We start from the raw sequence: 57,671 nt of genomic DNA, 5'->3' as shown, positions 1-57,671 counted from the left end.
ATAATTTGGAAGAGGCGACGCAAGGATTGGATGATCAGGCACGCAGTATTATGCTGGCCAAGGTCACTGGTGAGATAACCGAGTGGGCTCAGAAGAATCAGCTGTATTTACGCCGGACATCGTCGGATCGCTTCCTGATCCTGATGGATCAAAAGTCATTACGGCAGCTTGAACAAACACGGTTTGAGCTGCTGGACGACGTTCGTGATCTAACGATCGAAAACAAGCTGCCATTAACGCTGAGTATTGGGATCGCATCAGGGGCTGAACAATTGACTGAGCTTGGTCAAATGGCACAAATGGGGCTGGATATGTCACTTGGCCGCGGCGGTGATCAGGTGACGGTGAAGGTCGGACAGCGCCTGTCCTTCTACGGTGGAAGAACGAATGCGGTTGAGAAACGCACACGGGTTAGAGCCCGAGTGATCTCGCATGCACTGCGCGATTTGATGAAGGACAGTGATAAGGTCATCATCATGGGGCATCGTTTTCCGGATATGGACTCCATCGGAGCGGCGATTGGTGTGCTCAAAGCGGTGCAGGTTGTCGGCAAAGAAGGCTACATCGTGCTGGAGGGTGTGAACCCTTCCATTCAAAAGGTGATGGAGACGATTTCGGCCGATGAGCGATTGCACCGTTGGTTCATTACACCGGAACAAGGGATGCAGATTACGACGCAGCGCTCCCTTGCGGTAGTCGTTGATACGCACAAGGCTTCCATGGTAGCCGAGCCTAAGCTGCTACAGCTGACACACAGGGTCGTAGTGGTTGATCATCACCGTAGGAGTGAGGAGTTCATTCACGATGCTACACTCGTCTATATGGAGCCGTACGCGTCCTCTACATGTGAGCTGGTGACCGAGCTGCTGCAGTATATCAACGAGAAGCTGTCGATGGAAGTTCTAGAGGCCACAATGCTGCTAGCGGGGATTGTTGTTGACACGAAGAGCTTCAGCCTTCGGACGGGAGCAAGAACCTTCGAAGCAGCGTCGTACTTGCGACGGAATGGGGCAGATTCTGCGCTCATTCAGAAGCTGCTGAAGGAAGATCTTGATTCTTATATTGAGCGTTCCGAGATTATTAAACACACAGAAACGATCTATGAGCATATCGCTTTGGCAGTTGCTGAGCCACAACGTAAATATTCTCAGTTGATGATTGCTCAAGTTGCTGATACATTGTTAAATATGACGAATATTATGGCTTCCTTCGTAATTGCCGAACGACCGGACGGATTAATTGGAATTAGCGCGAGATCGCTGGGTCAAATAAACGTTCAAGTGGTCATGGAACGTCTCGGCGGCGGCGGACATCTAACCAATGCAGCCACACAGACGGACGGTACATTAGAGGAAGCAACGAATCGATTAAAACAAGTACTAGCCGATATACAGGAAGAGGAGGGACTTTTCGAATGAAAGTAATTTTACTGAAAGACGTAAAAGGCCAAGGTAAGAAGGGCGAAGTGAAAGAAGTATCCGAGGGATATGCGCAAAATTTCCTTATCGCACAAGGACTTGCTGCTCCAGCTACACAAGGCACTGTCAAAGTGTTGGATAATCAGAAGAAAGCCGAGCAACGCCGCAAGGATCAAGAGAAGGCGGATGCGCAGGCACTAGGCGAGAAGCTTGGTGAAATGACGGTTCAAATTAAAGCAAAGTCTGGCGAAGGTGGCCGTTTGTTCGGAGCCATTCCTAGTAAACAAATCGCAGAAGTGCTTGAGAAGCAATATAAAATCGTGATCGATAAGCGTAAAATCGTGCTGGAAGAGCCGATTCGCACACTCGGTGTAACGAAGGTTCCAGTTAAGCTCCATGCGGAAGTAACAGCTAGCTTGAACGTTCAAGTAACGGAAGAGAAATAATCTTCAGAGGCAATGGGCATGAAGATTCGAATAGTAGGTTGCCGAGAACGAGAGTCCCAGTCTGGGGCTCTTCTCTCTTGTAGACATAAAACTAGTAAACTATTAAACAGTGAAAATGAAAGGCGGGCACAGTAGCATGAGCAACGGAGATAATATGTTTGTGGATCGTGTTCCGCCTCAAAATATAGAAGCTGAGCAAGCCGTCCTTGGTGCAATCCTGATTAACGGTGATGCATTGATTACCGCGATGGAGCGGATCACGAGTGATGACTTTTATCGTGGCACGCACCAACGCATTTTCGAAGCGATCGTTGAGCTTGCGGAAGATCAGGAGCCTGTCGATCTCATTACTTTGACAGCACTTCTACAAAACAAGCAGCAGCTTGAGGAAATCGGCGGTGTGACGTATTTATCGGAGCTGGCGAACGCAGTGCCAACTGCCGCTAATATCGACTACTACGCGGCGATTGTCGAGGAGAAGTCGATGCTTCGCCGTTTGATCCGGACAGCGACCCAAATCGTCACCAATGGCTATGCCAATGAGGATGATGTCGGGGCGATGCTCAGTGAGGCGGAAGCGAAGATCCTCGAGATCTCGCAGCGTAGGAGCTCCAGCGGCTTCGTCGTGATCCGAGACGTGCTGATGGAAGTGTTCGAGAAGGTTGAAAACCTCTACTCGAACAAGGGCGGGTCAACGGGAATCCCGTCAGGATTCATTGACCTCGACAAGATGACGTCTGGCTTCCAGCGTTCGGACTTAGTCATTCTGGCCGCCCGACCTTCTGTTGGTAAAACCGCGTTCGCTCTGAACGTGGCGCAGAATGTCGGCGTCCGGGCCAAAGAGACCGTTGCGATCTTTTCGCTCGAGATGGGTGCCGCGCAACTCGTACAACGTATGATCTGCGCCGAGGCCAACGTCGATGCGAACCGCATGCGGACGGGTTATCTCGAAGGCGACGACTGGGAGAAGCTGACGATGGCGATCGGGGCCTTGTCAGAGGCGAATATCTATATCGACGATACCCCGACGATTACGGTCGCGGATATCCGGGCGAAGTGCCGTCGTTTGCAGCAGGAAAAAGGACTAGGCATGATTCTCATCGACTACTTGCAGCTGATTGCTGGCCGTGGTGGTAAAGGCGGCGACAACCGTCAGCAGGAGGTATCTGAGATCTCCCGTACGCTGAAGCAAATTGCCCGTGAGCTGAATGTACCGGTCATCGCGCTCTCGCAGCTGAGCCGTGGCGTTGAGCAGCGGCAGGACAAGCGTCCGATGATGTCTGACCTTCGGGAATCCGGTTCCATTGAGCAAGATGCCGACATCGTAGCGTTCCTATACCGGGACGATTACTACGATAAGGAGTCCGAAAAGAAGAACATTATCGAGATTATTATTGCCAAACAGCGGAATGGTCCCGTAGGAACCGTCGAGCTGGCATTCCTGAAACAATTCAATAAATTTGTGAATATGGATCGCAGTCATCAAGAAGCAGCAGCCGGGCAGTATTGACGGCTGCTTTTTGTTATGTTGAGGAGTAGAAGGTGAGACGACGCAAATCAGGTGAAAATCATCGCTACAGAGCTGAGACACGCGAAATCTCGACTGAAACGTCGAAAAACACTCTTACAACTCTAAAATCCGCTAAATCGCAGTAATCACATGAATCACATGAATCACATGAATCACATAAATCGACTTCATTGTATATTCTTAAGTAGGACGTGAATTTTGTTTTCCATCAAAATGACATAAAAAATGCCCTCAAGAGGCATCTTATGGAGTAGAGAATCAATGAGGAATAGGCAAAGCCAGAGGTTTTTATACTTTTAGCGGCAGCAATGAAAAAGTTTGCGTAATTTCCGAACAATTATACTAATGCCCTTATAATCGTTCGTTTTTCATTGACTTTGGCATGGGGGACTGCTAAACTAAAGACGGTGAAAAAACCTTGATCGACAAGCCGGCTTGGGGCAGGTAACTCGAGATAAGGTCGTTTTTTCATGCCGAAGGGTGGGTTTCCTTCCTGCAGATCACTGCCGAAAGAGACCAGATATTCCTTTGCGGTGAGTAAGTGAGAGTTAGCTCTCTTATCTGTTGCCGCGTGTAGCAGTGAATAGAGGTAGTTGCATCACCAGAATCGCCAGAGGGAAAGTGCAATGGACGCTGAACGCTTTAGCGCTTTAATGAAGTCCAACTTTCCTCTGTGGTCTTACAGCCATAACGGCTCATTATGGGTGACTAGTCACCGTACGGAGGTAAGTGCATATGTCAACGGTTGTTGTTGTCGGTACGCAATGGGGAGATGAAGGGAAAGGTAAAATCACGGATTTCTTAGCGGAATCTGCTGAGGTTGTTGCACGTTATCAAGGTGGTAACAATGCAGGCCATACAATCATTATTAGCGGGAAAAAGTACAAGCTAACGATGATTCCTTCCGGTATTTTTTACAGAGATAAAGCTTGTGTGATCGGGAATGGGATGGTTATTAATCCGGCTGCACTCATTGAAGAAATTAATTACATTCATGATAATGGTTTTACAACAACGAACCTGAATATCAGTGATCGCGCGCATGTCATTATGCCGTATCATTTGGTGCTTGACGGTCTGGAAGAGGATCGTAAAGGTGATAGCAAAATCGGTACGACCCGCAAAGGAATCGGCCCTTGTTATATGGATAAAGCAGCACGTAACGGTATTCGTATCGCAGATTTGATGGATGCGGAAGAGTTCGAATTGAAGCTTCGTCGTATCGTTGCTGAGAAAAACGTACTGATCGAGCAAGTCTATGGTTCGACAGGTCTTGATGTGGAGCCAATCCTTAAAGAGTATCTAGCTTACGCTGAAGTGATTCGTCCATACGTGAAGGATACGTCCGTAATCTTGAATGAATATATCGATCAAGGCCGCAGAGTATTGTTCGAAGGCGCACAAGGAGTTATGTTGGATATCGATCAAGGCACATACCCGTATGTAACTTCTTCGAACCCGACGGCTGGCGGTGTGTGTATCGGTTCGGGCGTAGGCCCGACGAAGATTCACAACATCATCGGTGTGGCTAAAGCTTATACAACACGTGTCGGCGACGGTCCTTTCCCAACGGAATTGGACAATGAAATCGGCGCTTGGATTCGTGAAAAAGGCTTCGAGTACGGTACCGTAACGGGTCGTCCTCGTCGTGTCGGCTGGTTCGATAGTGTTGTAGTGCGTCACGCAAGACGCGTTAGCGGCATCACTGGCTTGTCCTTGAACTCCATCGACGTTCTGACAGGTCTAGAAACGGTCAAAATTTGCACAGGCTACATGTACCGCGGTGAGTTGATTGAGCACTACCCAGCGAGCTTGAAAGCTATCTCCGAGTGCGAAGCGGTGTATGAAGAGCTTCCAGGTTGGACAGAAGACGTTTCCGAAGCTCGTACGCTAAGCGATCTGCCTGAGAATGCGAGACACTATGTTGAACGTGTTTCCCAGTTGACTGGTATCCCAATCGCGATCTTCTCCGTAGGCCGTAACCGTGAACAAACGAATTTGGTTCGTCCTATCTACGCATAAATCATAGATAATATAAATAATCCTCTAGGCTGTTTCCCAGCTTAGGGGATTTTTCTTTTTGATAATAGGGATATAATGGCAAGGTTTTCGTCCATACTGGTGAGGAGAAGCATATCTATGCGCCAGTCATGTTAGGAGTGAACCAAAGCGAATGAAACTGTTAACTTGGTTAAGTAAAATCGTCATAAGCACCGTCCTTATTACATCAATTACGATGTTTACAACATGGTATGTGGTGAACATGTACGTGGAGGATATATTTCGACAATATCAGCTACCCGCGATGGGTAAAAAGATTCAATTTGGTGAATTTGCGTCAAGATTGGCGGAAGAGCTGAATATAGTTAAGGGGAAAGACGGGGGGAAGAAGACTGCATTAGGGGAAAACCCCGCAACGACGCCGTCGCCAACTCCTAGTCCCAACCCGTCAGGGGCCTTTCCAAGCCCGAGTTCAAGTCCAAATCCGAATGATCAACACCCTGTAGGCGGTATTAGTTCGTCAAATGGTATAAGCAATTCGACAGGCAGCCAAGACGACGCAATAGCCGTGATGGGAAGCGCTCGAACGGAGGAGAGCGAGAAGAAGGAGCTTGTCATGTCCACGGAGGATTTTGCGAAGAAGAAAGAAGCGCTCTCCAGTGATGATAAAATGAAAATATTTTCACTTGTTGTCGCTAAGCTGCCTCAGACTGAAGTGCAGACGCTCTCCGCGATCCTGGAAAATGGGATAACAACACAAGAGCTAGAGGAAGTAAACACAACACTCAAGAAATATTTGAGCGACAAAGAGCTGTCACAGTTAACGGATATTTTAAATAAGTACTAGGTTCAGGGGAAGTTGCTGACACATGGAACATGCATCTAGCTTCCCTTCTAAGTTTCACGGCGACGTTTCGTCAATTCTTGTAATTTTGAGTGAAACAGTTGGGATTTCGAACAAAAAATAGGTATTTTGGCGACTTCTTTTGGCGGTAGACACGAATCTATCACATGGTGATCGAGTATTTTGTTGAAATAGGCACAGAAAGTGTGTTAAATTTAACAAATGAAAGAAAACATAATGGATATTATGTCTAATCAAGGTTTATTTATGTATCTATGGAGGTAATTCCAAGGATGCAAAACCGTTCAAAGGGAGAAGATCATGACAGGTTTCAGGGGAATGCGTTTTGTCATGGATCTCATGAAGAGATTCACGTCTAAGCGAGAAAGCTTGACCGGAAATGAATCATTATCAGACAAGCAGCAAGATGAGGTTCAACTAGACGAAGTTACGACATCCACGACACTAACGGTAATTAAACGACATAAATGGACTCTTGCACTAGGCGTAAGTGCCATAGCACTTACGGTAGCGATTACGTTCACCGGACATCAATATGTAGAAGCGGGCATGGACAATGTGTATCATGTGATGCTTAACAATCAAGAAATAGGTATCGTAAGCGATAATAAGCTAATTGATGAATATAAGATGAACAAACCGTTAGATGTACAGAAGAATTTTCCAAACGTTCATGTGGTGCTCAAAACAGATGGAATCACCTACACGCCTGAAAGGGCTTACAACAAGCAAACGGACGATGCTGCTGTTATTTCCACGTTGGATGAGCTTCTCGTACCGCAGCCAGTAGGTGTTGCGCTGAAGGTGGATGGCAAGACCATAGCGATTGTGAAGGATCAGGCAGCAGCCGATCAGATTCTTACTCAAGTTAGCGAGCCGTTTACACCCAAAGGGAAAAACAGTGAAAAAGTTGCGGCCTTATCTACCGGTCTAGGTGAGGATATTGCAACAGCGCCTTCCGAACTCGAGAAGGTCGAATTCGTTCAAAAAGTCGATAAAGAGGAAGTTCCCATCGATCCGACAGAATTAGCGAAGCCTGAGGATGTTGTGAAGACCTTGCAAACTGGTGATGTGGCACCAGCCAAATACACGGTTGTCGAAGGCGATTGTGTATCCTGTATTGCGAAGAAATTAGGGATTACGAAGCAATTTATTTATGATAATAATCCAGGCATTCAAGATGATAAGCTGAAAATTGGTAATCAATTGGACGTTACGGTGCTGAAGCCAACACTTTCTGTGAAAACGACGGAGAAGATCGTGAAGAATCAAGAGATTCAATACGATACCGAGTATGTGAAAGACGACTCGATGCGAGTAGGCGTAGTTCAACCGATTTCAGCAGGAAAGAACGGGCTTAAGAAAGTAACGATTCAAGTGACGAAGGTTGATGGCTTACTGACCGAAGAGCAAGTTGTGAATGAAGAAATCATCGATCAACCGGTCACCGCAAAAGTGAAAAAAGGAACTAAAGTCATTAGAGGTGAAGGGACCGGGAAGTTCGCATGGCCCGTAATTTCGCCTAGTATCTCAAGTACATTCGGTTATCGTTGGGGCAAGCTACATAAAGGCATCGACATCACAGGTAACAGGAATATTATGGCTGCAGACAATGGCAAAGTTGTCGAAACGGGCTACAAATCAGATTACGGCAATTATATTATTATTAATCATTTAAATGGCTATGAAACGCTGTATGGACATCTAAGTCAAATCATTGCGAAGTCAGGCACCATCGTCGAGAAGGGCGATAAGATCGGAATTATGGGGAGCACAGGCGATTCCACAGGCGTACATTTGCATTTTGAAGTGCACAACAGCGGTGGCTTGGAAAATCCTTTAAAATATTTGAATCGTTAAAAAAGATGGGGCAAGGTCATTCCGGACAACTCGGGGGCCTTGTCTCTTTTTAGTTAAATCTATGTTAAAATAAAGAAGTGCTTGAAGGAAATAACTGGCTCGAAAATGGATCTAACTCTGGCAGCTGCGTTCTAATGTTGGCGTAGCAGTGTCAGTTACTTTATAGTAGGCGGTGGTCGCATGTTTGGGAAGATTCTCGTGGTGGATGACGAACAACCAATTGCAGATATTTTGAAGTTCAACCTGGAGAAAGAGGGTTATCAGGTCATCTGTGCGTACGATGGTGGAAGCGCTGTAGAGCTTGCGTTCTCGGAGCAGCCGGATCTGATTTTGCTTGATCTCATGCTGCCTGTCAAGGATGGCATGGATGTATGCCGTGAGGTGCGCTCAAAGCTCAATACACCGATTATTATGCTGACAGCGAAGGATACTGAGATTGACAAGGTACTGGGCTTAGAGATGGGTGCAGACGACTATGTGACGAAGCCATTCGGCACCAGAGAGCTGCTGGCCCGTGTGAAGGCGCATCTGCGCAGACAGACGAAGGTGCAATCGGCGCCGAACGAGCCGGAAGCACAGCGGAACGGGATGCGCATTCATGCGCTCTTTATCGATAACGACATGTACATGGTCTACAAAGATGGGACACCCCTTGATCTGACGCATCGGGAGTTCGAGTTGATTCAATATTTGGCCAAAAACTCAGGCAAAGTGATGACCCGTGAGCACCTGCTGCAAGCGGTGTGGGGCTTTGAATATTTCGGCGACGTACGGACCGTCGATGTGACGATTCGACGCCTACGCGAGAAGCTGGAGACGGATCCAAGCCGTCCGGAATATATCATGACGCGCAGGGGCCTCGGTTATTTGATGCGCAGTCCTAAAGCCGGAGGCTTCTAAAGATGAAGGGCATCCGCTTCTTTCAATCGATTCAAGCGAAGCTAATTATTATTTATGTCCTGCTGATCCTTATTGCGATGCAGTTGATTGGCGTGTATTTCTATAAGACGGTAGAGACATATTTTAAAAATGATTTCCTAGCATCCCGCAATAGTCAGGTTACGCTGCTTGCTGGCTTCGTTGAATCGTATTTGACGGGGGATCAGGAGAGCAAGAATGCAACCGAGGGTAAGAAAACGTATGCAGACTTAAATGAATTCGTTAGCAATCTTTTCTCCATTAATAATGCAGAAATTCAAATTATTGATGCAAATGGGAATGTGATCAGCACATCGGTTCCGAGCCATTTGAAGCAGAAGAATACACAGCCGGAAGTTATTCGGGCCTTGCAAGGAATTAAGGATAATCAACGAATTTTCACGGATGAAGATGGGTATCGGAAGGTTATTATTGCGAAGCCGGTTGGAAGCGGGGCACGTGTCTTAGGGGCGGTTTACATTATCGCCTCCATGGAGGATGTCTATAAGACAATCCGCTCGATTAACCGCATTCTCATTTCGGGAACATTGATTGCCTTAGGACTGACCGCACTGCTGGGAGTTCTTTTAACGAGTACCATTACGAATCCGATTAAAGAGATTACGAAACAAGCAACGGCGGTCGCCGAGGGGAATTTCGATCAACAAGTTGTCATACAAGGGACCGACGAGATCGGGCAACTAGGGCAGACCTTTAATTTTATGATGAATCGGCTGAAAGAGGCACTCTCCCTCAATGAAGAAGAGAAGGAGAAGCTCGCTTCGATTCTGACGAATATGAATGATGGGGTCATTGCAACGGACGACAGAGGTCAGGTCATCGTTCTGAATCGCCGAGCGAAGCAGATCCTGCAAGTGGAAGAGGAAACGACGTTAGGTTTGGAGATTTCCGAGGTTATCGGAATTCCGATAGATACGATACGTGGTTTAGTGACAGGACAAGTGAATACGACGCTGCTGGACATTCAACTGCCTGACGATGAGGACGAGCAGTTGTCCGTTCGTATTACGTTCACACCGATTCACCGTCGGGGTGAGGGCCAGCACGGGATCATTGCGGTGCTGCAGGACGTAACAGATCAAGAGAAGCTGGAGCAAGCCAGACGAGAGTTCGTGGCGAACGTCTCTCATGAGCTGCGCACGCCGCTGACGACGATCAAGAGCTATCTCGAAGCGCTCGATGACGGTGCGATCGAAGAGCCGCAGCTCGCCTCGCGCTTCATCAGCGTGACGCGAAGTGAAACCGAGCGGATGATCCGCTTGGTGACGGATTTGCTGCATCTATCGCGACTGGATTCGAAGCAGTCCATGATGAGCAAGTCCTCGACGCTCGTCAGCGAGATGCTGGAAGAGGTCGCGGATCGGTTTTCTTTTCAGCTGCAGCAACGGAAAATTCAAATTATGTTACACGTGGAACATGGCGTGACGAGCTTGCTACTTGATCGTGACAAGATCGATCAGGTTCTTGATAATTTGGTCTCCAATGCGATTAAATATACCGGTGATGAAGGTACAATTCGGTTGGAGGCGCGCAAGATTGACAAAGAGATGCTGGAGATTTCCGTGCAAGATAACGGAATGGGAATTCCGAAGAAGGATCTTTCACGCATTTTCGATCGCTTCTATCGCGTAGATAAAGCGCGCTCTCGCAACATGGGAGGAACAGGCCTCGGTCTGTCCATTGCCCGGGAAATAGTGAAAGCGCACGGAGGAACGATTGCGTTAGAGTCCGAACTGGGTCAAGGAACACGCGTCCTATTTACATTGCCAATTGGGCAGGAAGAGGAGGGGGAAGTATGATTGAGAGCCTGAAATCGATCTTGCTAGTTCTGTTGATTGGTACAAGCTTATATCAGAGCTTTATCCTTGCTTCCTATAGCCCTCCGAAGATTGAACCAATTCAACAAAGCAATTATGTACAGACCGAGACGCTGGGTAAGCAATCGGAGCTTTCGGATATGCTTTTTCCTGATCAGCTCATTATTCACTTGGGAAATCAGCAGCATTCTGTGTTATACCCGAACAATTATTACTACACTAGATTGCTGGATAATATTAAGCAACGCAGCTTCAAAGGATTTCGCAAGACGTCGATGTATCTCGTCAATGTGAACTGGGAAGAAGTTCGGACGAAGCAGCTTGGTGTCGAAATTCGATTCCGGGATGGTATTCCGTTCACGATTATGCAACAGCTGTTTCGAATTGAAGGGGAAATTCCCGTCGAGAACGACAAGATCACGAAAATTTGGATTTACTCCAAAGGGACGAATGATGATGTTCGTGCGTTCTTTTTCACGGATTCGCCTGGTGTTGGCTATGAAGTCATTGGGGCGGATTTCACGAGTAAGGACGTTGAGAATTTCGTGGCTTATGGGGAGCCAACCAACTTATACAAGACAACGAACAGTGGTGATTACTATCTGCCATTGAAACCGTTGCATTTGCCTAGCTATACGTTCACCTATACTCAACTTACGGCGGACCAGCTGAAGCAAAGCTTGTTCGTGGACCCCGGCATTACTCGCTATCTGAAAGAGCGTGATGGATCGGAGATCTACACCGACAGCAAGCGCGGTTTCCAACTCAACCGGGATCAACGATGGGTCACGTATTCGGATCCTGTTGCGCCTGCGGCAAGCAAAACTGAGGTGTTGGATGATCTGCTAGCTGGCATCAAATTTATTAATCAGCATATTGGTTGGGACGGGAAATACATGGTTGCTAATACGCCACAAAGGCAGCTTATGGACAACCAGACGTTCACATTCCGAGAGTACTATGAGTCGCTGCCAATTGTAACCGCACAGCCCGAGGGCTTTGGTACGATGAAAATGCAAGTTCAAAAGGGTGTCATCTCCGGATTCGAGCGATCGATGGTAATTCCTGATCTGAAGACGGGGCAACGCCGCGAGAACGAGTTGATGTCGGGTGAGGCGGTAGAGCAACGATTACAGTACTATCAACGTCGATCCAGTATCGTTTCTATATTCCCAGCGTATCGTCCCGTTATCTCAGATAAGACGTTAACTTTAACCAGTGCGTGGGCGCTGGAATTGCGCGATGGTACGTATGATTTTATTGAATAAGCAGGACTTCATGGAAAGGTTGGTGAGATTATGAATTGGAGTAAGGCCAAGACGATTTTGATTGCTTCTTTTTTACTGTTGAATATGATTCTCGGCTTCCAGCTGTGGTCCACCAATCGTTCCAATCAGACGGAAATTTCCTTGGATCCATCCAGTACGGTGGAGGATTTGAATCGTGCGCTCCGCAATAAAAATATTCGCCTTACGGACGAGCTGCCGACAGATCCGCCTAAGCTGAAGGTCATCACAGTGAAATATGATGATAGCATCAAGCTGGGCGAGGAGAAAACGCTCAAAACGCCGATTTACATGAGCACGCTGCTCGGTAAAGGGGCTAGTAAAGAAGTTCAGTCGCTGTCGGAGATTCCAAACTTCGCGATGTATCAGCTGGATTCAGTCATGAGCCGAAATGGTATCTATGTGTTCTCCCAATTGTACGGGAAGATTCCACTCTTTGATGTGACAGTTGAGCTGAATGAGAAAAATGGAGAAATTACCAGTTACCGTCAAGCTTTCGTTGAAGTAGAATCAGAGGTAGAACAGACGGAGCAGAAGTTGATTTCGGCCCAATTAGCGGTTCGTAGCTTAGTGGACAATTATTTGAGCGATGGCTCGATTATTACCGAGGTTCGCTTGGGGTATCACGGACAACCTTATAATTCGCAAACACAGCCGATGTTTCCGCAGTGGCGGATTACGATCGATAACGGATATGTGTATTATGTGCAAGCGTTCAATGGTGCGGTGGAGTCCCTTCAAAAAGGGTCTGAGCCTGTCCCGTTTGCACCCGATGGAGGCGGAGGAGTATCGGCTTCTCCAGCTCCAGGCGATAAAAGCACGCCTAAGAAATAGCAACGAATAACCAATGGCACACAGGTAGGATAGAGGAGCAGGGAAGATGGGAATTCGATTTACGGTGTTATCAAGTGGTTCTACGGGGAATGCAACAGTCGTAGATAACGGTGAGGTTAAGTTGCTGATCGACGTAGGCTTCAGTGCGAAGAAGATGGAGCTGTTAATGAAAGAGCGGGAGCTCGCGGCGAGCAGTATTGATGGCATTCTCGTCACACACGAGCATTCCGATCATATCAAAGGGCTGGGTGCGTTCGCCCGGAAATATGATGTACCCATTTATGCGAATGAGAAGACATGGGTAGAGCTGGATCGCCAAATCGGCGTCATCGCCGAAGGCAATAAGCGTGTGATGGACACGGGTGGCGTAGAGGAGTTTGGAACGCTAAAAGTGGAATCCTTCGGGATTTCGCATGATGCGGCGGAGCCGGTGGGTTACGTTTTTTATCAAGGGGAACAGAAGTTAAGTGTTGTAACAGATCTCGGATATATGAGCGAAAAGGTGAAGGAAAAGATCTCGGATTCTGATGCCTTGGTATTGGAGACGAATCATGATGTGGACATGCTGCGCGTGGGACATTACCCGTGGAGCATTAAGCGACGCATTCTTGGAGATAAGGGGCATTTATCCAACGAAGCCGCAGGTGAAGCGCTCTGTGATATCATGACGAATAAGACGAAATCTGTCTATATGGCGCACCTTAGCCGTGATCATAACTTAATGGATTTGGCCAGGCTGACCGTGAATAATATAGTACAAGAGCGAGCGCCCGAGGCAAAACAGCTGCGGCTGATGGATACGTATTTTGACCGTTCTACGAAATGGGATGTATTGGATTCGGAGTAAGTGCAGCGTCGAGTTCCTGTGACTTGAGCTGGATTTCTTGTGCGGTGATGAGACCTTTATCAATCAAAACCTGAATGAGAGATGAGAGGACGAGGGACTGGTGATAGTGGCTTTCCTTGAGGTCAGCGAGCTTACCGATCATATTAATTTCTTCGAAATGGGAAGGAATACGGTTCATAGTGGCATTCTCCTTTTAAATAAGGTCTAGTAAAGTTTCCTAACACTCTAGTAATTCGGTAAGAGATTTGGTTTACTATTATTGTAGGCAAGAAGCGAGCGAAACATTCCTATTATTTGCAAAAAACAATCGCTGGATAGCTTGAACTTATCACGCATTCATGGATTGAAATAAAGCAAGGCGAGTGAGCTTCAAACCCCGTCAGCGAGGAGGGACCCGAAATGAGTTTGTTTGATGATGATTTTTATTCGACCAAAAGGTCCAGAAGGCGCGAGCCGGTCTGGCGTCCCAAAGGGACAGGGAATTTCACAAGTTTGACGAGCATTGCTAGTCGAAAACGGTATGTTGCCCTCATCGCAGGGGTCATCGGGGCTTTAGGCATGCTCATCGTGGTAGGGATTGTTCAAGCTATTGGAGGAAGTGACTCGTCAGGGACACTTGCGATTCCTGTGGTAGCCAAGGCGGATGTACATCCAATGAATGGCAATGACTCGGTTGTTGCCGCGACGGACAAAATAAAACCAGCCGTTGTCAGTGTCATCTCCTCGAAGAAGGACGACGCGGGGCAAGAAACGGGCATTGGCATCGGATCAGGCGTAATGTTCGCGCGGAACGGTGATAAAGTTCGCATTGTAACGAATAGTCATGTCGTGGAGAACGGGAATCAATTCGAAATCGTGAACTTCGAAGGCGAGCATCGCAAAGCTACGCTGGTTGGTCGGGATCGTATTACCGATTTGGCCGTGCTGGAGGCCGATGGCAAAGACATTAAAGTACTTGCCGAGTTCGGAGACTCCGACACGCTAAGAGCGGGTGAAATGGCGATTGCCGTGGGCAATCCGCTAGGTCTGGGCTTCTCACCCACGGTGACGCAAGGCATCGTTTCTTCGCCAAAGCGGACGATACCTGTATCGCTTTCACGTGAAGGCACCGACTATGACTGGGAGATGGACGTCATCCAAACGGATGCCGCGATTAACCAAGGTAACAGCGGGGGACCGCTGGTTAATATCGAGGGCAAAGTGATCGGCATCAATTCGATGAAGATTTCGGACACGGGTGTAGAAGGCTTGGGCTTTGCGATTCCAATTAATAGTGCGAAACCCATAATTGATAGTCTCATCAAGGACCATAAGGTGAAACGACCGTTGATTGGTGTGTCGACACAGGAGCTGCAAGCTTTTAAAGGTACGGATGTATTAAAGCTGCCTGCAGATGTCAAAACTGGAGTTATCGTCTTCGACGTCTCAGGCCCTGCGAAGGAAGCGGGACTGAAGGCGCAGGATGTCATCGTGCAGTTGGATGATCGCAAGATTGAAAGCACGATTGGGTTGAGAAAATACCTTTACAATGAGAAGAAGATCGGCGATAAAATCAACGTGGTGTACTATCGCGGCGGCAAGAAGCTGACGACGGTGCTGACGTTGGTTGAGGCGACGGATAAGTAATTAAAAGAAAAGATCAGATTAAGTGCAAGAAAAGAAATCTACAGAACCGTTGCGGATGAGAGGTACTAACATGCATGTCGTTTGTAAAGATCATGTGGAAATAGCCATAGATGAATTTGTTGATGAGTATGAGGAGGCACCAGACGTTGTGGATTTGCAGAAAACCCACTTCGCCCACTGGGCACCGCCTGAGCACTGCGAGCATTGCCAGTCATTATCACGTTTTCTAATTGTTTGAGGGGAGGCCTGTGGGCCTCTTTTTTTTGCTTTTTTGAAGGCTGGCTGGTTCTGTGAAGTTGTAAAATGTACAACAATAATGAGGTTTAGCTGAGTATTTCGGAGCTATGTTGTAAATTGTGCAACATTTTTCTGGGGAGATCGGGGATTTTGCAGGTTTTGAGGCAGTTATGTTGTACAAAGTGCAACATCATTGCTGAGAAACTAGTAAACATGAATATCTTGTTGTACAAAATACAACATAGGGGAGCTAAGGTGGTACTGATTAAGGAATTGGTGTGCTTATGGGACGAATGGTATGATGAGGAGAATGATGGTTAGATGAAAAGGGGCACGTTATGCATATACAGATACTGACCGTAGGTAAATTAAAAGAGCGCTATCTCGTGGACGGGATCGCGGAGTATGTGAAGCGTCTTGGCCCGTATGCCAAGATGCAGATGATTGAGGTGCCGGATGAGAAGGCACCTGAGAACATGAGCCCTGCTGAGGAGCAGCAGGTGCGGATAAAAGAGGGCGAGCGGCTGCTGGCCAAGCTCGGTGCGGATGTGTACGTCGTGGCGCTGGCCATCGACGGTGAGATGTGGACGAGCGAGCAGCTAGCGGGCTCGCTCGATAAATTGGCCACCTATGGGCGGAGCCAGGTGGCCTTCGTTATTGGGGGCTCGCTGGGGCTGTCGAGCGAGCTGCTGCGCCGTGCGGATATGCGGCTGTCTTTTGGCCGCATGACGCTGCCTCACCAGCTGATGCGGCTGGTGCTGGTGGAGCAGATTTATCGTGCGATGCGGATAAATCGCGGGGAGCCGTATCACAAATAGGGCGAAATATTTGGGCCTTAACACTAATCAGGAGTAGAGTGAGAGGGCCTTCAGCTATACGAACGGGCAGGATAGCGTAATCACTTTGAAGTATTAAAAGAAAATACTTCAATCTCTAGTGGATCAAGCGGAAACCACCATCTGAAGCGAGAATTTGTTCCGGTACTCATCATTTTCGGAACTTTCGACGTCAAATCACCAATGTTTTACAGGTGTTTGCGGGTGGTGTCAGCTACGCTGGTACTACCCTATTTTCGGTTGTTAAGCGGTATATATTTAACGATTTGGAATTTTATCATCTACGTCAAAGTGACGCAAAAGACATCTTTTGCGTCACTTTTTCTCTTTATAGACAACTAAATCCTGTTTTCTTACTCATACCATCGCTTAACGTACAATTTTTCAGAAATGATACGGCACCCAATTATGGTAAAATTTATCTTTTGTCCAATCACTCCCCAAATAAATAACATACATAGTATTTTATAAGATTATAAAATTTCCCATATAATTACAACCGTTAATGTAACTGGAGTTCTAGTGAACAACAAGTAACTGGAAATTCTAAACGGAGTTCCTGTTCCTAATTTCTAAACATCTTTTGGAGCGATAACTGACACTTCAGAGGCTTGTGATCAATTTGCAGGAAAAGCTATTTTTTTGTTTCCCAGACTCATACCTGTTTCATCAAAGGAGGTGTTACAAATTATGTTTGAATATAAAAACCACCAAAGCTTCACTAATATGAAAAACCTAAAAAATAGTTCAAACATTCCTGTAATAGTGATAGTTTTTAACAATATTAGTTATTTGAAAAATATGTTAGAACAATTACAAGAAAAAAAGGTAAAAAATGAAGATATATGGATCTGGGATAATAATTCGACTTACCCCCCTCTACTTAATTTTTACGAACAAGTATCAACCAAATATAATTTAATGAAGAATAATGAAAACTATGGACCTCGTTTTTTTACAGATCCTAAAGTATTAAATTTACTTCCAGATTTTTTTGCTGTAACTGATCCTGATTTATATTTTAACAAAAAAATGCCAGATAATTTTTTAGAATATCTGAAAAAAATAACAATTGATCTTTCAGTCTATAAAGCAGGCCTTGCTTTAGATATTTCTCATGATCCTAATTTTAACGAAGAGTTACGATCGAATAATCAATTTACAGTAAGAGAATGGGAGCAACAATTTTGGTCTTTTCCTCTAAGTCAATATAATAATCCTAAGATTTATAAAGCCCCAGTTGATACAACTTTTGCAGTTTACAACAAAAAAATTATCTATAAAGATTTCCTCGAAGGGGTAAGAGTAGCTGATGATTTTACATGTAAACATTTACCTTGGTATAAAAACAATATTATTTCAGAAGAAGAGAAAAAGCTGTTTAATACTATATGGTCTAATTGGACTCAATAAATAAAATTTTGGATAGTTTGATTAAAGTTACACCTAATAATTTGAGTTCGATACTGACTTATTAACTTGAGTCTTGCAAATTTCGGCACAATGTGCTCAAAGGGCAGACTTGTAGCGTGAACAGTGAAGCCAGCAGTTTAGGCTGGGAGCTTGAGATGACGCGATTCAAGTAGTTAAGGAGATGTGACCGATGACTAATGCTGTAATGTCTATTTCTAAAAACAAAGCTAAGTTTGACGTAGTAGTTAAACCACAAAGTACTGCAGTATGGAATCTAATAAATAAGAATAGTTGGGAAGAATGTACATTTAACATGCTGGACAGATTTCTAAATGAAAATCACAACTATCTTGATATAGGAGCTTGGGTTGGACCTACGGTTTTATATGGAGCACACTTAGCCAAGCATGTCTACGCTGTCGAGCCTGATCCAGTTGCTTTTGGAGAATTGAATGAAAATCTGACTTTAAATTCTCCAATCTCTTCAAAGGTAACTCCTGTCAATGCCGCATTATCTGAAAAAACGGGAACTACTAATTTATTTATAAGAAGTGAATACGGTGACTCCACCCCTAGTCTTATTCCAACTATTTCAGATAATTCATGTACCGTAGATAGCATCACTATACATGAATTAATTAATAAATATAGGATCAAGGATTTGAGTTTCATTAAAATAGATATTGAAGGAAGTGAATATTCTTTAATCCCATCCATGAAGGAATTTTTAGAATTAGAGAAAACGCCTTTATACCTATCTTTACATCCTGCATTCCTCAGAGAAAATCTTCATCGGCAGTATACTTGTAGAACTGAATTAGAATACAATTATGATAAAATAACGAGAAACTTGATAGAAAATTTACGAATGTATAAATATATTTATGATGCTCGTGGAAACCTTGTAAATGAAGAAGTTCTACTAAATGAGGTTAATTTTAAAGAGTTTTTATTTACAAATGAATGTTTGTAAACAACGTTTGACGCCTAATGCGGTTACGGTAACGATTATGAAAACAAAGACTTGATTAGCATGTATTCAAGCTAATCAAGTCTTTTAGTTTTTCTCTGGCGGTTATTCTCCTGCTGATAACTTCTGATCGGTTGCCGGTAGTCGTGACCATGCTTTCCAACAAATCCAGGCCACAGCAATATAGATGAAATACCAAGCCTTATCGTCCGGAGGAGGGGCAAAATTTGCAACAACTCCAATAATAAATAGAAGTCCTGACCATCGTGATATTTTACTAGATGTTAGAATTGAAATACCGTATAAGAGCATCCCTAGATTGAACGTCATGAAAGAGCTAACCATCCCTTCAATTAATGGGGATGGTAAATTTGCATTCACTAAAGCAAGTGAGGGATCTAGAGATTCAATGACCGGTTTAGCGAAAGAAGTGGTCCAAATAATTCCAAAAGCTAACATGAAACCTGCGAACATTATAATGAAACTAAATAAACCAAATTTACCTAGTTCCTTGGATTGAATCAGATAAGTGCTAATTATTCCTAGAAATACCGGAATAGATGCAATTGTAACCATAATATGAGTAATATTCGTGTGGGGATCAATATAACCATATGTGATTGCACACAAACCCACGATTGCACCAATGATACCGACAACTGAGAATGCTCGAATGACTTGATTCAAGGTCATAGACACCATCCCTCCCAATCCTTAAGTTAATCCATAATAATTACATGTCGGAAACAGATATTTGATGTTTATTCGTTGAATCCCCCCCTAATGAAAAATGAATGGTATGACATAAAAAAATACAACTATAATACTTTAGTAAGAATGAAGCATGACTACTTGTGAGATGATCATTGTTGAAAGATATAATTTCGATACAATTGAATTATAAGTCAGGAGCAAAGAAAGAGGGAGAATGAACTTTTTTCACCCCTATTCAATCCGAGTGACGGGAGGGAGGCCCATGTTGCCTCGTCTAATCGAAATCGTGATTCTTATGTATCTAACCGTAAGGTTATGGCGTAGGAATGATCGGTATCTTTTTACCCGTTGGATGAGTGCATGTCTAATTCTCATCGAATTGCAGCAAGTAGCAAGTTGTTTCCAATTGTACATACTGCCCTTTTTACGAGCCACTTCGTATCCAACAATTCAAATTGAAGCGATTGTATTATTTGTATTTTTTTGCTACTATTCGTACGTTTTTTTGTTTCCATATATAGTGATAATGGGATGTATTGCTTTTAAGGATTTAATCTCACGAACGATTGGAGTTATTCTTCTTGTATATTATTTCCAAATCGTTCCTTCCCTTTATTATAGTTACAATTGGTTTTGGCTTAATGCCGCGGGTTCACTATTATTTGGATTTCTGTTTATTGGAGTGATATTGAGGCAAGTGAAAGGCTCGGGTATTGGTATTAATCGAACTCGGTTATTGATCATAAGTTTCGTACCCTTGCTTTTAGTTCCCATCCTCTTTTTTATATTTAATGAAACACCTGATACGGGAATTGAGCAGCCTCTTCTCGAAAGCGGATTTCTAAAGATTCATAATATTAACGAGTACTATAATTCTATTGCCTTATCAATGATCTTTATATTTGTTTACTTCGCTGTGAAGTACGGCAAATTCGGAATTAAATTGTATATTGAGAAGCAGCGATTTGAAAGTTCGATAATGGCAATAAAATCTGGTACAGCTATTCTAAATCACGCGATTAAGAATGAATTGGGGAAGATGGATTATTTAGTTGGAAGAATAAAAGGCCGGCTTCAGTCAAACAATGCCGATCAAATCGAGGAACTGCTTGATCGAATTCCACAGGTCACCAATCATTTGCAACAAATGATCAAACGCATCCAAGATAAAACAGGAGAGATCTCAATTATCAAGTCGGAACAGTCGCTGCACACCGTTCTGGAATCGGTGATTTCTCAGCTAGATGCCTATTTAGAAAAACATCACATTCAGAAGATAGAGGAATTTGATCGGGACATTACATTCAACTGCGATCCAGTTCATCTGCAAGAAGCGTTATTTAACCTGTGTATGAATGCCATCGACGCGATGAGACCCGGCGAAGGAATATTAAAAATCAGAATGACTTCAACCAAACGCAAAGTTATCATAGAAATTCAAGATAATGGAAAAGGGATCCCTAAAGGGCAATTCAACAAAGTGTTTGAACCGTTTTACACAACTAAAAACCATACCAATCACTTTGGATTGGGGTTAAGCTACTGCCATTCAGTCATAAGAAAGCATTCAGGCACTATTAAAATTACGTACTCAGAAATCAATAAAGGTACGACCTTTGCCATTTGTTTTCCGAGAAACTATTTTATAGGAGAGATAATACAATGATTCGTGTCCTGATTGTGGATGATGATCCATTTTGGCGGGAGCAATTGAGACAAGATTTAAATGAAGAGCTGGATATTAGGGTTGTGTCATCAGTGGCTAGTAAAGAAGAAGCATTACTAATAGTTCAGCAGCAGGATGTAGATGTTGTGTTGATGGACATTAATTTAACCGAGGATCAGTTAGATGGAATTGAAGCGACACGATTAATTCATCATCTCACGAATAACAGAACGAAAATAATTATGCTCACGTCTTTCCATGAATCGGATATTATTATCGAAAGCTTCCGCAAAGGGGCAACTAATTATATTGTGAAGTCAGACTATTCCATTCTAATATCAGCAATAAGAGAGGCTTATCTAGGCAGATCCCCCCTGCATGCTGACATAGCTGATGCCATTCGCACGGAGCTTCAGCTATCCTTATTAACACCTATGGAACGGGAAGTATATCAATTGAGAAAACAAGGATTAAATAATTCTCAAATCGCACAGAAATTAACCAAATCAATCAATACAATAAAGAGCCAAATTAAGAGCATTCGGGATAAAATACGTTTCGATTAGGAAAATAGGGAATTGGTTTGTTGGCCCTGTTACGGGAACCTTATCAAAAATGACGCAATTTTTATTGGGCGGAAACAACGGGGTTTATCAGATCCAAAACGAGAACGTTTATATTGAATCATTTTTTGGTATAATATTTGGTAGATAAAGAAGATTAAATTTCTGTTTTTAGAAAATAGTGAGAGAAAACGAGGGATGGAAATGTCGTATATCGTTGATTTTAAAAATGTGTCTACGGTAGGTTTGGAGTCTTCACCTGTAGTAGAAGCGCTTGCAGGTTTACGAGCTAATGAAGCCCGTTACTTTATGAACAAATACGAGCATGAATTTACGGTTGTACCAGCTAGCGAAAGTCAAGAGAACCTTGATTATGTGAACCGCATTTTGCAAGAACGTGATATTGCGTTTGCGGCCAAACCGTTAGAAACGTCGCGTTTTCAAGTGGAAAATATCCAATTTACCTACGTCTTTTATGAGGATGGTCTTTCTATCAATGTCATGTATACGGTTGATGACCCTAAGAAGCGGGCTGTTGGTTTTAAGCTTTCTGAGGGGATGGAGATACCAAAGGAGTTAGAAGCGAAGTTTAAGTTTGCTAGACAGAAGTCTAAACTAGCTGGAACAATACGGGGCTCGTTTTTTGTTATTAAAGGACAATACTAAAGTTATGGAGCCTCTCTCAATTGCTTTGCTATCAAATAGTGACGTTTATCTTTCTGCCAGGAAGCCATTTTGATTTTGGATGGTTCCGGTTTGAGAGGTAGAGAGTGTACGGAATTCAACCACCTTGCGACTGCAGCTTGGTGGTTCTTCTTTTTGTACCGCTGCTGCATCTTAAAGCTATCAAAAACACATCAACTTCAAACTCCAAATGTTAAAGGTTAAAGTTTAAACTTTAAACTTCAAACTCTAACTTTTAAACTCTAAACTTTACTCCCTCTCTCAAATCAAATTTGTTAAAAATTCCTAATAACCCTCCTAAATCTCTTCCCCAATCCGAATCTATTATACTATCTCAAATAGGTTGGGAGAGGAAATAGACATGGCCAAACAGGATATTCTTACCACAACCATTCACTTGTCCATTGATAACGGCAGTAGTCATATTAAAGGCATCTATGACGATTTGAACAACAGCTTTATTTTCCCTAATGTTGTCGCACAACCGTTTGGGGAGCGCTTCCTGTTGATGGAACAAGGAGATCCTTTGGACTTCTTAGATGTGCAGATCACTTCACCGTCGATTGATACGGAGCAATACCGTCATGTCTACGTTGGAAATTTGGCTATCGGGGACGAAGGGATCGTTCATGAGATTGTAGGAGATAAAGCCGTTCAAAAGAAGGCCCAGCGGCCGGAAACGATGGTTACCCTCCTAACGGCTGCGGCATATGCCATTGCTATGAAGCATGAGGCTGCAATTAAACGCGGCAAGAATCGCATTAAGGCTACTGTACACCTAGGAACGGGACTGCCTATCAGAGAGATCACGAAGTTCAGCGAAGAATTTGCTCATAAAATAACAGGGGGTGTTCATTCCATCACGTTTGTTACGACCCCAGGATTTAAAGGAGTAACGGTGGAGATGGAGTTTACGCTGCCATCGGATATTAGCATTGATGACGTATCAGGTGTTTATGACATGGAAGCCACTTCCAAGTCACAGTTGTCACATAAAGGCTTCGGTATAGCGGATGTAGGCGGTGTCGATATGGATATCGCGTTTTTTAGACCGGGGCTAGATCTGGATCAACGGCATTCCACGGGTGCCAAAATCTACTTAAACGATGCATTGGAAAGCATCCGAAATGAGATCAATGCCCAAGGCGAGGAGTTAATCTCCAGCACAGCGGAACTGACACTCATGCTAGTCAACAAGGAGTATGAAATTTACGCTGAGGGTAAAGTTGCTTTTGATATGACGAACCTCGTAAACCGTCACATGCGTATCCTAGCCGAAAAGGTGTTAAAATACGCCCGTAACTCATGGAAACATGTACGTTATGCCAATGAGTTTTGGTTTATCGGTGGCGGGGCGATCGTACTTCAACCTTGGATCGAGAAATTGAATGCCGAACTAGGCCTGCCGATCCGATTCGATAAGTCAGAGTATAGTCAATTCCGCAATGCTCGCGGTACTTTCTTTTTGCTGGAGCATGCCTTGAAGCATACGAATAATGAAGCAGCGGCAAGCATTGAAACCCAGAAGGAAACTGAGGCTGGGAGCGGAGCGGATTGAAGAAACGGAGATCGACTGTTTTGGTGAGTCCGGGTAAGGATGTGACGCTATACATTCCAACAGAAACACCACCAGAGGTCATTGCGTATATGAACCAGTTGAAAGCTGAAGGCATGTTTAGTCATGGCATTATGGATATTTTGATAAAGCATATCCTTCATGAACAATCGCTAGCGACGTTGGTTGGCGAAGAGGCTCCAAATCATGTTATCGAATCGTTCGAAGATGATGATACTTTCTTCACAGCACCTAGGGAAGACCTGGCATCTAGGGATGCCTCGGTTACTAACAGCCAGAAGAACTTTAGTCTGGAAGACATATTTCGGCAAGCCGGCCGGAATGCTGGCAAGCTTATGTAGGATATAACTGGGTGGGGTGAACTCCGATCATTCATGAAAAGGGGGACATCGAAATGTCTAACGGACAAGCACACGAGGGTGCGCGCACTTTTACACTTTCGGATGATATTTTTCGTCAACCAGGCTTAGATTTATGCTCTCAAATGGTCTATATTATTTTGAAAAGCTTTGGCTCTGAGTCGAACTTTCCTCAGCTATCTGAGATTGCCAAGCTTGGTCGAATGACAGACAAGCAGGCGATAAAGGCATTGCAAGACCTTGTAGAACTAAGAATTCTGCCACATAAACTGTTCCAGCGGATGGTTGGTGATTTTCAAGATGACCGTCTCTCCTGGGCGGCCAAGGGCTTGCTTATCTTTTGCAAAGAGAACCCGCATATTCACTTGCATGACTTGCTAGAATTAACCAGTCAATCGGGCGAGGATGAGCTTAGCATTCTTAATTCGCTACGAGAGTTAAGTCAACACGGCTACCTGGATGAATACCCAGAATGGCGACAAATCGCGAACTGAGCCAATTGAGGATGGTTTGGGGTCAAATGAGACACACTAATGCGTATGCCAAGGTAACGCGTTTGGCAACCCAACCATTTACGCTAAGAGGTGATCATGTGAGCGGTAGAAATAATAAGCCGGATAATGACGGACCAGCAGGGAAGCCAGGCAGGCTTGACCAGTATGGCGACAAGCTGGGTTCGAGTAATGAGGCAGAGTTTGCAGCGGCAGTCGAGCAGGCTTGCGAGGTTTCCTCGACGGAGAATATGACCGAGCAGGGGCAACAGCAACAAGAGGCTGAGTAAGAACTTAAAAAGTAAGACCATCCTACGTTTAGGATGGTCTGTTTTGTTTCTTATGGAAATAGAGGGTATTCTTTCACAAGAGGAGATCGGAATCTTTTGTCGAATCATGTAATAAAAACGATTCTTTTTGGAGACCTAAATGAACCCTACTCAAGCTTCTAAAATTGCAGTTCATAACTTATTAAACATGCCAGCGAATCGTTCACAACGAAGATTTGTCTTCATCATTGGTGCAATCGTTAGCTTTATTTCGATGCTTTCAATACCTTATGCCCGAGTGAAGCTATTGGAATTGCAAGCGTATCAACCAGCGATCTTTTCGACGGTTATTTGCTTTGAGTTAATTACGGCTTACGTTTTGTACAGTCAATTCCGGATCAGCCGAGCACCTTCCGTAATCGTGCTTGCTGCGGGGTATCTCTTCTCCAGCGGCATGAGCTTGATGTATCTACTGACTTTCCCTGGCATATTTACACCGTCAGGCTTGTTTCACGCGGGCACTCAGACAGCACCTTGGATCTATCTATTCTGGCACGTGGGATTCCCGTTAGCTATTTTCGTATATATACTGCTTGAATATAAATGTAAAGATGTACAGCTAAGCCAACAGAGGGCCCGGAATGTTTCGGTGCTAACAGTGTTAGCCGTAACTCTTCTTATTAGCGGGTTTACCGTTCTTTCAACGTATTTCCATGATCGGATGCCAATTGTTTTCCTTAACGGAAGTCTCAAACCATTGTTCACATATGGGCTTGGATTGCCGATCGTGTTGTTCAGTGCGATTGCCCTGGTGCTCTTTTATAGGATGACACGGGGGAGTACAGTGACCGCGGCCTGGCTTTGTGTCGCTCTGCTTGCGTCATTACTTGATGTAGCCATTGTCCTTTGCGGTGGGGGCAGGTTCAGTGTCGGCTGGTATGTGGCCAAATGGAACACGTTCGTATGTGCGAATGCGGTATTGTTGGGTATGATTTATGAATTTACTAAAATGTATGTAAGCATGACGGAACTGTATCGCAAAGTGACCGAAAGCGAAAGTAGATATAAAGTCCTATTCGGTGAAAGCCAGTTGGCGGAACGGAAGATTGCCAAACAAAATGAGATCATCGAACGCATGCTCGAATCCAGCCATGAGGCGATCGTGATGTGCGATGTTCAGGGGAATGTCGTTTTTGCGAATCGGCGTTTCGAGCAGTTGTTTGAAAGACCTCTATTGAACGGCCAGAAGCTAGCGGATTACTGTGTAAGCATGAAGTCTGCGCATGGAACGTTGGCTGGTATGATTGAGAACTATTTCAAAGGGCGAATGCAGCCGTTTCGCGAGCGAATTTCAATGGTTACGAGTGGAGAAAAGACTAGATATTATGAGTGTTATGTCAGTCCGCTTGCCGATGAAGTCGATGGGACACTCCACGGCCATTTATTCGGCTTCCATAATCGCACGGATGAGGTGCGGATGGTTTATTATGATGAACTGACCGGACTCCCTAACCGGAGATATCTGGGGGAGCGTCTAATGGAAGCATTGGAACGAGCGAAAGACAGCATTGCAACGTTTTCCGTATTCTTTATGGATTTGGATGGATTTAAGAAGGTCAATGATACGTTAGGGCATGAAATAGGGGATCGTCTACTGCAAGAAGTTGCGATCATTCTTCAATTGTGTGTAGGGAATCGCGGCGTATGCGCCAGGTGGGCAGGCGATGAGTTTATCGTTTTGCTGGAGATCATTGATAGTAAGGAGCAGCTGGAAGAAATTGCTCAGAGCATTATTCAAGCTATCCAAGATCTGCGCGAAGTAGATGGGATGGAGATTCATGTTACGGCGAGTATCGGCGTTGCCATTTATCCAAATGACGGCTCCGAAGGGAAAACCTTGCTGCAGCGTGCGGATCAAGCGATGTATGAAGCCAAAATGAGAGGCAAGAACAATTGCTGCTTTTTCACGCATACTTCCGAAAATCGATTAGGTAACCACTAGTAAAAGATGCCACATAAAGCTGCCCTGATTAGGGTGGCTTTTTTTTGTGGAATAAACTTTAATAGGGACCAGAATAGCATATTTTTATAACTCACTAGTTGTATATCACCTGACAGATCGCCTGAATTGATATATATACTGCATGTATATGTCACGTCTACGTAAACGGTCTAGTGTATAGCCCGTATTTCTTCTAAATAGCAATTATAATCTCTAATCGTTTTAAAATGTGCTATTTCACTAGAACAGGCTATTTTATAGGTTCATACACTGTTATTGCATACACCCACATAGATAAATGTTCCCTAGCAGCAAATGCCTACATTTCTGAAAGGAGGGGTTCGTCATTATTAATCGATCGCAAGTATTTTTTAATCCTAGAGCTTTTGGTACGAGAACGTTTCGTATTGAAAAAGTTGTTGCTAAACTTAGTCCGTACAAGGTAAGGGAGAAGGCTGACATCTCCCAATCTCAAGAAAGTGGCTTAGAGGAACTTTGCATAATATGCAAACGGAAAGAGCCATGCAAATGTACGAAGCATAAGAAAAAGAAGAGAAAAGCATGCCACAAGGTAAAAAGAAGGCATAAATGTAAAAAACATCACTGTAAGCGATGCCCTAGGGGACCAGTGGGGCCAGCAGGGCCACCAGGGCCACCAGGGCCACCGGGGCCAGCCGGACCAGCCGGACCAGCAGGACCAGCGGGGCCAGCGGGGCCAGCAGGGCCAGCGGGACCACAAGGGCCACAAGGACCGAAGGGACCAGAAGGGCCAAAAGGACCGAGAGGACACGAAGGGCCAGAAGGACCGAAAGGACCGAGAGGACCAGAAGGGCCGAAAGGGCACGAAGGGCCAGAAGGACCGAAAGGACCAGATGGACCACCAGGATCATCAGGGCCACCAGGACCACCAAGGCCGCCAGGACCACCAAAACCTAAACCGCCAGGACCTCATAAGCAGGAAGATAGGTCTAGCAACGAGGGCTGTAAATGCTGCCACAATGCGAATGATGCCATGCAAACTCATCTAAATCAACTCAAGAATATTAAATTGAAAGAGCTGCACACATTAGACTACTCCAATGGGAAATATTCGAATGTGAAAATTATTTCCGCCGAGAACCGTATATTAAATTTTGCAAGCAACGGAGTTGAGCACTTTGTACCTATTCATCTTATTGCAGGCTTAGAGATATGGGCGGGAGATTTCGATAGTAAGATGTTGAATGATACAGAAAGCGCCGATAACAGCGAAAGCTCAGCTATGATGAATTTGTTCAAGCCACTAGTCGGTAAAGCGAAGGTCGATTTCAACACATTAGCCGAACAATTAAAGGATGTATCCAATGCGGCAGTGATCGGACTTAACGAAGGAACAGTCGTATTGTCCACGCGAGATACCGTGTATGTTGTTGCCTTAAGCAGCATTTCTGATATATCCAATACCAAAAATATGTAATTATGGGAAATAAATAAGGTCCTCTCCACGTCAATAGTGAAAGTGTTTATCTAAGAAGATAACTGGTTCTCTATTGATCGGAGGGGATCTGTGTTTATATCCACGTACAAATACCCTCTAGTGATAAGCGTGGAGTTTTTAAGAGACGGGTCATTCGTTTAGTACAAACCGTTGCCGGGTGCGTATATATACATCATGCAAGAACAACTAACCACTACCTGAAGGGGGAAATGATTATCATGGCATTTGAATATTCTGTGCTAATGGGCAAACAAGTAAGACTTGATCGTGGAGGTCCTGAGTCGAGACAAGGTGAGATTGTTGCAGTGGGTTTTGATTATGTCGGTATTTATAATGAGAAGGATGGACTTATCTACTACAACACGAGTCATCTGAAGAGTATCACAGTAAATACCAAGGACTCTGTAGAGTATTTAACAGCTGCACCGGCGCATCCTGAAGCATTAAAAGTTATGGAAGCTGACAATTTTGTTGGTTTGTTGAAAGGCATGAAGAATCTTTGGTGCCAAGTAAACCGTGGTGGCCATGAAAGTGTTCAAGGCGTTTTAGCCGATACAAATGATGATTATATTACCATGGTTGTAAACCATGAATTGGTAACAATTTTTAACTTTCATATTAAGAGCATGTCATACGGTATCAAAAAGGAAAATCAAGAAGAGAAAAAGGAACAAAAACAAGATAATAGCGAGAAAAAACAAGATAATAGCGAAAAAAAATAACTCGTATCTGAATCAGACTAATAGGTGGGAGGAGAGGGAGATATGCTGATCATTCTGTCCCTAGCAGGATCGATATTTACAGCTCTCACCCTCCCTCTATCGCCTAAGCAGCATAAATTGGAAAGTATACTTAACAATTGCGTATCTATTTTATGAATTGGACCAAAGGTCGTTCCTGTAAGTCTCTTATGTTTATATGTATGGACGGGCTGGCTATAGAAATGAGAGGGGGGACATTGATGGATCTTTTTCAGAAGAAGCTAGGAGAGGTTATTGATGTTGAATTGCTTGGTGATAAATGGCATACCGGTATTCTGGTGGATGCAGGGCAAGATATTCTAGTTTTATATAACGGGGACCGCTATATCTATATTCCTTCTTTTCATATTCTCAATGTCAGTATGAATACCAAAAAAAGTTCAACGGATTTCTCTGCGCTTACTGAAAAGCCAATCCATAGTGACAAAATTTCGTATAGGAAAATATTAATGAATTCCAAAGGGGTATTTACAGAAATTTTTGTTTCAGGGTGTCAGCCCGTGCATGGTTATATTACCCATGTCATGACGAATTATTTCGAATTTTATTCCCCTGTGTACAAAACGATGTTTATACCGTTAAATCATTTGAAATGGCTTACTCCATATAATGACTACCAAACACCTTACCTTCTGGATAAGAAATTTTTTCCTGTTAATCCTTCCGATTTGCCCCTATCTCGCTCCTTCGAGGAGCAGCTGAAAAAGCTGGAAGGTAAAATAGTTGTTTTTGACTTGGGGAGAGCCCCCAGTAAGATAGGATTACTAAAAGAAATTGAAAACAATATTGTCCACATGACTACAGCGGAAGGCAGGACCTTTTATACAAACATTCAGCATATTAAAAGCGTCCATTCACCGACCATGTAACAATTAATTAGGAGGTAATGCATATGCCTGGAGGGAAGGGTCCTGGTAAACACGGCCATGAACACAAGAATGAGAATGGCAATAAAGAACAAGAAGTAAAAGAAACAACAGAAACGAAAGCAACAACAGAAACGAAAGCAACAAAAGAGACAAAGGAAAAAGGACAAAAAGAGGAAAAAGGCGGTAAGGAAGGTAAGGAAGCAGCAAAAGGGCAAGAGGAAAAAGGCAAAGGTAAAGAAGGCAAAGAAGGAAAAGAAGAAAAAGAAGAAAAAGGCAAGGGTAAAGAAGGCAAAGAAGGTAAAGAAGGCAAAGAAGGCAAAGAAGGTAAAGAAGGCAAAGAAGGTAAAGAAGGTAAAGAAGGCAAAGAAGGTAAAGAAGGTAAAGGAAAAGAGGAAAAAGGTAAAGAGGGCAAGGGTAAGAAGTAGGTTGTAAAGCTCCACAATGCATACCCGCAAGCCCGTCTTATAGCGGGCTTGAAGATTCTATAGCCGTATCAAATAAAATTTTTGGTAACCGTATAAACCATCCTCATACATAGTGGCCTTCGAACGATTGCAATCGTTTGTAAGGCTTTTATTTTTATCGTATCAAATTTAGCCAACTGCTTATAATAAACTCGCACTATCTAAAACCAAACCTACATTTCAAGGAGTGTGAACAACATGTCAGGTCACAAACAACAAGGGCAATCCAGAAAAAATACAACCACGCGAACACAGGATCAGAGCAGCAATAAGGGTGGAAAATAACGCTGATCGTACAGGAGGAGGCTGGAATATGCTCGAAAATGTAGAAAGTAATTATGATTGCGCGAACGCCGGAGATGATTTGCACAATTTGATACAGGAGCTTGAACAGTTTCAAGGCCCGGAAGAACAGCGCAATCGGCTTGAAAACCAGATCCAATTTATACAGAATAAGTGCTCCATCACCCATGAACATAACCCTAAGTAAAGAAAAGTCCATGCCTCTACTCTGAGGCGTGGACTTTTTAATAGGCTATACAGGAACATGCCGCCGGAAGCAAAGGAACTATCCAAGTCGAATGCCAATTTCCCAATGGTAGCCAAAAGGATCGACAACACGCCCAATGCGCCAGCCATGGCCTTCATTCATAGGTGCAATCTGCGTTGCTCCAGCGGCTAGCGCTTGTTTGAATAAAGAATCCGGATCGTGGACGGTTACGATCATGCGAAATGAACCTTGCTTTACGTACGCAGCGTTGAAATTAGGATCATCTTGCAGCCAGAAGTCAGCTCCTTGGATGGACAGGTTGATGATGGTGATCTGGCCGGTATCTTCTTCAAGGCGGTACAACTCACTCGCTCCGAACGCAGACTTGTAGAATTCAGCAGCGGCAGCGACGTTGTTCACAGATAGCCACGGCGCAATTGAAGCCGTAGGTGACGCGGATGAAGCTTGCGTGATATTGTTCATACGTATAGAACCCCCATCTAAGCCGGACATCGGCTGATCATTGTGAACATAAAGGAGAATTCAACCATGCCTAGCATAAAACCTTTCGATTATATGGAGCAAATCGAAAAAATTGAAACGGAGCTCACACAGCTGAACGCAAGCAGGTCATTGACCGCGGTGGCAAGAAAGCTTGAAGTCAAACAAGTGGGCAACTGCACGCTGCTAAGGGACACAACAGGGCAACCCTCAGCTTACTATAATCGGATTAAGGGCTTCGGCCCGGAGGGCCTGCAGAATCTTGATGAATTGTTCAGCGAATACGAGCCGACTGCGCCGCCTTCATTCGATCAGACACCGAATCACATGACAGAAGAGGTGACTAGTGCGTTGATCGCGCGAGGTTTGGTCCCCGTGGAACAACTGGTTTTTATGGTGATACACCTTGTCGACGCGGTGGAGTACACATCAGCTTATCCCATTGAGCGAGTAACTGAGGCGAGTGCGGAGACATTTATCCAGTGGATCAAGAAGTCACACGGGCAGATGGCAATCAATCAGGACATGATCGCGCGTGCGAAGCCTTATTTCTACAGTCCCAATTTCATCAATTATATGCTGACCATAGAGGGAGAGCCTGCGGCGATGGGGTCACTTTTCCGAAGCGGGGAAGCGGGATACATAGCGAATGATTTTACCTTTCCGTCGTTCCGCGGCAGAGGCTGCCAAACAGATCTGCTGAAGCAAAGACTATCGGATGCAGCTCGATTAGGCATGACAACCGTGTTCACGGATGTGGAATTCGGCTCAACGAGTCACGCAAACATGGAAAGGTTAGGCTTTAAGACCGTTTTCCTCAACACGTTGTGGATCAAAAAGTAATAGTCCGCTTCTCGCTGCAAATCGGCCAATTTGGTCAAAATAGCGCCCCTACGTTCCGTTGCAATGCATTGTCATGCGCCACCATAGGAAGAAGGCTGCCCCCAAGTATGAACTGCACTCCAACTGTTAGATGTGTCTAATAATCGGGGTGGGTCTACTTACGGGGCAGCCTTTTCTCATCAAGGAAGCTGCACATAAAACGACGTCGTCTCGCGCAGCACGCTTTTCGCATAAATTTTCCCCTTATGCTGCTCAACAATCGACTTCGCTATGGCTAAACCCAGCCCATAGCCGCCATGCTTGCGTGAACGAGACGGATCCGCGCGGTAGAAGCGATCGAATATTCGATCCACATGCTCAGGCGAGATGCCTTCACCTGTATTCGTGACAGTGAGAAGCGTATCGTTATGATGCTTCTTGAAGGTGAGCGTAATAGCGCCCTTCGGTGGCGTGTATTTGATCGCATTGTCCAAGAGAATCATGACCACCTGCTTGATTTGCTCGCTGTTGCCATACAGGTTCAATTCAGGCTCAATGGCATAGTCCAGTGAAATATCCTTCTCGAACACGACGGCTTCCATCGTGAGAAGGACGCTTTCCACAGATTCACTCACATTGAAACTGTTGTAAAGCATACGCTCCCTAGAATCGTCCATCTCGGTGAGATAGAGGAGATCGTTGGTGAGCGTCCTCATGCGTTCCGTCTCGGATTTGATACGGTGCAGCCACTTTGATTGATTCTCAATCGTGTCTTCACTATTGGCCAAGAGAACGTCCGCATTGGTGTTAATGACGGCTAGCGGCGTTTTCAACTCATGAGAAGCATCAGCGATAAATTGCTTTTGTTTCTGGAACGCTTCTCGGACCGGAGCGATGGAACGGTTGGCGAAATACCGACTTGTAAAAAAGATAACAATCAGCATTACCAATCCGACGAGCGAGAACGTATACACGAGGTTCGTGAGGATGTTCTGCTGAGCTGTGACGTCGAGATAGACGACGCAGTAGCCGGTGTCATTCTTTTGCACCATATAAGCCCAGCGGTTGCCGTCAAGTGTGAACTGGCCGATATCCGACTTGCTGGAAGCGGCTTTCTTCATGGCAAGCTCGTAGAACGCCGCGTCCATGTCGTAACGGGAATCCGTCGCCGTTATGTTCCACTGAGCGTCCGCCTGGAGCTGAAAAGAGACCGACCGCTCGGGCGGTGGGTTACTAGTTCCCTTGGTTTCTTGTTGATGAGGACCTCCATCAGGTCCGAGCTTCGGATTTCCCTTTTTCCCATCAGGCTTCAGGTAGAAGTCAGAGACACGGTGCAGCTCCATATCGATGTCGGCTCGCACGTTCTGATAGGTGATGAAATAAATCGTAGCGAAGGACAGGAGCATGATACAAGAAATGATAACCAAATTCACGATCAGAAATCGGTTGCGGAGCTTGCTGAACATTAGGACATCACCTCCTCCAGTACATATCCGACGCCTCTAAGGGTCGAGATTCGGACCGCCGCGTGTAGGAAGGTCAGTTTTTTGCGTAAAAAAGAGATATAAACCTCCACGTTGTTATGCTCCACCTCGGAATCGAAGCCCCATAGCTTCTCGATGATCTGTTCCTTCGATGTTACGGCATGCTTTCTCGTCATTAGCAGCTCCAGGAGCTCGCTTTCTTTTAAAATCAGCTTAAGCTCCTTCCCCTTGCACGTCAGCTTGAGATTTCCCGTATGCAATTCGATGTCCCCGAACTTTAGCGCATCCTCCGGTACCACCTCGCCTTTGCGTCGTAACGCCGCGCGTATGCGGGCTAACAGCTCCTCCGTTGAGAACGGTTTGGCCACATAATCGTCGGCGCCGTAATCCAACCCCGTGATTTTATCCGAAATTTCACCCTTCGCCGTCAGCAGAATCACAGGTGTTGAGATCCCTTTGGCGCGCAGCGTTTTTAGTATCGTAATTCCGTCCATCTCAGGCAGCATGATATCGAGCAAAAGAAGATCATATATACCGCTTAACGCGTTATCCAGCCCAGACTGGCCATCATGAACGGCATCAACCGAGTAATTGTGTTTTTTCAAAATTTGGGTTAAAGCCTCGGCAAGATGAACCTCATCTTCTACGATTAGTATCCTCATGTTCGTTTCCCCCTTAGTGCCGTCACGATGCTTCCAAATGGCATGGCTTCATTATAGGCAGAGAACCTTTAATCAACCTTAATAGTAGCACCTTAGTGCGGATTTACGAAAAAATAATATATTTAAGTTTCACTAAAGGTTCGGGGGCTAAGATACAGTCATGGAACAGCGAGCAACACGCAACATGAACAAGAAGGAGGCACACCGGAATGGCAATTGAAGTATTTAACCGATATGAAAATAAGTATCTGATGGATACCACAGCTTTTTACACCATTTACAATCGTCTGCTTGCATACATGGAGATGGACGCCTACAACAAGAACGATCAATTCTATTCCATCAGCAATATTTACTTTGATACCGAGCATAATTCGTTAATTAGAAATAGTTTGGCGAAGCCGAAATACCGAGAGAAGCTGCGAATACGAGCCTACGGGGTTCCTAAAGAGGATGCAAAAGTGTATCTGGAGCTGAAGAAGAAGGTGTTCGGACTGGTGAATAAAAGAAGAACAGCACTGAAGCTTAACGAGTCGTATGCGTTCGTACAATCAGGGATAGAGCCTGAGTTCCAGGCGTATATGAACAAGCAAGTCATTCAGGAAATTAAATATTTCCTGCAGCGCTATGCTTTGGAGCCGAAGGTATATCTGGCGTATGACCGGATTGCGATGTTTTGCAAAAATAACCGAGATTTGCGGATCACCTTCGACACGAATATCCGTTCCAGACGGTATGATCTCAAGCTGGAGAGCGGTGACTATGGAGAACAGCTGATGGCCCGTGGGCAGTGGCTCATGGAAGTAAAGACGGAGAAGACGATCCCGCTCTGGCTGTCCCAAATGCTATCGGAGCTTCAGATGTTTCGAATGAGCTTCTCGAAGTACGGCAACGAATACAAGAAAATGCGAATGAATCAATACGAACAAATAGCGGGGGAGAGGGTCCAAGTATGATCGATTCTATTTTTGCACAAGTCACAGCGGGCACAGAATTAACGCTAATGAATGCCTTATTAACACTGATTATTGCGATTGTGCTAGGCGCTATGATCAGCTTCACCTATATGAAAACACAGATCAACTACACCCAAAGCTTCACACTGACGATGATCGTTTTGCCAGTCATTGTAGCCATCATTATCTTACTGATCGGCAGTAATATCGCTAGAGCCTTCAGCCTTGCTGGCGCTTTCTCCATCATTCGCTTCCGAAGCGCTCCGGGAGATCCGAAGGATATTGCATTCGTCTTGTTCACGATGGCGGCAGGCCTGGCCTGCGGCGTTGGATCGTTTGGTTATGCGGTTCTATTCACGCTTGTGCTCTGCGTAATGATGTTTGTCCTGAAGGTAACGAACTTCGGTGCTAAGAAAGCCGCTCAGAAGCTATTGAAAGTGACGATCCCGGAGAACCTGGGGTACGAGGAAGCGTTTGATGAGATTTTCAAGACATTCGACATTGCTTATGAATTGAAAAAGGTAAGAACAACTGAACTAGGCAGCCTATATGAGCTAGTCTACGTCGTGACGATTGACCATTTGACGAGTCAGAAAGAGTTCCTAGACGCCATTAGATGCAGAAACGGCAATTTAGATATCACGTTAACGATGAGTCCTACAGCATCTGAATTCTAATAAATTTGTAAAAGCGAGAGGAAGAGATCCCAATGAAGAAACCTTTAAATATGAAAGGCGCAAGTGTCCTGCTATTATGTGCTGTTGTGCTAGCAGCATGCAACGAAACGACAGAAGGAGCTTCCAATACCGTAACTGCGACTGCTGCAACGACGACGGGAACGACTGCTTCTAGTGGAAAAGTGACGACTACGGATGTCATCCAGAAGGTCGAGTATGCGGCTGAGGATGCCTACACGGACTGGGCTTCTGCGAACCCGACGAAGATTACGTTGACGGGTACTAGCGCAACGATCGAGGGGTCGGGCGCAGCGGTGAAAGACAGCAAGATTACGATCGCGGCGGCAGGAACGTATGTAGTGAACGGTAAATTGAACGACGGTCAAATAATAGTCAACGTGAAGGATAAGGGAGTTGTTCGCTTAGTTCTAAACGGAGCGGAGATCTCGAATAGCACATCTTCGGCGATCTATGTCGAAGAAGCGGGCAAAACGATCATCAGCTTACAAGAAGGGACAGCGAACGTAGTCTCAGACGGAACGAAGTATGTGTATCCTGATGCCGCGACAGACGAGCCTAATTCTGCGATTTTCAGCAAAGACAGTCTAACGATCAATGGAACAGGAAAGCTGGTTGTGAAAGGGAACTACAATAACGGAATTACAAGCAAGGATAAGCTGAAAATAACGGGAGGTACGCTGGATATTAAAGCTGTTGATGATGGCGTGATGGGCCGAGACCTGGTCGCTGTCCAAGCGGGAACCTTGACCATTGATGCAGGTGGACACGGTATCAAAACATCGAACGATAAAGAGGGGGCCGAAGGCTACATCAGCCTTGCAGGAGGGTCGTTCACAATCAAATCCGGCGAGGATGCTTTGCATAGCAGCGGCGGACTTGACGTAAGCGGCGGAGATCTTCACATTAACGCTGGCGATGACGGCATTAACGCCGAGTTATCGATTGCTATCGCAGGTGGCACAATCGATATTGCTCAAAGCAATGAAGGGATCGAGGCGCCTGCGGTTGTGATCTCGGGTGGTAAAACCAGCGTTGTCGCAAGTGACGACGGGGTGAACATCTCTAGCGGCGCTGCCGAAACTGCCGAAGGCGGCGCTGGTGCTCCCGGCGCGAATTCGAGCAATATGCTGACGATTACCGGCGGCAGCTTAACCGTCGATTCCAAAGGCGACGGCTTGGATTCGAACGGCTCCATCACGATGAGCGGCGGTACGGTCATTGTCAACGGACCGACGGAGAACAACAACGGTTCCCTCGACTACGACGGCAACTTCGTGATGACAGGCGGCTTCCTTGTTGCCGCGGGTAGCTCCGGCATGGTGCAAGCCACGTCCGACAAGTCCACGCAAGCCGGCGTACTGATGACGTACACGAAGACACAGCAAGCAGGCGCGCTGGTTCATCTCGCTGATAGCGCAGGCAACGCGATCATCACCTTTGCGCCATCGAAGAACTATCAGTCGGTGTTCATCAGCTCACCTAACCTGAAGCAGGACGCCTCGTATACGCTTAGCTCGGGAGGATCCTCGACAGGCACCGCAATGAAAGGTCTTTATGACGGCGGTACGTATCAAGGCGGAACGAAGGTCGTCGACTTCAAAACGTCGACACTCATCACGTGGCTGAACGAAACAGGCGTAACCGCGGCTCGAAGCGGGATGATGGGCGGACCCGGTGGCGGCGGTCCTGGCGGACAAGGCGTAGGCGGCATGCCGCCCCAAGGTGGCGGACAACGTCCACAGAGATAACATAGAGCTGTCCCGCATGAACCAGTGTGGGGCAGCTTTTTTGCTGTTCCATGTGGGTTTGGGGGTGCGGAATGCTACCGCCACAAGTAGCTGTGTACTTCTCTCAGACCGGAACTGCGTTTAGTCCGATTTCTCCGAATTAAATCAGGGGTTCCTCTCGAAAGAGGCCGATTAGTTCGATTTTGCAGAATTAAATAGCCGTTTTCCTTAGTAAATGACGGTTTAAAGCGATTTAGTTAGGCAAACTCGGACTAATCAAGGAAAGCTGGCGCGAATAGCGCGAGTTGTTCGATATATTCGGACTACATGCGTTGGGGGGGGAGAAAGCCTCGCCACCTGGTCATACCACAAATAGGCATTGACAATCCAAACAAATGGAAATATTCTTATAGTGCACTAGTTCAATAGTGTACTGGTTTGCGGTTCAGAGGAGGGTAGGACAGTGCAACTTAATTTTAACAGCCCGAAACCGATTTATTTACAGATGGTCGATGAGGTCAAGAAGGCGCTAGCCAGAGGTGAGCTCTCGCCAGGGGACAAAATCCCGTCCCACAAGGAACAAGCACAAATATTACAAGTGAATCCCAATACAGTCATGCGGGCTTACCAAGAGATGGAACGCGAGGGGCTGACGGAGACGCTACGGGGACAGGGAACTTTTATCAAGAATGATCCTGCCATTCTGCGATCGATTCGTTCTGAAATGGCGCAATCCGCGGTGCAGCAATTTATTGAAGAAATGCGCGGTTTGGGCATTGAGCCGGAAGAAATGGCGCATATGCTCCGCGATACGTTAAACAAGGAGGGGTAGACCGTGTCCAATGCAGAGAATCCTTACATGATCGAATTGAAGGATATACATAAGAAATATTTATTGAAACAAGCCATAAGAGGGATTGATCTTCAGATCAAGAAGGGCACGATTGTTGGATTGCTTGGGCCTAATGGCAGCGGCAAATCAACTTTGCTCAAGATGCTGGCCGGTCTGATCTATCCCACCTCAGGCAGTATCCTCGTAGGCGGCAGAAAGCCTGATGTGCACAATAAGCAACAGGTGGCCTACTTGCCTGAGATTGATCATCTCTATGGGTGGATGACGGTGAAGGAAACACTGCGGTTTATAGCTGGATTTTATCAAGATTGGCAGGAAGATAAAGCAGCAGCCATGTTGGTAAAGATGGAGCTTGATGAAAATCAGAAGGTTCGGAATCTCTCGAAGGGAATGCGGGCTAGGTTGAAGCTGATCGCAGCGTTGTCGCGCAAGGTTCCGCTTGTTCTGCTGGACGAGCCGTTCTCGGGCATTGATCCCTCATCACGGGCCAAAATTATTCGCTCGATTATTAGTGAGTTCCAATCCGATGAGCAGACGATTGTGCTTTCTACCCATTCCGTGAATGAATCCGAGCCCATGTTCGATGATGTAATTTTTTTACAGAATGGCCAGATTACGATATTCGACTCAACCGAAAATTTGCGTGAGGCGTACGGTTGTTCGTTAGAGAACATTTGGGAGAAGGTGTACGGGTAGATGGCATTCTGGAACCTAATCAGGAAAGAAGTAAAGAGTATTTTCCCCCTATACGGTTTTTTCGCGGCGGCGGTTGTTGCTTTGCATTTGTTTCTATTATTCAAAAATGCCGCCTTGGATATCGATTCGGCTGTCGCGCTATCCCTATTTGTTCCGTACTTATTCCTAGCTGTCATAGCGATAGGAACAGGTTATTATCAGCTCCATGTGGAGTGGAAAACGAACTCGATTTATCTCCTCTTGTCCTTGCCTATTCGTGGGTGGAAGGTGTTGACGGCCAAGCTGGCGGCAGTGCTATCTTTACTCATTGCAACGTCCATATGGATTAGCGCAAGCTTTGCGATCGTGCTACTGCGTGTCATGTGGGATGAAGTAGGCGCAAGCGAGGATTGGACCGATCTAGGCCCGAGTCTTCTTAGTCTAGCGGTTCATATGTTTTGGGGCGGCATTTTTGTTATTTTGTTCTTTTTAATTGTCGTGCAGTTCACGTTCCTATGTGGGCAGCTCGTTGCAAAGTTCAAATGGCTTGTGATGCTCAGCGCATTTTTTGGCATCAGCTGGTTGGTCCTCCGAATCAGCCCGCTGCTAGCTAACCTGCTGACTTGGACGCCAGAGATCGTTATTGGACATGAAGGTTCAGATATGGCCTTTTTACATTCGGGTCCTTTTATTGGACTTGCATTGCTTAGCATCGGGTTAATTGCCCTGAATGGTTTTATTTTCGAGAAAGAAGTGGAGGTGTGAAGATGTCTTTTCACAAAAAAAGGAGTGTTCTTCTGGCCTCGGTTGTCATTCTGTTCATACTCGCGATTCTGGATGTGTCCTTCCGTGAGGAAGATGTATTTCAAACTTTTAGCGGGCAATTCGTGAATGAACAGAAGGAGGATGCCTATAGCGGGGCAAATCGAGCCGTTACGGCAACAGCTCAGCTTCAATCGGATATCACGAAGCAAGACATCAAAGAAGTGCTGCTCTCTAGTCGTAGTGGAAAAGTATCAGTCATGCGTTCAGAGTCTCCTAACATTCGGTTGCAGTATACAGTTACAGCAACGGCCGCGGATAAAGAGGCAGCCAATCGCAGACGAGACGCTGTCAAGGTAGAAGAGGAAGTCCAGAATGGACAACTAACCCTCGTGACGAAGGCCAATGGCAAGCCGATTGATCAAGACTTCATAGCGATTGATTATGTGCTCTCTATTCCCGATGCCATGAAGGTGACGATCCAGAATGAAGATGGAGCCGTACGAATCAGCGGAATTAACGGAAATGTTTCAGCTTCTTCGACTAGTGGACTTATGGAGATCGTCGATGTAAAGGGTGAGCTTTCGGCGAAATCCGCGTATGGAAGTCTATATATGACCGACATTACGGGGAATATTGATCTAGTAGTCCGCTCTAGTAAAGTGAATATTGACCACTCACAGGGTAATCTTGATCTCAACAGCCAATCAGGCAATACCAACATAACTGACATAACGGGTAAGGTCACAGGGAATGCGCAACACGGCTCCGTTTACTTTCGTGAAGTGAAGGGTTCTGTAGACGTTATAGGACGTGGCACTGATATGCAATTCGACCATATACAGGGTGATACCCGAGTAGTGTCGGACTCAGGAGGCAATATGACATTCATTTTGCCGAAGGAGGAGGGCTATACGTTGGATGCCGCGGTGAGTGGGGGACGTATTCAGAGCCTGCTGCCCATACCTATCCAAAAGATGAAAGACAGCGAGTATGAAACCCGCATGAGCGGCGTCGTGGGAAAAGGAACAAGGAGAGTAGACGCCAAGTTGAAGTCGGGCGATATGATTTTTCAAGTCAACTAAATGATAGCTGCTAACCAAATCGAATTGAAAAGGAGACCTCCTCATGAGTAGTGAGCCCATCGTAAGTCTGCGTGGCGTCACCAAGCGAATCGGACGTACCACGGTCATTGATAATCTGACCTTTGATGTGCCGAAAGGTGAAATATTTGGATTCCTAGGGCCCAACGGCGCAGGAAAGACAACAACAATCCGCATGATGGTTGGCTTAATGTCCATCACGCAGGGAGAAATTGTGATTAAAGGAAAGAACATTAAGCATGAATTTGAGCAGGCCATCCGCCATGTTGGCGCTATTGTTGAGAATCCCGAAATGTACAAGTACTTAAGTGGCTATCACAACCTGGTTCATTACGCGCGCATGGTGCCTGGGGTTACGAAGGAACGGATCGATGAAGTGGTCAAGCTGGTGAGGTTGGAGACTCGGATTCACGACAAAGTGAGGAAGTACTCGCTGGGCATGCGTCAGCGGTTAGGTGTTGCACAAGCACTGCTCCACAGGCCATCACTGCTCATACTGGACGAACCGACGAACGGACTCGACCCTGCGGGAATTCGTGAACTGCGCGATTACTTGCGTTATTTGACGCGAACCGAGGGGATCACCGTCATCGTGTCCAGCCATTTGTTAACCGAAATGGAGCTGATGTGTGATCGGGTTGCAGTCCTTCAGCAAGGGAAGCTTGTCGATGTGAAGACGATACAAGATTTCATGCAAGACTCGAAGGATGGGACACAAACCTATTTGATCGAAGCATCGCCGCCTGAACAGGTTCATACGGCCCTTGTTGGCATGACTGGCGTGAAAGAGGCGAAAGTCGTTTCGGAGGGTGTGGAACTCGTTACGGAGCGGGATTGCATACCTGATATCCTAGCCCATCTCATGCGTCAGGATGTGCGCATCTATGGTGTTCAAGTAGTGCGGCAATCACTGGAAGATCGGTTCTTGGAAATGACAGGAGGCGAACAAGTTGGTTAATTTAATTCTTAACGAAAATATGAAGCTTTATCGTCGTGTACGCACATGGCTCATGGTCGCCATCATGATCGCGGTCGTATTCCTAGGCAGTTTTATGGATTGGTATTATGATGACAAATCGGGAGAGACAGATGCGTGGCGGGATCATGTGATTGAGCAAAAGCAGGAACTCACAAACGTGCTGAAGGAATCGAAATTGAATGAGGAGAGCAGGCAGTCCTTTCAAAAGCGAATCGCCGTGTACGATTACCACCTAGAACATGACATTCACCCGGAAGGGGGGACGATGTGGAGCGGCATTAATGATTCGGCGCATTTGATTATCTTAATCACGTTGTTCACCGTCATCGTAGCGGGGGATAGCTTGGCTGGAGAATTCACGACGGGAACGATTAAGCTGCTGCTGATCCGACCAGCGAACCGCACCAAGATATTAGTGTCGAAATATGTGTCTATGATTATATTTGGTTTGCTTCTGCTCGTCATCCTGTTTATCGTTTCCGTTCTATTGAACGGACTGCTGTATAAGTTTCAGCAGTGGAACTTGCCGCTCGTGAGCGTTAACGACGCAGGCAGCATCGTCGAGAGTAATATGTTTGGGCACCTGTGGAAGTCGTACTTACTCAATGGTGTATCGACCATCATCTTCGTCACGATGGCCTTCATGATATCCTCTGCCTTCCGCAGCAGTATCATGGCAATTGGCTTCTCGATCTTCGCCCTATTTGCAGGCGCGATTTTTATGGAGATCCTGCAGCCGTACGAGTGGGCTAAATACATGCTGTTCGCCAATATTGATCTGTCCCAGTACCTTAGCGGCCGCCCGTATCAGAAAGGGATGACCTTGGACTTTTCTATTATTATGCTAAGCGTCTATTTCATCATTTTCAATCTAACAGCGTGGCTCGTGTTCACGAAGAGAGACGTGGCTGCGTAAGAACAGAGAGTAGCATAGGAAAGGGCACCCGGCCGGGTGCCCTTTCCTATGCTATGGAGGCTAAACCATTTCTAGTTGTCCTAAATTATAATAATGGTCTTGTACAAATGTTACTAATGTTTTGATTAGTTGTCCTTTGAAAGAGTCAGAAATAGATTGACCCGTTGGGTTCGAATAATTGTAACTTTTCATGTCTGTATGATAAGAAAAACCTAAATTGATTAAGAAGTCATGAAGTTCATTGGGAAATTGATCGGATCCTATTTTTTCAATAAAATAATTTGTAGCGCAAATTTTTACATCTGTGTCCCCCTTTCCAGTATAGACACTAAATAGGTCAGTTTTGTTTTGTAAAATCCATTGTCCTTTTGAAAAGATGGATAATCTAGATTTATCCAAAGTAGCGAGCGCATTCAGATTTACACCGAAAATCTCATTGACTATTCTTCTAATTTCCGACCCTGTTATTTTATTTCCACATGTTAGTAGATATCTGTCCATGACTTCAACTTTCGACATAGACATGATTTGAGAGTCGAGATCAGTTGAAGCGGGGTCAACTTTTAGGGATTCTCTAACACGTACCATGATATCGAAGGGAAATGAAGCTAAAAGGCTGCCTTCACCGTTTGCAGAAATGGTATCTAAGCTAATTCGATAAACCATTTCAATAACTTCCCTAATCTCATTACCTTTTATTTTTTTGTAATGGGAAGCCAGATATCTGTCCATAACCTCGATATTCGACATCTCATTAATTTGACGATCCAATTCCGTAGAATGAGATGATCCTCCCAAATCCATTCTGACTACATGCATTATGTTCTGAGGATATTTAGTTGTAAGAAGCATATTTACCCCCTCTTCATCGTTGGCGGAATTTCTTTTGGATCCATGATAATATCAATTACGCTCGTATGATTGCATCTAAGGGCATCTTGAATGGCATGCCGCAGCTCTTCAGCCGTTGTACAGCGGTAACCCCTTGCACCAAGAGCTTCACCAAATTTGGCTCCATCTAGCGGTGCCTTGTAGGTAGTCCCCACCGCTCTGCCAAGGTGCCGTTCCATTCCTTTATCTACCATGTCGATGCATTGATTGTTCGCTACTAAAAAGAGAACAGGGGCGTCGTAGTTGACCGAAGTAGATACTTCCGTCCCGTTCATAAACATGCAGCCGTCGCCTGTCAAACAAGCGACTGTTCTATTTGGGGCCCCGAACTTGGCACCGACCGCATATCCAATGGCACGGCCCATAGTGGCATATACTTCCTCAAAGTAAAAAGTACCCGGTACCTTAATGTCAAAATACTTGATAGCATAAAAAGAATGGCTGCCGGCATCACCATAAACCAGCGTGTCATCAGGTAATTCTTCACGGAGAATCTCCATAACTTGCTTGCCGCGAAGAAGCTCTGCAGATTCGTTGCTTTCTTCACTTTCGAAAGCAACGGGCATAGACCTCGGTGCAACTGTAATATCGGCGAATGACAAGAGAGCCTGTAGATTACTGCGGATGTTTCCGAGGACTGGGGTAGTAGCCACCGATAGAGCTTTGCCAATAAAGCGGGGTTCGTGATCAAATTGGATAATATGCTTAGGATATATCGACGGATTAAACCCTGGAATCTCCAGATCACTTAGTTGGCTCCCCACCACGATCAAAAGATCGATCCCATCACGGAGATAGGCCTCTGAAAGGGCATTCCCACCAAGGCCATATGGCCCCAGGTGCAGTGGGTGATTCGAGAGGAAAACCCCTTTGCCACCCGGGGTTGTTGTCACAGGAATAGACCACTTCTTGGCAAATGCTTCGATTTCATCGTAAGCGTTCAGCGCGTGAAGCGCACCCCCAAGGAATAGTAAGGGGCGCTTGGCTTCGGCCAGAAGGGAGGCCACTTGATCTAGATTGGAAGCTATGGTTGTCGGATAAGCATCAGGGAGCGTTAAATCGAAGTCCTCTATCTGTTCCATTAAGACGTCAACGGGGATGCATAGATGAACCGGACCTCGGACGCCAGTAAATGCATGCTCCATGGCGTGCTCCAAATAACTTCTAAGAAGCTCACCACGATCTACTCGTGCACTAAATTTCGTCACGGGCTCGAACATCTTAACAAGATCTGTGCCGAACATAGTACTGTCTTGACCAAGCACTTTTCCGATGTCGCGGATTGGCGGAGAACCTGTAAGGAACAACACAGGTACATTGGAAAAGAGTGCTTGACCTGCAGCAGTCAGCATGTTTATTCCGCCTGGTCCGGCTGTGCCAAGCGCTACACCTAAGGTATTACGTACTAGAGCATAGCCTGCTGCCTCCAGACCAGCTCCTTCCTCGTGCTTGCTTAGCACAAACGAAATGCCTGCATTGTCCATCTCTAATACAAGTGGAGTTACAGGCTTACCAGGTATTCCGAACACATGGGTAACTCCCCATTTTGACAGATGCTTAACTAGAACACTACTTACAGATGGCATAAGATCTTGATCCCCCTAGATATTATCAGTATAACTTTTTCATTCTGAAAATAAGATCCGAGAATGATTTTTCAAGTTCTTCTGCCGGGATTGGAGGACTAAAGTAATACCCTTGAACCTCATCGCATTTTTGAATCTGCAGGAAGCGAAGCTGTTCTTTCTCTTCTACACCTTCGGCAACTACTTCGAGATTCATGCTATGGGCCATGGCAATAATAATGCTCACAATGTTAGAACCATTCGAACCCTTGGATATATCCCGGACAAAGCTTTGGTCTATTTTCAATCGATCGATCGAAAAATTTTTCAGATAATTTAGAGAACTGTAGCCTGTCCCGAAATCGTCCATACTTATTTGAATGCCCAGGGAATGCAGCTTGCGAAGCATGGGGATAGCATGGTTTACATTCATTGTCATCGTTTCAGTAATTTCAAGGTCCAAATACTTAGGCTCTAAACCCGTTTCATCCAACACTTTTTTTACTTCATCTACAAGGGCATCATCCAGAAATTCCTGTGAAGACAGATTAACAGAGACTCGAAATGGGGGAAAGCCCTGTTCTTGCCATTTCTTGTTCTGCAAGCAGGCAGTGCGTAGAACCCACCTGTCTATCTGAGTGATCAGGCCTGTCTCTTCAGCGATTGGGATAAAATCGTTGGGCGGTATCAACCCCTTAGTGGGATGCTGCCAACGAACCAGAGCCTCTACTCCTTTAATCTCACCACTTCTAATATCCACTTGAGGCTGATAGAACAGTCGGAATTCACTATTCTCAATGGCCTTCCGAAGAGAACTCTCCAAAACTATTTTCTCGCGTGTCGATATGTTCATATCGGGCGAGTACAGAGCATGCATATTTAAACCGCGGTTCTTTGCACTGTACATGGCCGTATCTGCCGTAATCATTAAATTTTCAAGGTTATGCCCATCTTTCGGGTATATAGAGATGCCCGCACTAGCTGTTAAATGAAATTCGTATCCATTTAAATTGAATGGCTCGTTGAAAATAAGGAGGATGGCTTTTACCCGATCCAGAGCCTCTTCCGCGCACTTTATTTGAGAGAAGGCGAACATAAATTCATCTCCTCCCATCCTCGCTACAAATTCACTTGGCTTCAGCAAATCTCGAAGCCGTGAAGCAACCATAGTGAGGATTAAGTCTCCGCTAGAGTGGCCTAACGTATCATTAATAATCTTGAAGCGGTCTAAATCTAAACATACAATGGCAACCTGATAGTCTACGTCTTCCGCCTGTTGAATTAATTGAGTAACTCTATCCTTATAGTAACGACGGTTAGGGAGCTTGGTTAAATCGTCGTGATTAGCCAAGTAGTTGTACCTTTCTTCGGCTTTGACCCTTTCTGTAATGCTCCTAAACTGTCCAAAGGCACCTAGTAACTGCTTTTTCTCGTCATACAACGGGTAAGCATCGAATAGGCATACTAGTCGATCCTCTGTTGAGTTTTGCTCAAAGGTCATCTGAACGTCTTCAAAAGTTTTCCCATTTTGGATAACTTCGTATATATATTCTCCCATGGAGGTTAGATGCTGAACTTTTGTACCCAACATATCTTCTTTAGACTTCCCGGTAAATAATTCAGCGTATTGGTTGAAGGTAATAATCTCCCCATCCCGATTCGTCAAAATAATTCCATTACGGGTGTTGTCCATAATGATTTGGTTTAAAATATTTAGTTTTCGATTCTGCTTGCGCAGCAGTAGTTCTCTTTCAATAGAGTCTACAGTAGTTGCTAGCATCGTAATCAACATGGGATTCTGAAACTCTTTAGCGGTCATGATGATCAAGCTTCCAAGAAGGTCGTTGACGTCTGTGTAATGGAATGCAACAGCATAGCAGGCACTGCCGTGCAAGTATTCGTGATAATGATCATCACCAATAAGCTGGATTGGGGACTGGTTGTATTTTAACGCCATATTAACGACATTGGTTCCCATGCTAGCTTCAGTAAACTGTACACCTGAGCTAATTCCAAGCTCGTTTATGGTTTTTTTTATCGTTTCATCGCCCATCATCTGAAGGATGAAGCCTTGATCATTAGAAACAGATAATAAAAGAGGAGTTCCTTTTAAATAATGAAGGATTTTTTCTCCGAAGAAACTTACGACTGACAAAATTTCTTCATACTCTTCCCTTTTATCCTTCAATTCAGCAGGTGATAATATCTTCTGGGGAAATGGAATCTCTTTGGGATTCATGCCTATGTGCTTACAAAACAACTTTGACTCTTGTATAAATGCAGGTTTATTTGCTGTAATCACCATTTAGCCCCCCTAATTGGCTGATCGCTTTACATCATTTTGCATAACTATTCAATAAGTTTCATAAATAGTGTAAACGATTCCTTAAACTTTGTCGATAAATGACTAGCATAGTAGAAAATTATTATAGTATTTATTCATATGAGGTGAACAAGTGCTGAAAGTACTGGATTTTTTCCAGTTAAAAGCTCCAAGACTCACCGCCTGGATGTCTGCTCCGCAGCCCCAACTACAACTGGCTCCTACGCACGCCCGCGTAAGCCATGAGAGCCCCAACCACGAAGCACAACAAAGCTGCCATCACATAATTACCGTAACTGTCATCAACGGATATGTTATTGACAATCGCCATCGTAGCGTTGGATAAAATAAAGGCACTCACGATCAGCGCAGGCATTGTCTTCCGGAGCATGCCGAAATACAGCGGTATCATCGATACGCTCGCGCATGTAAAGGCGAAGATCAGTATACGAATGGCTTCTGCCAGAAGCCGATCGCGTGTCAGCGTTTCGGTAATGTAGTGGTAATGCGAATTGGCGAGCAAGAGCGCGGATAGAATGAAGACGTCGGCGATCAACACCGTTGCAAAGGTCCAAGCACCGATAATGACAAGCTTCGCTAGGAATATCAGGTTGCGAGGCACGGGGTAAGTGAAGAGAAGCGTAACCGTTTTGTTCCGATACTCGTCGATGACCATACGGGACATGAGCACCGAAGCGAAGACGATAAAGGTGATCCCCGCATAATTCATGATGCTCAGAAAGGCACGGTCATAGGTATGGATTTCATTATGCGGTACGTCGCTGCCCACGACCCACAGCACCAGCAAGATATTGGTGATCACAACGCTGAGCAACAACCCACGCCATTTGGTTTTCTTAATTTCCAGTTTGATGAGCTTCCACAGCATCACGGTTTCCCCCTTTAATTAATCCGAGGAAATAGTCTTCGAGCGAGCGCGTCATTTTATTCAGTGCCTCGACATCGATCTCATGCTGCACCAACAAGCGATTCAACATGGCAGGTGCAAGGCTTGGATCATAGATCCGTATGGTGCCGCGGTCCATAATTTTATAATTGGTGATTGCCAGCTTATCCTCCAGGACAAGCACAGCTCGACGTACATCAGTTACCATAATCTCGATATATTCGCTGTGCCGTCCACGGATCTGCTCCATCGATACCTCTTCAAGCAGCTTACCATGGTTGATGATACCAATCGTATCGGCCAGTTGCTCCATTTCCTGTAAAATATGACTGGAAATGAGCAGTGTCATGCCATATTCCTTGCTCAACATGCGAAACAGATCGCGGATCTCCCGGATCCCCGACGGATCCATGCCATTCACAGGCTCATCTAGGATGAGCAGCTCAGGCTTCGTACAGATAGCCCTCGCGATGCCAAGCCGCTGCTTCATACCAAGCGAAAAATCCTTCACCGGCTTGTTGCCGATGTCAGAAAGTCCGACCAGATCAAGCGTTTCGCTAATCGCCTTTTTATCATAATAGCCCATATATTCGCAGTGCAGCCCCAAGTTACCGCGTGCAGACAGATGTTCATAGAAGATAGGATATTCGATTATGCTGCCTATTCGTTTCATTGTTTCGTAGGAGTGGGGAGTCAGGGGAGCACCGAATAATTCGATTTCTCCGCTTGTTGGGGGTACCAGATTCGTAATCATGCGCATCACTGTCGTTTTCCCCGCACCATTGGGGCCGAGAAAACCGTAGATCTCGCCACGGCGAACCTGCATATTGACATTAGAGATGACCTCGGACTTTTTGAACCTTTTAGATAATTGTTTCGTTTGAAGGATGATGCTCATTCAGATCGGTTTCCTTTCAAAAGCGGAGTGTGGGAAAACGGACCGTAAACACGGTCTTCACATGGGGAACACTGTGCAGGGAAATGCTCCCTTCCATAAGCTCAACCAGCCGCTTCGTAATGGTTAGACCTAGGCCGCTACCCTGATAGGTCTGATTTCTGGAATCTTCCAGTGTGTAAAGTCGCTCAAAGACATGCACGCGGTCGCGTTCACCGATGCCTTTCCCTTGATCCCAGACGTCGATATAGACGCAGTCCGCATCTTGTCGCAGCGTGATGCCAACCATACCGCCGTCGTTTCCGTAACGTATTGCGTTGGACAGCAGATTTTGCAGCACACGCCCGAGTGCTTCTGAGTTCCCGTAGGCATAGATCGGTTCCTCAGGTATGGTTACATCGACTTCCAGACCCTGAGCTTCGATCATGTCGTAATAGAAAAGGATACCGTTCCGGCACACCTCACTGAAATTGATTTTGGACAAAGGGACAGGACGATCCCCCGATTCTAGCCGCGCCAGATCGAAAAACTGATTCGTCAGATTAAGAATATCGAGCGTTCTATCGTGAACCTTGAGAGAGAGGCGTCTGCGCTCTTCATCAGTGGCCGAATGGTCGTGCACGATCGTTTCCGTCAGACCCAGCACAACTGTTAGCGGTGTTTTCAGGTCATGGGACATGTTGGCGATCATTTTTTTGATTGCGTTTTCCTTGCGGGTGTAATCCGCTTCAACTGTGCGATTCGCATCTAGTAGCCGGTTGATGACGATTAACAAACCTTGGAGCTGAACGGAATCGGTATGAAGGAGAATTTTCTCGGAGGATTCTTTATCAAGAATGTCGGTTAGCTTCGCCTGTAAATAGCGGAGTTCACGCGATTGGCTGATGCTATGTCTTAATTGAACAACGGTAAGTATCCCGAGTAGGATACACAGACTGAGCCAAAACAGGTTCATATCAGAAATCCCCCATCTTGTAACCGATCCCCCATACGGTCTTGATGTATCGAGGGTTCGCAGGATCGTCCTCAATTTTATCCCGTAAGCGGGAAATATGGACCTGAATGGCATTCACATCGTCATAATAAGCGTCATTCCATACCGAGCGATAAATCTGCTCCTTGGAGAAGGCGCGTTTCGGATGCGACATCAGCAGTTTTAAAATAAGAAGCTCCTTCGCCGTAAGGTTGAGGGGGGTCCCATTTTTGGTAACGAGATGCTCATCTGGATGAAGCGTCAGTTCGTGGATGCGCAAGAGGGTAAGCTCAGCACTCGCAGGAGGACTGGCATATTGGGATGCTCGTCGCAGCATCGCTTTTACCCGTGCGGAGAGCTCGATGAGTGAGAATGGCTTGGCCAAATAATCATCAGCGCCGAAGCCGAGACCCAGCGCTTTCTCCACATCACTGTCCTTCGCAGACAGAATGAGAACCGGCACCGTACTTCCGCTCCGCACCCTGCGCAGGACCTCCATGCCATCCACGCCAGGCAGCATCAGATCGAGCAGGATCATATCAAAAGCTTCCTCGGCAAAGAGCCGCAGCGCCGCCTCCCCATCAGGGGCATGACGAACGGTGAGACTCTCTTTCAATAAATGTCTTTCCACCATTTCAGCGATCGCCAGGTCATCTTCTACAAGCAAAATGTGATTGGACATGTCGTTCCACCTTTTTACTTCATCTGCTTTCAGTATACTTCTTTCCTTGCGCATAATGAAACCACACCGCATTAGATAGAAACATCGCGCTTCACGAACACGTACCAAGCAAGGCCAAGGAAAAGAAGCTGATAACACGCCAACATCATTAATGAAAAAGAGAGTGACATACTGGCAATGAGTGGCCTGCCGTCTACATAACTAAGCAAATTGGTATTGGCGAAAATCAGGAATTTGGACCATTCAAATTTTTTGAGGATGTAGGCAAGCTGCCCTCCTGTCAGTAAGAAAAACAGGGAAATGCCGATGGCCATGGAGCTTGCACGGAACACGGATGAGAACATGAACGCGAGTGTGACCATGACGATCATTTCGATGCCGCTGTAGCCTGCAGCTTTCCAGAAGTAAGAAACATTTGAGAAAGCAGCCCCAGCATGCAGCTCAGAAGCGCCACCGAATCCGAAAAGGATACCTCCTGTAAGGTACGCAGACAGTAAGAGCAGTATCGTAAGCCCCAGCCCGTACAATAAGACGGTCCCGAACTTGGAAAGCAGGATCGTGGAACGGCTAAATGGACGGATTAGCAGCAATTTGATCGTACCGCCAGAGAACTCAGAGGCCACAATGCCCGCGGCAACGATGATCGTAAACAAGGTAACGATATCCATGAGATTCGGAATAGCGGAGAGGATCAAGTCCATGAACTCCCACACATTGTTCACTTTAAGCTCATCTTGGTCCGCGTATCGACAGAGTAAGCCTGCTGCGATAACTAGAATAGGAACGAATGCAATCATCACCCAGCTGCCGATTTTGGTGAATATCTTAATGAATTCATTCTGTACTAGTGTTGTAAAATTACGCATAGTTGGCAACCTCCGTTAGCCCGATGTACTTCTCTTCGAGCGTCTGCGTTTCAGTCTGAGTTTGTAAGTCTGCCAGTAAGAAGGTTGTTCGCAAACGCCCTTCCGTCACGACACCGAAGCGGTCGCACATTTGCTCCATTTCGGCGAGTAGATGTGAGGACACCATCACGGCAATACCTTCTTCGGCGGCGAGCTTGCGAACGAGCTGGCGCATTTCGCGAATGCCTGTGGGATCAAGGCCATTGGTCGGCTCATCGAGAATGAGCACAGCCGGCTTATGCAGAAGGGCCTGCGCAATTCCAAGCCTCTGGCGCATGCCGAGAGAGTATGTCTTCACTTTGTCGTGAATCCGGGCTGTTAACCCAACTAGCTGCACGATCTGGTCGATGCGGCTCTGCGGGATACCCTCCACCATGCGGGCGAATTGCTTTAGATTTTGCATCCCAGTGAGATGCTTATACAGCTCGGGATTCTCGATAATCGCGCCGACGTGACGAATCGCTTCCCGGAAGCTGCTGCGAATGCTGTGGCCGTTAATGACGACATCACCGTCGCTCATCCCGATAAGCCCGACCATCATGCGGATGGTGGTCGTTTTGCCGGCCCCATTTGGCCCGAGAAAGCCGAACACCTCTCCAGGAAAAAGATCAAAACTGATCTGATCCACAATGTTTTTATTTCGGATCCGTTTCGTCAGCTGGCGAACTTCGACTACGGGGTGAATGTTGGGCATGTTCATATGCGTACCTCCAATAAGTTTCATAAACATATCTTACTGGACACACCATGCAAGACTCTTTCCTAAATCTTACGAAAGTCTTTCGGAATGAAAGTAATGAGGGCTCCACCTAAGTTAACTGGAAAACCTCCTGTTAATTTCGCCCAAAATGCTCGATATTGAGGAATAGATGGAAAATCTCCAGTTAAATATTTCGATATCGGTCCTTTTGGCAACATTCGGTCAAATTACCTGTAGGAAATCCAGTTAGTTTCTCAGAAACGAGATAAGTTGCAGAATTAGCTGTAGTTTATACAGTTAGACATGCGGACGAAGGGAGCTGAGGTGGGTATGGCGAGGGGTACCGCTAGTATTGATACCGATGTTCGCTCGGCGCCTTTTCTTGATTGAACAAGCATCTACAGGTAAGATGAAATTATGCGTATTCTTGTGCTTGTGAGATAGGAAAAGATAGAGGAGGCATCGTATGATAGCTGATCTGCAACCCGCCCAAGGTGGTTATTTGGCTCGTTATGAGCGTCATTGGCAGCATGATGTGAAGGAAGTATGGTCATGGTTGACGGAAAACGATAAGCTTATGCAATGGTTCCCCGAGCTAGAAGTGGAAGAGCTCCGAGAGGGCGGCGTGATCAAGTTTAATATGCCAAACGACACATTCATTCCCATGGAGATTCTGGGGCTTACTACACATCGTGTACTGGCTTACACCTGGGACGAGGATCGCGTTCGTTTCGAACTCCAAGCGGAGCCAGACGGTGGATGTCACTTCGTATTCAGTGAATATCTACATAAAATTACGGAGCACACGCCAAGGGATTTGGCTGGGTGGCACGTTTGCTTTGATGTGATCGAGGCTTTGCTGGAGGGGAGAACCATTACCTCGCGTAAGGAGATGTGGAATGCGTGGTATGGGAAGTATAAACAGCTGACAGATGCAGTCCTGACGAATCAGGCATAGTACATATATGAGTAACGGAGGCGATCGTATGAAAGCGCTATTTATTGGCGGCACAGGAACCATTAGCTCGGCAATTACCAGACAGCTGTTAGCAGCAGGGTGCGAGTTGTATCTACTGAATCGCGGCACTCGCAATGCGGACTTGCCAGCAGGTGCACGTATTCTGCAAGCGGACATTAATGATGAGGAACGTGTAGCTAAGCTGATCGAGGACTTATCGTTCGATGTTGTCGCGGATTTTATCGCGTTCGAGCCGTCACAGCTGGAGCGGGATTATCGTTTGTTTGAGGGCAAAACAAAGCAATTCATGTTCATTAGCTCAGCTTCGGCTTATCAGACACCGCTTTCGGATTATCGCATCACCGAAGGCACGCCATTATCCAACCCATTATGGACCTATTCCAGAAACAAAATCGCCTGCGAAGAGTATTTGATCAAACAATACAGGGAGCAAGGCTTCCCGATCACGATTATACGACCGAGCCACACCTATGATGAGCGCTCCATCCCGCTTGGTGTGCATGGAACAAAAGGGAGCTGGCAGGTGGCGAAGCGCATGCTGGAGAATAAGCCGGTGATCATACATGGTGACGGTACTTCCTTGTGGACGATGACGCACAACAGCGATTTTGCCAAAGGGTTCATCGGGCTCATGGGCAATCTCCATGCGATCGGGGAGTCGGTACATATCACGTCAGACGAGTCGCTGACTTGGAATCAAATCTACGGAGCGATTGCCGATGCGCTTGGCGTGAAGCTTCAGGCGGTGCATGTGGCGTCTGAGTTTCTGGATGCTGTCAGCACACAGGACTATCGAGGCGGCTTGCTCGGGGATAAGGCGAATTCCGTTGTATTCGACAACACGAAGCTGAAACGGCTTGTGCCAGAATTCGTGGCTACAACCCGATTCGATCAAGGGATAAAGCGCACTATCGCCAATATCCTGGCTAATCCTGAGCTTCAGCGCGAAGATCCAGAATTTGATGTGTGGTGTGATAAGGTCGTTGGAGCACTAGAGGCTGCACGTAAAGCAATCATTGCGTAATGCGAACATATAGGAAGACACCCTCGGGCGGGCTGAGGGTGTCTTTTTTTCATTCTTACTACAACAGTCTGTCGAGCTAGTGGAGTAGGAATACGTGCTGCAACTTGCTCACCCTTTTTTTAATGAAATTCGTATAATGGAAATATCAGGGCACATATTCGAGAGGCGGATAAGGATGTCGAATTTCATTAGAATCGGACTATTTTCCAAAATCGCACAGGTCACTATACGGACTCTACGCCATTACGATGAGCGAGGCTTATTGAAGCCTGCTTATATCGATACCACGACAAGCTATCGCTATTACACTTATGAACAGCTCATCCGTATTCATCAGATTGTCGTGCTGAAGGAAGCGGGATTTTCCCTAGATGAAATCGCCACGATGATCGATCAAGCGCTCACGAAGGACGATATGAAGCGCATGATGCACCAGAAGAAAGAAGAGCTAGCTACCCAAATCGAAGAGGCGACTCAGCAAATGACGCGAATTGATGCTAGGTTGCATCAGTTGGAGCAACTGGGGGAGAAGCCTGCCTATGAGGTTGGGATCAAGCAAGTGCCGGCGCTTTACGTGGCTGGACTTCGCCGAATTGTTCCACGGCTGCAGGATATGCCGGTCTACCGCTGCCGTATGTTCGAGGAGCTAGAAGAGGGGCTAGGCGGGAGTGTGACGACGGCTAACATGCATCAAGAGTACGTTCTGTATCATATGACAGAGTTTATTGAGGAGAATTTCGATATCGAGGTGGCGTTCAGCTTCCATTCCTTATCGAGCATACATCCGCAAGGACCCATTACGGTGTATGAAATCCCGGCAGAGCCAATGGTGGCTAGCCTTGTTTACAAAGGTCCCTTTATGGGCGTTGGTGATGGTATATTGGCGCTTTTTACATGGCTCGGGGTCAACGGCTATTCGCAGATCGGTTCAGTTCGAGAGCTGCATCTGTTTGGCAGAGAAAATCACCTTCATGACTACAACAATGTCGTTGTGGAGCTGCAAGTTCCCATTTCTAAATAGGCCAGATCTATTTGCAAAATGCCTCTTGACTCTCCCGTTACGGTAGACAATATCGTTAGGATATCGAAGATGAGGGGGCATGAAGGATGAGTGAACAGGTGAATGTGATTTTTGGAACGGGACCATTAGGCATGGCCGTTATGCGGGAATTGAAGCGGCGTGGAGAGCAGCGGGTTCGAATGGTGAATCGCAGCGGCAAGTTGTCCGTGGATGATGCGTCTGTTGAAATTGTAAAAGGTGATGCAGCCCAGCCGGCCGATGCGATAGCACAGTGTAAGGGTGCTTCCGCGGTGTACCACTGTGCACATCCTGGCTATACGAACTGGCCGACACAATTCCCAGCCTTAACCCGGGGAATTATGGAGGGTGCTTCCGCGGCAGGAGCCAAGCTGATTTATGGCGACAACCTGTACATGTACGGTCAAGTGAATCAACCCCTAACCGAGAACCTACCGCACCGTGCAACGGGGAAAAAGGGGCTAACACGCGCCCAGATGGCAGAGGAATTGCTGCTAGCGCATCAATCGGGCAAAATCCGCGTGGCGATTGGCCGTGCATCGGATTTCTATGGGCCTGGGGTCAGGCAGTCCTCTTTAGGCGAGCGCGTCTTTGGCTTCGCCTTGAGCGGCAAGCCAGTAGGTCTGTTAGGTAACTTGGATGCGCCGCATACCTACACGTATATTGATGACTTTGCCAGAGGACTCGTGACACTCGGTCAAGAGGGGAGTGCTTTGGGTGAAGTTTGGCATATCCCGAGTGCGAAGACACTCACAACGCGGGAGATGTTGGAGCTGATTTTCGACGAGCTGGGCGCCACAAGCAAAATTAGCACATTATCCCGCCGCATGGTTACGTTGATCGGTCTATTCCATCCGATGTTGAAGGAAATCAAAGAGGTTTTCTACGAGTTTGAGCAGCCGTTCATTCTCGATCATAGCAAATTTGTTGCTGCGTTTGGCCCGCAAATGACGACTCCGCATGAGGAGGGGATTAGGCAAACGGTGCGGTGGTACAAGGAGATGAGGCTGGCGGCTAGGTAGATGAAGCCAGGAGCCTACGGACGACCACAATAGATGGATTTTCTGTAGCTAATTTGATCGATAAGGCCATCTCGGAGAGAATAACTGGATTTCCTACAGGTAATTCGGCGCAATTCCTTCGAATCAGTCTAAATCAGCCGAATTACCTGTAGTTTTTCCAGTTATTCGGCGTTTCGTGGGAAGCGGGACGGAATTAGCTGTACTTTTGGACCTCTGTCAACTAAGTAGACACTCGCTAAGAGAATTAACCAACGACTCTGTAATAGCTTTTTTCAAATTGAACTGGTGAAAGGTAACCCAAAGAGCCATGGATCCTT

The 57,671-nt window shown here is 45.8% G+C and carries 57 protein-coding genes and 1 pseudogene (1 of these 58 running past the window's edge); 43 read left to right on the top strand and 15 right to left on the bottom strand.

The annotated features are described in order from the left end of the window. From AC58QC_RS27775 to AC58QC_RS27725, 11 genes are all read left to right on the top strand, one after another. Nucleotides 1-1,418, top strand: the 3' portion of a protein-coding gene (locus AC58QC_RS27775; protein ID WP_497418285.1) for a DHH family phosphoesterase. Its footprint begins 544 nt before the window's first position; only the last 1,418 of its 1,962 coding nucleotides appear in the window; its start codon lies beyond the left edge, outside the window; it ends in the stop codon at nt 1,416-1,418. Next, complete coding sequence (gene rplI, locus AC58QC_RS27770; RefSeq protein WP_065851200.1) at nt 1,415-1,864, top strand: 50S ribosomal protein L9; 450 nt, start codon at nt 1,415-1,417, stop codon at nt 1,862-1,864. The genes AC58QC_RS27775 and rplI overlap by 4 nt, the downstream gene beginning before the upstream one ends. A 136-nt stretch (nt 1,865-2,000) precedes the next feature. Then, nucleotides 2,001-3,374, top strand: coding sequence for a replicative DNA helicase (gene dnaB, locus AC58QC_RS27765; RefSeq protein ID WP_497418284.1), 1,374 nt, complete (start codon nt 2,001-2,003; stop codon nt 3,372-3,374). 756 nt (nt 3,375-4,130) lie between these two features. Continuing rightward, nucleotides 4,131-5,417, top strand: a complete 1,287-nt coding sequence (locus AC58QC_RS27760) for an adenylosuccinate synthase (RefSeq protein ID WP_436239388.1) — start codon at nt 4,131-4,133, stop codon at nt 5,415-5,417. Between the two features lie 151 nt (nt 5,418-5,568). Then, nucleotides 5,569-6,243: a hypothetical protein gene (locus AC58QC_RS27755; protein ID WP_497418283.1), complete on the top strand. Its 675-nt coding sequence runs from the start codon at nt 5,569-5,571 to the stop codon at nt 6,241-6,243. A gap of 318 nt (nt 6,244-6,561) precedes the next feature. Further along, nucleotides 6,562-8,121 carry a peptidoglycan DD-metalloendopeptidase family protein gene (locus tag AC58QC_RS27750; RefSeq protein WP_497418282.1) on the top strand — a complete coding sequence of 520 codons (1,560 nt, stop codon included), beginning with the start codon at nt 6,562-6,564 and terminating at the stop codon, nt 8,119-8,121. A 180-nt stretch (nt 8,122-8,301) separates the two neighbouring features. Next, nucleotides 8,302-9,021 carry a response regulator YycF gene (gene yycF, locus AC58QC_RS27745; RefSeq protein WP_497418281.1) on the top strand — a complete coding sequence of 240 codons (720 nt, stop codon included), beginning with the start codon at nt 8,302-8,304 and terminating at the stop codon, nt 9,019-9,021. A 2-nt stretch (nt 9,022-9,023) separates the two neighbouring features. Further along, nucleotides 9,024-10,859, top strand: coding sequence for a cell wall metabolism sensor histidine kinase WalK (gene walK / locus AC58QC_RS27740; RefSeq protein ID WP_497418280.1), 1,836 nt, complete (start codon nt 9,024-9,026; stop codon nt 10,857-10,859). Beyond that, the gene (locus AC58QC_RS27735) at nt 10,856-12,145 is read left to right on the top strand and encodes a YycH family regulatory protein (RefSeq protein WP_497418279.1); all 1,290 of its coding nucleotides are present in this window, start codon (nt 10,856-10,858) and stop codon (nt 12,143-12,145) included. Before walK ends, AC58QC_RS27735 begins: the two co-directional genes overlap by 4 nt. A 30-nt stretch (nt 12,146-12,175) precedes the next feature. After that, the gene (gene yycI, locus AC58QC_RS27730; protein WP_497418278.1) at nt 12,176-12,997 is read left to right on the top strand and encodes a two-component system regulatory protein YycI; all 822 of its coding nucleotides are present in this window, start codon (nt 12,176-12,178) and stop codon (nt 12,995-12,997) included. 46 nt (nt 12,998-13,043) lie between these two features. Further along, on the top strand, nt 13,044-13,844 hold the full coding sequence (locus AC58QC_RS27725) for an MBL fold metallo-hydrolase (RefSeq protein WP_497418277.1): 801 nt from the start codon (nt 13,044-13,046) through the stop codon (nt 13,842-13,844). Here AC58QC_RS27725 and AC58QC_RS27720 read toward each other — a convergent pair. After that, nucleotides 13,813-14,022 (bottom strand): hypothetical protein, encoded by a 210-nt coding sequence (locus AC58QC_RS27720; protein WP_056622608.1) that lies wholly within the window; start codon nt 14,020-14,022, stop codon nt 13,813-13,815. The two genes, AC58QC_RS27725 and AC58QC_RS27720, sit on opposite strands and share 32 nt — an antisense overlap. Nucleotides 14,023-14,243: 221 nt before the next feature. On the opposite strand from AC58QC_RS27720, the gene AC58QC_RS27715 reads away from it, so the two are divergent. The 5 genes from AC58QC_RS27715 to AC58QC_RS27695 all read left to right on the top strand — a co-directional run bounded on the left by AC58QC_RS27715 (nt 14,244) and on the right by AC58QC_RS27695 (nt 18,929). Beyond that, nucleotides 14,244-15,470: a S1C family serine protease gene (locus AC58QC_RS27715; RefSeq protein ID WP_497418276.1), complete on the top strand. Its 1,227-nt coding sequence runs from the start codon at nt 14,244-14,246 to the stop codon at nt 15,468-15,470. 70 nt (nt 15,471-15,540) lie between these two features. After that, nucleotides 15,541-15,708, top strand: a complete 168-nt coding sequence (locus AC58QC_RS27710; protein WP_063795715.1) for a CxxH/CxxC protein — start codon at nt 15,541-15,543, stop codon at nt 15,706-15,708. A 337-nt stretch (nt 15,709-16,045) separates the two neighbouring features. Next, nucleotides 16,046-16,525 (top strand): 23S rRNA (pseudouridine(1915)-N(3))-methyltransferase RlmH, encoded by a 480-nt coding sequence (gene rlmH, locus AC58QC_RS27705; protein ID WP_497418275.1) that lies wholly within the window; start codon nt 16,046-16,048, stop codon nt 16,523-16,525. A 708-nt stretch (nt 16,526-17,233) separates the two neighbouring features. Then, the gene (locus AC58QC_RS27700; RefSeq protein ID WP_497418274.1) at nt 17,234-17,956 is read left to right on the top strand and encodes a glycosyltransferase family protein; all 723 of its coding nucleotides are present in this window, start codon (nt 17,234-17,236) and stop codon (nt 17,954-17,956) included. A gap of 190 nt (nt 17,957-18,146) precedes the next feature. Further along, complete coding sequence (locus AC58QC_RS27695; RefSeq protein WP_497418273.1) at nt 18,147-18,929, top strand: FkbM family methyltransferase; 783 nt, start codon at nt 18,147-18,149, stop codon at nt 18,927-18,929. A gap of 102 nt (nt 18,930-19,031) precedes the next feature. Here the strand turns inward: AC58QC_RS27695 and AC58QC_RS27690 are convergent, their stop codons facing one another. Next, the gene (locus AC58QC_RS27690; protein ID WP_497418272.1) at nt 19,032-19,619 is read right to left on the bottom strand and encodes a hypothetical protein; all 588 of its coding nucleotides are present in this window, start codon (nt 19,617-19,619) and stop codon (nt 19,032-19,034) included. Between the two features lie 1,000 nt (nt 19,620-20,619). Here AC58QC_RS27690 and AC58QC_RS27685 point away from each other — a divergent pair. The 8 genes from AC58QC_RS27685 to AC58QC_RS27650 all read left to right on the top strand — a co-directional run bounded on the left by AC58QC_RS27685 (nt 20,620) and on the right by AC58QC_RS27650 (nt 27,250). Beyond that, entirely contained in the window at nt 20,620-21,306 is a 687-nt protein-coding gene (locus AC58QC_RS27685; protein WP_497418271.1) for a sensor histidine kinase, read from the top strand. Next, entirely contained in the window at nt 21,303-21,872 is a 570-nt protein-coding gene (locus AC58QC_RS27680) for a response regulator (RefSeq protein WP_497418270.1), read from the top strand. Before AC58QC_RS27685 ends, AC58QC_RS27680 begins: the two co-directional genes overlap by 4 nt. A 201-nt stretch (nt 21,873-22,073) precedes the next feature. Next, nucleotides 22,074-22,535 (top strand): DUF8821 family protein, encoded by a 462-nt coding sequence (locus AC58QC_RS27675; protein ID WP_497418269.1) that lies wholly within the window; start codon nt 22,074-22,076, stop codon nt 22,533-22,535. A 379-nt stretch (nt 22,536-22,914) separates the two neighbouring features. Then, complete coding sequence (locus AC58QC_RS27670) at nt 22,915-24,111, top strand: Alp7A family actin-like protein (RefSeq protein ID WP_497418268.1); 1,197 nt, start codon at nt 22,915-22,917, stop codon at nt 24,109-24,111. Beyond that, nucleotides 24,108-24,470 carry a hypothetical protein gene (locus tag AC58QC_RS27665; RefSeq protein WP_497418267.1) on the top strand — a complete coding sequence of 121 codons (363 nt, stop codon included), beginning with the start codon at nt 24,108-24,110 and terminating at the stop codon, nt 24,468-24,470. Before AC58QC_RS27670 ends, AC58QC_RS27665 begins: the two co-directional genes overlap by 4 nt. 53 nt (nt 24,471-24,523) lie before the next feature. Next, nucleotides 24,524-24,982: a hypothetical protein gene (locus AC58QC_RS27660; RefSeq protein ID WP_497418266.1), complete on the top strand. Its 459-nt coding sequence runs from the start codon at nt 24,524-24,526 to the stop codon at nt 24,980-24,982. A gap of 26 nt (nt 24,983-25,008) precedes the next feature. Continuing rightward, nucleotides 25,009-25,269 carry a hypothetical protein gene (locus AC58QC_RS27655; protein ID WP_497418265.1) on the top strand — a complete coding sequence of 87 codons (261 nt, stop codon included), beginning with the start codon at nt 25,009-25,011 and terminating at the stop codon, nt 25,267-25,269. Nucleotides 25,270-25,408: 139 nt separating this feature from the next. Then, the gene (locus AC58QC_RS27650; protein ID WP_497418264.1) at nt 25,409-27,250 is read left to right on the top strand and encodes a diguanylate cyclase domain-containing protein; all 1,842 of its coding nucleotides are present in this window, start codon (nt 25,409-25,411) and stop codon (nt 27,248-27,250) included. Between the two features lie 617 nt (nt 27,251-27,867). Here the strand turns inward: AC58QC_RS27650 and AC58QC_RS27645 are convergent. Beyond that, a complete protein-coding gene (locus AC58QC_RS27645) occupies nt 27,868-28,179 on the bottom strand; it encodes a hypothetical protein (protein ID WP_497418263.1) in 312 nt (103 codons plus the stop codon). 83 nt (nt 28,180-28,262) lie between these two features. On the opposite strand from AC58QC_RS27645, the gene AC58QC_RS27640 reads away from it, so the two are divergent. The 5 genes from AC58QC_RS27640 (at nt 28,263) to AC58QC_RS27620 (ending at nt 31,311) form a co-directional block, all read left to right on the top strand. Next, entirely contained in the window at nt 28,263-28,706 is a 444-nt protein-coding gene (locus AC58QC_RS27640; RefSeq protein ID WP_497418262.1) for a hypothetical protein, read from the top strand. A gap of 239 nt (nt 28,707-28,945) precedes the next feature. Continuing rightward, nucleotides 28,946-29,449 carry a hypothetical protein gene (locus AC58QC_RS27635; RefSeq protein ID WP_497418261.1) on the top strand — a complete coding sequence of 168 codons (504 nt, stop codon included), beginning with the start codon at nt 28,946-28,948 and terminating at the stop codon, nt 29,447-29,449. Between the two features lie 239 nt (nt 29,450-29,688). Then, nucleotides 29,689-30,357 carry a YwrJ family protein gene (locus AC58QC_RS27630; RefSeq protein WP_497418260.1) on the top strand — a complete coding sequence of 223 codons (669 nt, stop codon included), beginning with the start codon at nt 29,689-29,691 and terminating at the stop codon, nt 30,355-30,357. A gap of 23 nt (nt 30,358-30,380) precedes the next feature. After that, a complete protein-coding gene (locus AC58QC_RS27625; RefSeq protein WP_497418259.1) occupies nt 30,381-30,782 on the top strand; it encodes a hypothetical protein in 402 nt (133 codons plus the stop codon). 352 nt (nt 30,783-31,134) lie between these two features. Further along, entirely contained in the window at nt 31,135-31,311 is a 177-nt protein-coding gene (locus AC58QC_RS27620) for a DUF2524 domain-containing protein (protein ID WP_497418258.1), read from the top strand. A 78-nt stretch (nt 31,312-31,389) separates the two neighbouring features. On the opposite strand, the gene AC58QC_RS27615 is transcribed toward AC58QC_RS27620, so the two are convergent. Next, the gene (locus AC58QC_RS27615; protein ID WP_497418257.1) at nt 31,390-31,794 is read right to left on the bottom strand and encodes a VOC family protein; all 405 of its coding nucleotides are present in this window, start codon (nt 31,792-31,794) and stop codon (nt 31,390-31,392) included. Between the two features lie 66 nt (nt 31,795-31,860). Here AC58QC_RS27615 and AC58QC_RS27610 point away from each other — a divergent pair, with 66 nt between their 5' ends. Beyond that, nucleotides 31,861-32,655, top strand: a complete 795-nt coding sequence (locus AC58QC_RS27610) for a GNAT family N-acetyltransferase (protein WP_497418256.1) — start codon at nt 31,861-31,863, stop codon at nt 32,653-32,655. 179 nt (nt 32,656-32,834) lie between these two features. Here AC58QC_RS27610 and AC58QC_RS27605 read toward each other — a convergent pair whose 3' ends face one another. Next, nucleotides 32,835-34,100: a sensor histidine kinase gene (locus AC58QC_RS27605; protein WP_497418255.1), complete on the bottom strand. Its 1,266-nt coding sequence runs from the start codon at nt 34,098-34,100 to the stop codon at nt 32,835-32,837. Next, complete coding sequence (locus AC58QC_RS27600; protein ID WP_497418254.1) at nt 34,100-34,780, bottom strand: response regulator transcription factor; 681 nt, start codon at nt 34,778-34,780, stop codon at nt 34,100-34,102. The genes AC58QC_RS27605 and AC58QC_RS27600 overlap by 1 nt, the downstream gene beginning before the upstream one ends. A 209-nt stretch (nt 34,781-34,989) precedes the next feature. Here AC58QC_RS27600 and AC58QC_RS27595 point away from each other — a divergent pair, with 209 nt between their 5' ends. From AC58QC_RS27595 to AC58QC_RS27555, 9 genes are all read left to right on the top strand, one after another. Continuing rightward, the gene (locus tag AC58QC_RS27595; RefSeq protein WP_497418253.1) at nt 34,990-35,736 is read left to right on the top strand and encodes a polyphosphate polymerase domain-containing protein; all 747 of its coding nucleotides are present in this window, start codon (nt 34,990-34,992) and stop codon (nt 35,734-35,736) included. After that, a complete protein-coding gene (locus tag AC58QC_RS27590) occupies nt 35,733-36,413 on the top strand; it encodes a DUF4956 domain-containing protein (protein ID WP_497418252.1) in 681 nt (226 codons plus the stop codon). Before AC58QC_RS27595 ends, AC58QC_RS27590 begins: the two co-directional genes overlap by 4 nt. 32 nt (nt 36,414-36,445) lie before the next feature. Then, nucleotides 36,446-38,182 (top strand): carbohydrate-binding domain-containing protein, encoded by a 1,737-nt coding sequence (locus AC58QC_RS27585; protein WP_497418251.1) that lies wholly within the window; start codon nt 36,446-36,448, stop codon nt 38,180-38,182. Between the two features lie 442 nt (nt 38,183-38,624). Further along, nucleotides 38,625-38,993 (top strand): GntR family transcriptional regulator, encoded by a 369-nt coding sequence (locus tag AC58QC_RS27580; protein WP_497418250.1) that lies wholly within the window; start codon nt 38,625-38,627, stop codon nt 38,991-38,993. A 3-nt stretch (nt 38,994-38,996) separates the two neighbouring features. Further along, nucleotides 38,997-39,710, top strand: coding sequence for an ABC transporter ATP-binding protein (locus tag AC58QC_RS27575; RefSeq protein WP_497418249.1), 714 nt, complete (start codon nt 38,997-38,999; stop codon nt 39,708-39,710). Then, complete coding sequence (locus AC58QC_RS27570; protein ID WP_497418248.1) at nt 39,711-40,454, top strand: hypothetical protein; 744 nt, start codon at nt 39,711-39,713, stop codon at nt 40,452-40,454. It begins immediately after the preceding gene. Nucleotides 40,455-40,456: 2 nt separating this feature from the next. Further along, on the top strand, nt 40,457-41,536 hold the full coding sequence (locus AC58QC_RS27565) for a DUF4097 family beta strand repeat-containing protein (RefSeq protein ID WP_497418247.1): 1,080 nt from the start codon (nt 40,457-40,459) through the stop codon (nt 41,534-41,536). A 43-nt stretch (nt 41,537-41,579) separates the two neighbouring features. After that, a complete protein-coding gene (locus AC58QC_RS27560; protein ID WP_497418246.1) occupies nt 41,580-42,512 on the top strand; it encodes an ABC transporter ATP-binding protein in 933 nt (310 codons plus the stop codon). After that, on the top strand, nt 42,505-43,449 hold the full coding sequence (locus tag AC58QC_RS27555; protein WP_497418245.1) for an ABC transporter permease: 945 nt from the start codon (nt 42,505-42,507) through the stop codon (nt 43,447-43,449). The genes AC58QC_RS27560 and AC58QC_RS27555 overlap by 8 nt, the downstream gene beginning before the upstream one ends. 60 nt (nt 43,450-43,509) lie before the next feature. On the opposite strand, the gene AC58QC_RS27550 is transcribed toward AC58QC_RS27555, so the two are convergent. The 9 genes and pseudogenes from AC58QC_RS27550 to AC58QC_RS27510 form a co-directional block, all read right to left on the bottom strand. Then, nucleotides 43,510-44,301, bottom strand: coding sequence for a hypothetical protein (locus tag AC58QC_RS27550; protein ID WP_497418244.1), 792 nt, complete (start codon nt 44,299-44,301; stop codon nt 43,510-43,512). Nucleotides 44,302-44,303: 2 nt separating this feature from the next. Next, complete coding sequence (locus AC58QC_RS27545) at nt 44,304-45,926, bottom strand: thiamine pyrophosphate-binding protein (RefSeq protein WP_497418243.1); 1,623 nt, start codon at nt 45,924-45,926, stop codon at nt 44,304-44,306. 25 nt (nt 45,927-45,951) lie between these two features. Further along, nucleotides 45,952-48,210, bottom strand: a complete 2,259-nt coding sequence (locus AC58QC_RS27540; protein ID WP_497418242.1) for an EAL domain-containing protein — start codon at nt 48,208-48,210, stop codon at nt 45,952-45,954. A 226-nt stretch (nt 48,211-48,436) separates the two neighbouring features. After that, nucleotides 48,437-49,066, bottom strand: a complete 630-nt coding sequence (locus tag AC58QC_RS27535; protein ID WP_497418241.1) for an ABC transporter permease — start codon at nt 49,064-49,066, stop codon at nt 48,437-48,439. Between the two features lie 19 nt (nt 49,067-49,085). Next, nucleotides 49,086-50,033: an ABC transporter ATP-binding protein gene (locus tag AC58QC_RS27530; RefSeq protein ID WP_497418240.1), complete on the bottom strand. Its 948-nt coding sequence runs from the start codon at nt 50,031-50,033 to the stop codon at nt 49,086-49,088. Nucleotides 50,034-50,049: 16 nt separating this feature from the next. Further along, entirely contained in the window at nt 50,050-50,985 is a 936-nt protein-coding gene (locus tag AC58QC_RS27525; protein ID WP_497418239.1) for a sensor histidine kinase, read from the bottom strand. A 1-nt stretch (nt 50,986) separates the two neighbouring features. Next, nucleotides 50,987-51,685 carry a response regulator transcription factor gene (locus AC58QC_RS27520; RefSeq protein WP_497418238.1) on the bottom strand — a complete coding sequence of 233 codons (699 nt, stop codon included), beginning with the start codon at nt 51,683-51,685 and terminating at the stop codon, nt 50,987-50,989. 71 nt (nt 51,686-51,756) lie between these two features. Continuing rightward, nucleotides 51,757-52,551 (bottom strand): ABC transporter permease, encoded by a 795-nt coding sequence (locus AC58QC_RS27515; protein ID WP_497418237.1) that lies wholly within the window; start codon nt 52,549-52,551, stop codon nt 51,757-51,759. A gap of 91 nt (nt 52,552-52,642) precedes the next feature. Then, nucleotides 52,643-53,275: pseudogene (locus AC58QC_RS27510) on the bottom strand (ABC transporter ATP-binding protein); the annotation flags it as partial. Between the two features lie 481 nt (nt 53,276-53,756). On the opposite strand from AC58QC_RS27510, the gene AC58QC_RS27505 reads away from it, so the two are divergent. From AC58QC_RS27505 to AC58QC_RS27490, 4 genes are all read left to right on the top strand, one after another. After that, a complete protein-coding gene (locus AC58QC_RS27505) occupies nt 53,757-54,248 on the top strand; it encodes an SRPBCC family protein (RefSeq protein ID WP_497418236.1) in 492 nt (163 codons plus the stop codon). A 28-nt stretch (nt 54,249-54,276) separates the two neighbouring features. Then, a complete protein-coding gene (locus AC58QC_RS27500; RefSeq protein ID WP_497418235.1) occupies nt 54,277-55,293 on the top strand; it encodes an SDR family oxidoreductase in 1,017 nt (338 codons plus the stop codon). A gap of 175 nt (nt 55,294-55,468) precedes the next feature. Further along, entirely contained in the window at nt 55,469-56,314 is an 846-nt protein-coding gene (locus tag AC58QC_RS27495) for a MerR family transcriptional regulator (RefSeq protein WP_497418234.1), read from the top strand. Nucleotides 56,315-56,400: 86 nt separating this feature from the next. Continuing rightward, entirely contained in the window at nt 56,401-57,354 is a 954-nt protein-coding gene (locus AC58QC_RS27490; protein ID WP_497418233.1) for an SDR family oxidoreductase, read from the top strand. Nucleotides 57,355-57,671: the final 317 nt, after the last annotated feature.

This window comes from Paenibacillus sp. J22P51 (genome assembly GCF_059692215.1).
Note: the sequence above shows the minus strand (reverse complement) of the source record. Positions and strands in the feature narration are given on the sequence as shown.

What these genes read in the sequence shown, in the direction of transcription:
- rplI (WP_065851200.1), top strand. Translation starts at nt 1,415, where the DNA reads ATGAAAGTAATTTTACTGAAAGACGTAAAAGGCCAAGGTAAGAAGGGC.
- dnaB (WP_497418284.1), top strand. Translation starts at nt 2,001, where the DNA reads ATGAGCAACGGAGATAATATGTTTGTGGATCGTGTTCCGCCTCAAAAT.
- AC58QC_RS27760 (WP_436239388.1), top strand. Translation starts at nt 4,131, where the DNA reads ATGTCAACGGTTGTTGTTGTCGGTACGCAATGGGGAGATGAAGGGAAA.
- AC58QC_RS27755 (WP_497418283.1), top strand. Translation starts at nt 5,569, where the DNA reads ATGAAACTGTTAACTTGGTTAAGTAAAATCGTCATAAGCACCGTCCTT.
- AC58QC_RS27750 (WP_497418282.1), top strand. Translation starts at nt 6,562, where the DNA reads ATGACAGGTTTCAGGGGAATGCGTTTTGTCATGGATCTCATGAAGAGA.
- yycF (WP_497418281.1), top strand. Translation starts at nt 8,302, where the DNA reads ATGTTTGGGAAGATTCTCGTGGTGGATGACGAACAACCAATTGCAGAT.
- walK (WP_497418280.1), top strand. Translation starts at nt 9,024, where the DNA reads ATGAAGGGCATCCGCTTCTTTCAATCGATTCAAGCGAAGCTAATTATT.
- AC58QC_RS27735 (WP_497418279.1), top strand. Translation starts at nt 10,856, where the DNA reads ATGATTGAGAGCCTGAAATCGATCTTGCTAGTTCTGTTGATTGGTACA.
- yycI (WP_497418278.1), top strand. Translation starts at nt 12,176, where the DNA reads ATGAATTGGAGTAAGGCCAAGACGATTTTGATTGCTTCTTTTTTACTG.
- AC58QC_RS27725 (WP_497418277.1), top strand. Translation starts at nt 13,044, where the DNA reads ATGGGAATTCGATTTACGGTGTTATCAAGTGGTTCTACGGGGAATGCA.
- AC58QC_RS27720 (WP_056622608.1), bottom strand. Translation starts at nt 14,022, where the DNA reads ATGAACCGTATTCCTTCCCATTTCGAAGAAATTAATATGATCGGTAAG.
- AC58QC_RS27715 (WP_497418276.1), top strand. Translation starts at nt 14,244, where the DNA reads ATGAGTTTGTTTGATGATGATTTTTATTCGACCAAAAGGTCCAGAAGG.
- AC58QC_RS27710 (WP_063795715.1), top strand. Translation starts at nt 15,541, where the DNA reads ATGCATGTCGTTTGTAAAGATCATGTGGAAATAGCCATAGATGAATTT.
- rlmH (WP_497418275.1), top strand. Translation starts at nt 16,046, where the DNA reads ATGCATATACAGATACTGACCGTAGGTAAATTAAAAGAGCGCTATCTC.
- AC58QC_RS27700 (WP_497418274.1), top strand. Translation starts at nt 17,234, where the DNA reads ATGTTTGAATATAAAAACCACCAAAGCTTCACTAATATGAAAAACCTA.
- AC58QC_RS27695 (WP_497418273.1), top strand. Translation starts at nt 18,147, where the DNA reads ATGACTAATGCTGTAATGTCTATTTCTAAAAACAAAGCTAAGTTTGAC.
- AC58QC_RS27690 (WP_497418272.1), bottom strand. Translation starts at nt 19,619, where the DNA reads ATGACCTTGAATCAAGTCATTCGAGCATTCTCAGTTGTCGGTATCATT.
- AC58QC_RS27685 (WP_497418271.1), top strand. Translation starts at nt 20,620, where the DNA reads ATGGCAATAAAATCTGGTACAGCTATTCTAAATCACGCGATTAAGAAT.
- AC58QC_RS27680 (WP_497418270.1), top strand. Translation starts at nt 21,303, where the DNA reads ATGATTCGTGTCCTGATTGTGGATGATGATCCATTTTGGCGGGAGCAA.
- AC58QC_RS27675 (WP_497418269.1), top strand. Translation starts at nt 22,074, where the DNA reads ATGTCGTATATCGTTGATTTTAAAAATGTGTCTACGGTAGGTTTGGAG.
- AC58QC_RS27670 (WP_497418268.1), top strand. Translation starts at nt 22,915, where the DNA reads ATGGCCAAACAGGATATTCTTACCACAACCATTCACTTGTCCATTGAT.
- AC58QC_RS27660 (WP_497418266.1), top strand. Translation starts at nt 24,524, where the DNA reads ATGTCTAACGGACAAGCACACGAGGGTGCGCGCACTTTTACACTTTCG.
- AC58QC_RS27655 (WP_497418265.1), top strand. Translation starts at nt 25,009, where the DNA reads ATGAGACACACTAATGCGTATGCCAAGGTAACGCGTTTGGCAACCCAA.
- AC58QC_RS27650 (WP_497418264.1), top strand. Translation starts at nt 25,409, where the DNA reads ATGAACCCTACTCAAGCTTCTAAAATTGCAGTTCATAACTTATTAAAC.
- AC58QC_RS27640 (WP_497418262.1), top strand. Translation starts at nt 28,263, where the DNA reads ATGCAAACTCATCTAAATCAACTCAAGAATATTAAATTGAAAGAGCTG.
- AC58QC_RS27635 (WP_497418261.1), top strand. Translation starts at nt 28,946, where the DNA reads ATGGCATTTGAATATTCTGTGCTAATGGGCAAACAAGTAAGACTTGAT.
- AC58QC_RS27630 (WP_497418260.1), top strand. Translation starts at nt 29,689, where the DNA reads ATGGATCTTTTTCAGAAGAAGCTAGGAGAGGTTATTGATGTTGAATTG.
- AC58QC_RS27625 (WP_497418259.1), top strand. Translation starts at nt 30,381, where the DNA reads ATGCCTGGAGGGAAGGGTCCTGGTAAACACGGCCATGAACACAAGAAT.
- AC58QC_RS27620 (WP_497418258.1), top strand. Translation starts at nt 31,135, where the DNA reads ATGCTCGAAAATGTAGAAAGTAATTATGATTGCGCGAACGCCGGAGAT.
- AC58QC_RS27615 (WP_497418257.1), bottom strand. Translation starts at nt 31,794, where the DNA reads ATGAACAATATCACGCAAGCTTCATCCGCGTCACCTACGGCTTCAATT.
- AC58QC_RS27610 (WP_497418256.1), top strand. Translation starts at nt 31,861, where the DNA reads ATGCCTAGCATAAAACCTTTCGATTATATGGAGCAAATCGAAAAAATT.
- AC58QC_RS27605 (WP_497418255.1), bottom strand. Translation starts at nt 34,100, where the DNA reads ATGTTCAGCAAGCTCCGCAACCGATTTCTGATCGTGAATTTGGTTATC.
- AC58QC_RS27600 (WP_497418254.1), bottom strand. Translation starts at nt 34,780, where the DNA reads ATGAGGATACTAATCGTAGAAGATGAGGTTCATCTTGCCGAGGCTTTA.
- AC58QC_RS27595 (WP_497418253.1), top strand. Translation starts at nt 34,990, where the DNA reads ATGGCAATTGAAGTATTTAACCGATATGAAAATAAGTATCTGATGGAT.
- AC58QC_RS27590 (WP_497418252.1), top strand. Translation starts at nt 35,733, where the DNA reads ATGATCGATTCTATTTTTGCACAAGTCACAGCGGGCACAGAATTAACG.
- AC58QC_RS27585 (WP_497418251.1), top strand. Translation starts at nt 36,446, where the DNA reads ATGAAGAAACCTTTAAATATGAAAGGCGCAAGTGTCCTGCTATTATGT.
- AC58QC_RS27570 (WP_497418248.1), top strand. Translation starts at nt 39,711, where the DNA reads ATGGCATTCTGGAACCTAATCAGGAAAGAAGTAAAGAGTATTTTCCCC.
- AC58QC_RS27565 (WP_497418247.1), top strand. Translation starts at nt 40,457, where the DNA reads ATGTCTTTTCACAAAAAAAGGAGTGTTCTTCTGGCCTCGGTTGTCATT.
- AC58QC_RS27560 (WP_497418246.1), top strand. Translation starts at nt 41,580, where the DNA reads ATGAGTAGTGAGCCCATCGTAAGTCTGCGTGGCGTCACCAAGCGAATC.
- AC58QC_RS27550 (WP_497418244.1), bottom strand. Translation starts at nt 44,301, where the DNA reads ATGCTTCTTACAACTAAATATCCTCAGAACATAATGCATGTAGTCAGA.
- AC58QC_RS27545 (WP_497418243.1), bottom strand. Translation starts at nt 45,926, where the DNA reads ATGCCATCTGTAAGTAGTGTTCTAGTTAAGCATCTGTCAAAATGGGGA.
- AC58QC_RS27540 (WP_497418242.1), bottom strand. Translation starts at nt 48,210, where the DNA reads ATGGTGATTACAGCAAATAAACCTGCATTTATACAAGAGTCAAAGTTG.
- AC58QC_RS27530 (WP_497418240.1), bottom strand. Translation starts at nt 50,033, where the DNA reads ATGAGCATCATCCTTCAAACGAAACAATTATCTAAAAGGTTCAAAAAG.
- AC58QC_RS27525 (WP_497418239.1), bottom strand. Translation starts at nt 50,985, where the DNA reads ATGAACCTGTTTTGGCTCAGTCTGTGTATCCTACTCGGGATACTTACC.
- AC58QC_RS27520 (WP_497418238.1), bottom strand. Translation starts at nt 51,685, where the DNA reads ATGTCCAATCACATTTTGCTTGTAGAAGATGACCTGGCGATCGCTGAA.
- AC58QC_RS27515 (WP_497418237.1), bottom strand. Translation starts at nt 52,551, where the DNA reads ATGCGTAATTTTACAACACTAGTACAGAATGAATTCATTAAGATATTC.
- AC58QC_RS27505 (WP_497418236.1), top strand. Translation starts at nt 53,757, where the DNA reads ATGATAGCTGATCTGCAACCCGCCCAAGGTGGTTATTTGGCTCGTTAT.
- AC58QC_RS27500 (WP_497418235.1), top strand. Translation starts at nt 54,277, where the DNA reads ATGAAAGCGCTATTTATTGGCGGCACAGGAACCATTAGCTCGGCAATT.
- AC58QC_RS27495 (WP_497418234.1), top strand. Translation starts at nt 55,469, where the DNA reads ATGTCGAATTTCATTAGAATCGGACTATTTTCCAAAATCGCACAGGTC.
- AC58QC_RS27490 (WP_497418233.1), top strand. Translation starts at nt 56,401, where the DNA reads ATGAGTGAACAGGTGAATGTGATTTTTGGAACGGGACCATTAGGCATG.